The sequence below is a fragment of the Micromonospora sp. CP22 genome, assembly GCF_009712475.1.
Taxonomy (GTDB): Bacteria; Actinomycetota; Actinomycetes; order Mycobacteriales; family Micromonosporaceae; genus Micromonospora.
Window position 1 is genome coordinate 1 of the sequence record NZ_VCJO01000011.1, and the last position, 57,671, is coordinate 57,671.

46 protein-coding genes (1 of these 46 running past the window's edge) are annotated in these 57,671 nt (G+C 70.7%); 28 read left to right on the forward strand and 18 right to left on the reverse strand.

What is annotated here, in order from left to right:
* The first annotated feature begins 100 nt into the window (after positions 1–100).
* Positions 101–568, forward strand: a complete 468-nt coding sequence (locus tag FF096_RS18210; protein ID WP_155220088.1) for an NUDIX hydrolase — start codon at positions 101–103, stop codon at positions 566–568.
* Between the two features lie 18 nt (positions 569–586).
* On the opposite strand, the gene FF096_RS18215 is transcribed toward FF096_RS18210, so the two are convergent.
* From FF096_RS18215 to FF096_RS18225, 3 genes are all read right to left on the reverse strand, one after another.
* Positions 587–2,728, reverse strand: coding sequence for an SAM-dependent methyltransferase (locus tag FF096_RS18215; RefSeq protein ID WP_155220091.1), 2,142 nt, complete (start codon positions 2,726–2,728; stop codon positions 587–589).
* 47 nt (positions 2,729–2,775) lie between these two features.
* Positions 2,776–3,876, reverse strand: coding sequence for a monodechloroaminopyrrolnitrin synthase PrnB family protein (locus FF096_RS18220; RefSeq protein ID WP_155220094.1), 1,101 nt, complete (start codon positions 3,874–3,876; stop codon positions 2,776–2,778).
* Positions 3,877–3,974: 98 nt separating this feature from the next.
* Positions 3,975–4,580 carry a YdeI family protein gene (locus FF096_RS18225; protein ID WP_155220097.1) on the reverse strand — a complete coding sequence of 202 codons (606 nt, stop codon included), beginning with the start codon at positions 4,578–4,580 and terminating at the stop codon, positions 3,975–3,977.
* A 533-nt stretch (positions 4,581–5,113) separates the two neighbouring features.
* Between FF096_RS18225 and FF096_RS18230 the strand changes: the two genes are divergently transcribed.
* The 8 genes from FF096_RS18230 to hisC all read left to right on the forward strand — a co-directional run bounded on the left by FF096_RS18230 (position 5,114) and on the right by hisC (position 18,995).
* On the forward strand, positions 5,114–6,166 hold the full coding sequence (locus FF096_RS18230; RefSeq protein ID WP_155220100.1) for an FAD-binding oxidoreductase: 1,053 nt from the start codon (positions 5,114–5,116) through the stop codon (positions 6,164–6,166).
* Between the two features lie 47 nt (positions 6,167–6,213).
* A complete protein-coding gene (locus FF096_RS18235; protein WP_155220103.1) occupies positions 6,214–7,191 on the forward strand; it encodes a sulfotransferase family protein in 978 nt (325 codons plus the stop codon).
* A complete protein-coding gene (locus tag FF096_RS18240) occupies positions 7,188–8,852 on the forward strand; it encodes a class I tRNA ligase family protein (protein WP_196222574.1) in 1,665 nt (554 codons plus the stop codon). Before FF096_RS18235 ends, FF096_RS18240 begins: the two co-directional genes overlap by 4 nt.
* Complete coding sequence (locus tag FF096_RS27325; protein WP_155220109.1) at positions 8,836–10,542, forward strand: SidA/IucD/PvdA family monooxygenase; 1,707 nt, start codon at positions 8,836–8,838, stop codon at positions 10,540–10,542. Before FF096_RS18240 ends, FF096_RS27325 begins: the two co-directional genes overlap by 17 nt.
* Before the next feature lie 49 nt (positions 10,543–10,591).
* On the forward strand, positions 10,592–14,077 hold the full coding sequence (locus FF096_RS18250) for an AMP-binding protein (protein WP_155220112.1): 3,486 nt from the start codon (positions 10,592–10,594) through the stop codon (positions 14,075–14,077).
* Positions 14,077–15,981, forward strand: a complete 1,905-nt coding sequence (locus tag FF096_RS18255) for an ABC transporter ATP-binding protein (protein ID WP_196222575.1) — start codon at positions 14,077–14,079, stop codon at positions 15,979–15,981. Before FF096_RS18250 ends, FF096_RS18255 begins: the two co-directional genes overlap by 1 nt.
* Positions 15,978–17,786, forward strand: a complete 1,809-nt coding sequence (locus tag FF096_RS18260; RefSeq protein WP_155220118.1) for an ABC transporter ATP-binding protein — start codon at positions 15,978–15,980, stop codon at positions 17,784–17,786. The genes FF096_RS18255 and FF096_RS18260 overlap by 4 nt, the downstream gene beginning before the upstream one ends.
* Positions 17,787–17,921: 135 nt before the next feature.
* Positions 17,922–18,995 carry a histidinol-phosphate transaminase gene (hisC, locus tag FF096_RS18265; protein WP_309223539.1) on the forward strand — a complete coding sequence of 358 codons (1,074 nt, stop codon included), beginning with the start codon at positions 17,922–17,924 and terminating at the stop codon, positions 18,993–18,995.
* A 22-nt stretch (positions 18,996–19,017) separates the two neighbouring features.
* Here the strand turns inward: hisC and FF096_RS18270 are convergent, their stop codons facing one another.
* The gene (locus FF096_RS18270) at positions 19,018–19,641 is read right to left on the reverse strand and encodes a DUF6518 family protein (RefSeq protein WP_155220121.1); all 624 of its coding nucleotides are present in this window, start codon (positions 19,639–19,641) and stop codon (positions 19,018–19,020) included.
* A 191-nt stretch (positions 19,642–19,832) separates the two neighbouring features.
* Between FF096_RS18270 and FF096_RS18275 the strand changes: the two genes are divergently transcribed.
* Positions 19,833–20,486, forward strand: coding sequence for a hypothetical protein (locus FF096_RS18275; RefSeq protein ID WP_309223540.1), 654 nt, complete (start codon positions 19,833–19,835; stop codon positions 20,484–20,486).
* Positions 20,487–20,523: 37 nt separating this feature from the next.
* Here the strand turns inward: FF096_RS18275 and FF096_RS18280 are convergent, their stop codons facing one another.
* Positions 20,524–20,907 carry a helix-turn-helix transcriptional regulator gene (locus FF096_RS18280; RefSeq protein WP_155220125.1) on the reverse strand — a complete coding sequence of 128 codons (384 nt, stop codon included), beginning with the start codon at positions 20,905–20,907 and terminating at the stop codon, positions 20,524–20,526.
* A gap of 22 nt (positions 20,908–20,929) precedes the next feature.
* Between FF096_RS18280 and FF096_RS18285 the strand changes: the two genes are divergently transcribed.
* A complete protein-coding gene (locus FF096_RS18285) occupies positions 20,930–21,430 on the forward strand; it encodes an SRPBCC family protein (protein ID WP_230462737.1) in 501 nt (166 codons plus the stop codon).
* 119 nt (positions 21,431–21,549) lie between these two features.
* Here the strand turns inward: FF096_RS18285 and FF096_RS18290 are convergent, their stop codons facing one another.
* Positions 21,550–22,761, reverse strand: coding sequence for a MalY/PatB family protein (locus FF096_RS18290; protein WP_155220128.1), 1,212 nt, complete (start codon positions 22,759–22,761; stop codon positions 21,550–21,552).
* A gap of 159 nt (positions 22,762–22,920) precedes the next feature.
* On the opposite strand from FF096_RS18290, the gene FF096_RS18295 reads away from it, so the two are divergent.
* Positions 22,921–23,457 carry a hypothetical protein gene (locus tag FF096_RS18295; RefSeq protein ID WP_155220131.1) on the forward strand — a complete coding sequence of 179 codons (537 nt, stop codon included), beginning with the start codon at positions 22,921–22,923 and terminating at the stop codon, positions 23,455–23,457.
* Between the two features lie 47 nt (positions 23,458–23,504).
* On the opposite strand, the gene FF096_RS18300 is transcribed toward FF096_RS18295, so the two are convergent.
* A complete protein-coding gene (locus tag FF096_RS18300; protein WP_155220133.1) occupies positions 23,505–24,227 on the reverse strand; it encodes an HD domain-containing protein in 723 nt (240 codons plus the stop codon).
* 59 nt (positions 24,228–24,286) lie between these two features.
* Here FF096_RS18300 and FF096_RS18305 point away from each other — a divergent pair, with 59 nt between their 5' ends.
* On the forward strand, positions 24,287–24,619 hold the full coding sequence (locus tag FF096_RS18305) for a hypothetical protein (RefSeq protein WP_155220135.1): 333 nt from the start codon (positions 24,287–24,289) through the stop codon (positions 24,617–24,619).
* Between the two features lie 231 nt (positions 24,620–24,850).
* A complete protein-coding gene (locus tag FF096_RS18310; protein ID WP_309223541.1) occupies positions 24,851–25,783 on the forward strand; it encodes an HNH endonuclease in 933 nt (310 codons plus the stop codon).
* Between the two features lie 53 nt (positions 25,784–25,836).
* Here the strand turns inward: FF096_RS18310 and FF096_RS18315 are convergent, their stop codons facing one another.
* Positions 25,837–28,635, reverse strand: coding sequence for an AAA domain-containing protein (locus FF096_RS18315; RefSeq protein WP_155220137.1), 2,799 nt, complete (start codon positions 28,633–28,635; stop codon positions 25,837–25,839).
* A gap of 111 nt (positions 28,636–28,746) precedes the next feature.
* Between FF096_RS18315 and FF096_RS18320 the strand changes: the two genes are divergently transcribed.
* On the forward strand, positions 28,747–29,556 hold the full coding sequence (locus tag FF096_RS18320; RefSeq protein WP_155220139.1) for a hypothetical protein: 810 nt from the start codon (positions 28,747–28,749) through the stop codon (positions 29,554–29,556).
* A 78-nt stretch (positions 29,557–29,634) separates the two neighbouring features.
* Here FF096_RS18320 and FF096_RS18325 read toward each other — a convergent pair whose 3' ends face one another.
* The 7 genes from FF096_RS18325 to FF096_RS18355 all read right to left on the reverse strand — a co-directional run bounded on the left by FF096_RS18325 (position 29,635) and on the right by FF096_RS18355 (position 39,737).
* The gene (locus tag FF096_RS18325) at positions 29,635–31,203 is read right to left on the reverse strand and encodes a polysaccharide lyase family 1 protein (protein WP_155220141.1); all 1,569 of its coding nucleotides are present in this window, start codon (positions 31,201–31,203) and stop codon (positions 29,635–29,637) included.
* 90 nt (positions 31,204–31,293) lie between these two features.
* Positions 31,294–32,685 carry a polysaccharide lyase family 1 protein gene (locus FF096_RS18330; protein ID WP_155220143.1) on the reverse strand — a complete coding sequence of 464 codons (1,392 nt, stop codon included), beginning with the start codon at positions 32,683–32,685 and terminating at the stop codon, positions 31,294–31,296.
* A gap of 217 nt (positions 32,686–32,902) precedes the next feature.
* On the reverse strand, positions 32,903–34,057 hold the full coding sequence (locus FF096_RS18335) for a Gfo/Idh/MocA family oxidoreductase (RefSeq protein ID WP_309223542.1): 1,155 nt from the start codon (positions 34,055–34,057) through the stop codon (positions 32,903–32,905).
* 65 nt (positions 34,058–34,122) lie between these two features.
* Positions 34,123–35,613: a mannitol dehydrogenase family protein gene (locus FF096_RS18340; RefSeq protein WP_309223543.1), complete on the reverse strand. Its 1,491-nt coding sequence runs from the start codon at positions 35,611–35,613 to the stop codon at positions 34,123–34,125.
* A complete protein-coding gene (locus FF096_RS18345) occupies positions 35,604–36,905 on the reverse strand; it encodes an enolase C-terminal domain-like protein (protein WP_155220147.1) in 1,302 nt (433 codons plus the stop codon). Before FF096_RS18345 ends, FF096_RS18340 begins: the two co-directional genes overlap by 10 nt.
* Before the next feature lie 52 nt (positions 36,906–36,957).
* Positions 36,958–38,385 carry a glucuronate isomerase gene (uxaC, locus tag FF096_RS18350; protein WP_309223544.1) on the reverse strand — a complete coding sequence of 476 codons (1,428 nt, stop codon included), beginning with the start codon at positions 38,383–38,385 and terminating at the stop codon, positions 36,958–36,960.
* Between the two features lie 23 nt (positions 38,386–38,408).
* Positions 38,409–39,737: a Gfo/Idh/MocA family oxidoreductase gene (locus tag FF096_RS18355; protein ID WP_309223545.1), complete on the reverse strand. Its 1,329-nt coding sequence runs from the start codon at positions 39,735–39,737 to the stop codon at positions 38,409–38,411.
* A gap of 237 nt (positions 39,738–39,974) precedes the next feature.
* Here FF096_RS18355 and FF096_RS18360 point away from each other — a divergent pair, with 237 nt between their 5' ends.
* Genes FF096_RS18360 through FF096_RS18385 form a run of 6 tightly spaced genes read left to right on the forward strand, consistent with a single transcriptional unit; the run spans position 39,975 to position 45,855 of the window.
* Positions 39,975–41,105 (forward strand): LacI family DNA-binding transcriptional regulator, encoded by a 1,131-nt coding sequence (locus tag FF096_RS18360; protein ID WP_155220151.1) that lies wholly within the window; start codon positions 39,975–39,977, stop codon positions 41,103–41,105.
* Between the two features lie 19 nt (positions 41,106–41,124).
* Positions 41,125–42,465: an ABC transporter substrate-binding protein gene (locus FF096_RS18365; RefSeq protein WP_155220153.1), complete on the forward strand. Its 1,341-nt coding sequence runs from the start codon at positions 41,125–41,127 to the stop codon at positions 42,463–42,465.
* 31 nt (positions 42,466–42,496) lie between these two features.
* Complete coding sequence (locus FF096_RS18370; protein WP_309223546.1) at positions 42,497–43,480, forward strand: sugar ABC transporter permease; 984 nt, start codon at positions 42,497–42,499, stop codon at positions 43,478–43,480.
* Between the two features lie 14 nt (positions 43,481–43,494).
* On the forward strand, positions 43,495–44,364 hold the full coding sequence (locus tag FF096_RS18375) for a carbohydrate ABC transporter permease (RefSeq protein ID WP_375335358.1): 870 nt from the start codon (positions 43,495–43,497) through the stop codon (positions 44,362–44,364).
* Positions 44,348–44,959, forward strand: a complete 612-nt coding sequence (locus FF096_RS18380) for a hypothetical protein (protein WP_309223547.1) — start codon at positions 44,348–44,350, stop codon at positions 44,957–44,959. The genes FF096_RS18375 and FF096_RS18380 overlap by 17 nt, the downstream gene beginning before the upstream one ends.
* Complete coding sequence (locus tag FF096_RS18385) at positions 44,956–45,855, forward strand: PmoA family protein (RefSeq protein WP_155220157.1); 900 nt, start codon at positions 44,956–44,958, stop codon at positions 45,853–45,855. The genes FF096_RS18380 and FF096_RS18385 overlap by 4 nt, the downstream gene beginning before the upstream one ends.
* Before the next feature lie 44 nt (positions 45,856–45,899).
* Here the strand turns inward: FF096_RS18385 and FF096_RS18390 are convergent, their stop codons facing one another.
* Complete coding sequence (locus tag FF096_RS18390; RefSeq protein WP_155220159.1) at positions 45,900–48,512, reverse strand: CHAT domain-containing protein; 2,613 nt, start codon at positions 48,510–48,512, stop codon at positions 45,900–45,902.
* 187 nt (positions 48,513–48,699) lie between these two features.
* Between FF096_RS18390 and FF096_RS18395 the strand changes: the two genes are divergently transcribed.
* Genes FF096_RS18395 through FF096_RS18405 form a run of 3 tightly spaced genes read left to right on the forward strand, consistent with a single transcriptional unit; the run spans position 48,700 to position 51,090 of the window.
* A complete protein-coding gene (locus FF096_RS18395) occupies positions 48,700–50,010 on the forward strand; it encodes a S8/S53 family peptidase (protein WP_309223548.1) in 1,311 nt (436 codons plus the stop codon).
* A 17-nt stretch (positions 50,011–50,027) separates the two neighbouring features.
* Positions 50,028–50,651 (forward strand): sigma-70 family RNA polymerase sigma factor, encoded by a 624-nt coding sequence (locus tag FF096_RS18400; protein ID WP_309223549.1) that lies wholly within the window; start codon positions 50,028–50,030, stop codon positions 50,649–50,651.
* A complete protein-coding gene (locus FF096_RS18405; protein ID WP_155220163.1) occupies positions 50,626–51,090 on the forward strand; it encodes a hypothetical protein in 465 nt (154 codons plus the stop codon). Before FF096_RS18400 ends, FF096_RS18405 begins: the two co-directional genes overlap by 26 nt.
* Positions 51,091–51,252: 162 nt before the next feature.
* On the opposite strand, the gene FF096_RS18410 is transcribed toward FF096_RS18405, so the two are convergent.
* Both FF096_RS18410 and FF096_RS18415 read right to left on the reverse strand, forming a co-directional pair.
* The gene (locus FF096_RS18410; protein WP_155220165.1) at positions 51,253–51,897 is read right to left on the reverse strand and encodes a hypothetical protein; all 645 of its coding nucleotides are present in this window, start codon (positions 51,895–51,897) and stop codon (positions 51,253–51,255) included.
* Positions 51,898–52,099: 202 nt separating this feature from the next.
* A complete protein-coding gene (locus FF096_RS18415; RefSeq protein ID WP_155220167.1) occupies positions 52,100–53,083 on the reverse strand; it encodes a LacI family DNA-binding transcriptional regulator in 984 nt (327 codons plus the stop codon).
* A 204-nt stretch (positions 53,084–53,287) separates the two neighbouring features.
* On the opposite strand from FF096_RS18415, the gene FF096_RS18420 reads away from it, so the two are divergent.
* The 4 genes in view from FF096_RS18420 to FF096_RS18435 are tightly spaced (at most 36 nt apart) and all read left to right on the forward strand, a layout consistent with a single transcriptional unit that may run on beyond the window.
* Positions 53,288–54,556 (forward strand): ABC transporter substrate-binding protein, encoded by a 1,269-nt coding sequence (locus tag FF096_RS18420; RefSeq protein ID WP_230462738.1) that lies wholly within the window; start codon positions 53,288–53,290, stop codon positions 54,554–54,556.
* Positions 54,553–55,551 (forward strand): sugar ABC transporter permease, encoded by a 999-nt coding sequence (locus tag FF096_RS18425; protein ID WP_309223550.1) that lies wholly within the window; start codon positions 54,553–54,555, stop codon positions 55,549–55,551. The genes FF096_RS18420 and FF096_RS18425 overlap by 4 nt, the downstream gene beginning before the upstream one ends.
* Positions 55,548–56,414: a carbohydrate ABC transporter permease gene (locus FF096_RS18430; RefSeq protein WP_155220171.1), complete on the forward strand. Its 867-nt coding sequence runs from the start codon at positions 55,548–55,550 to the stop codon at positions 56,412–56,414. Before FF096_RS18425 ends, FF096_RS18430 begins: the two co-directional genes overlap by 4 nt.
* A gap of 36 nt (positions 56,415–56,450) precedes the next feature.
* Positions 56,451–57,671, forward strand: partial view of a glycoside hydrolase family 3 N-terminal domain-containing protein gene (locus FF096_RS18435; protein WP_155220173.1) — the 5' portion only. 1,116 nt of this gene lie beyond the right edge of the window; the window shows 1,221 of its 2,337 coding nt (coding positions 1–1,221); the start codon lies at positions 56,451–56,453; its stop codon lies off the right edge, out of view.

The window sequence follows — 57,671 nt, forward strand, 5'->3', positions numbered from 1 at the left end:
AAGAAGAATGATCAACCAAGGGCTGCGGCCATGATCAGCCAGGGTCGATACAAACCGACCACAGGTTAAAGATCAAGTTAGTGGTGGGGAGGTGCGGGGGATGAGTTTTCGGCTGGCGGCGTACGCCGTGTGCATCGAGCACGAGCGGATACTGCTCGCCCATCACGTGTCGCCGGACGGTGGGTCGAGCTGGACCCTTCCGGGCGGCGGGGTGGAACACGCGGAGGATCCGTTCGACACGGTGATCCGGGAGGTCGCCGAGGAGACCGGCTGCGACGCGGTGGTCGAGCGCCTGCTGGGCATCGACTCCCGGGTGATTCCCGCTGTGGAGGCGCGGTCAGGGCAGGTGCACCAGAACGTGGGTGTCTACTACCAGGTACGCATCACCTCGGGTGTGCCGCGCCCGGAGCCCGACGGGAACGTGGTCGAGTCGGTCTGGACCCCGATGCCGGACGTGGTGCGTCTGCGCCGATCCTCCCTCGTGGACATCGGTATCGCCCTGGCGGGTACGCGTCCGCCGACCGGCCACGTCCCTGCGGTGCCGGTCGGCGGGCTCGTGCAGCACTGAGGAGCGGCGCGTGGACGCTCAGCTCAGGTGCGCGCGGGCCACCCAGTGATGGTCGTGGGGCGGGCAGAGCCGTTCGGGCGGTGCGGGCAACCACGCGCACTCGCCCGCGTGCAACTGTCGCAGCGTGTACGCCTCCGCCGTCCAGCCCTGGTGGCGTAGGAAGTCGCCGAGGTCGTCGAGGCCCAGTTGGAACGCGGACCCGCGCGATCTCATGAACGTCAGGAACGTCTCGTTGGTCGGGTCCGTGAAGAAGTCGGCGTGCGGCGCGTCGACCAGCAGCACCGAGCCGAGGGCCGACATCTTCCTGACGGTCCCGATCAGACGGGTGAAGTCCTCGACCTGGAGGTACGGCAGCAGCCCTTCGATGATCCAGACGGTGGGTCGGTCCGGTTGGTAGCCGGCCGCCAGCAAACGTTGTGGCCAGGTTTCCCGGCGAAGGTCCTCGCCGAGACAGACGCGACGGCAGGTGAGGCGGTCCCGGACCGGTTCCAGCAGCCGATCCTTGGCCTCCAACTGCCCGGGCAGGTCGATCTCGAAGAATCGGGTACCGGCGGGAAGGCCGAGCCGCCAGGCCCGGGTGTCACTGCCCGCAGCCAGGCAGACCACCTGGGTGATCCCGTCGGAGATCGCCTCGCGTAGGGCGATGTCACCGAAGCGGGCTCGGACGATCACGGAGCCGATGGTGCCACCGGCGGCCAGCGCCGCGTCGGCCATCTTCCGGGACACCGGCGTGCTGAGCAGCTCCGCGTACGGGTCCGCCAAGTAGGCGTCGGCACGATCGTGTTCCATGGCTCGGATGACGGCGGTGATGAAACTGGTCTCCTTCACCGCCCGGGACTCGTCCTCGCGTACCGTCAGCTGGGTCGCGTCGTCCGTCGGAGCGGGAGTTCTTTCCGCCTCCCGATGCGGTTGGGTGACGGTGAGCGACGGTCGGGAGTTGACCCAGTCCTGGTCGAACTTGCCGGTCCGGGCGTAGTTGCGGGAGATCGCCGCGAGTTCCTCCTCGCTGAAGACCTCCCTGACGTCGCCGAATCCGTCGGGTGCGCGCAGGTGGGCCAGCGTGATCACCTTCTCGGGCCCCATCGAGCGGTTCGCCTGTTGCAGTTCGGTCATCTGCGGCCGGCGTTCCTCCTCGTACGCGCGCAGCCCGGCGGCCACGTCGGTGGCCGCGTGGGCGGCCAGGTGCCAGGCGAGTACGCGGGCGTCGACGATGGCCTGCGTGGCCCCGTTCGAGCCGGCCGGATACATCGCGTGGGCGGCGTCTCCCACGAGGGTCACATTGTTGAAACTCCACTGCGGGATGGGATCCCTGTCGATCATCGAGTACTGCTGCACGTCCGCCGTGTCTTCGAGCAGGCGCGGCAGGTCGACGCCGGGAGGTGCCCAGCTGCCGAACTGGAGGAGTACCGCCTCGCGCCGGTCGGCGACCTCCATCTGTTCGCGGTGCAGCGGGTTGGCTTCGTCCTCGGGCAGGGCGGCGACCCAGTTGACCAGGGATCTCCCCGGGGCGGTGTCTCGGGCGATCGGGTACAGCACGAGTCGCCGCCGGTCATCTCCGAGGACTGCCATGGTGCTTCCGGTCAGGAAGTCCGGTGCGTGGGCGGTCCCTCGGTACATCGTGATGCCATTGCTCGGCGGCGGCCCCTCGTTGGGGTAGAACGCTGCGCGGACGGCCGAGTGGATGCCGTCCGCGCCGACGATCAGGTCCGCCTCGACGACCCGGGTCGAGCCGTCCCGGCCCGTGACGGTCGCGTAGTTCCGGCCGGGTTCGCTGTGCAGCCCGACGAGTCGCGCGTCGGTGACGATGGCCTGGTCACCCAGGCGTCGCCGTACCTCGTCGGCCAGGACCGTCACGAGGTGGGCGCGGGAGATCGAGAGCTGCGGCCATCGGTACCCGGCCACCGTGCCGCGGTCCTCGCGCCAGATGAGGTCGCCGCGGGTGTTGTACAGCGCCAGTTCCTGGCTCCGGACAGCGCTCTGCTGCAACTGGTCCAGCAGTCCGAGTTCGGCGAGTTCCCGGACGGCGTTGGGCAGGATGTTCAGCCCGAGGCCGTGTGGACGCAGCTGCGGCTCGGACTCGTAGACCGTGACCTGGTCGAATCCCGCCTCGTGCAGACTGATCGCGGTGGCCAGTCCGGCGACCCCGGAACCAACAATCATGATTTCCACTGTCGACAACTCACCCTCGTACGTCGCGGCAACTGAACTCACTGCGCAGTGGTGGCGTTGAGCATGGCGCTGTTGTGCCTGGTGAGGGCGAGGATCTCCTCCAGGAGCCCCACGCTTCCCCCGCCACTGCCCAGTTCGTAGAGCCGCAGTTCCTCGTGGTAGGCACGTCGTGCCATCACCAGGTGTTTGCCGCGGAAGGACGTGAGCGTCTGGAGCGCCTGCCGCAGGCTCTTCGCACTGGACTCCACGTGCTTGTCCTCGGCAGGTGAGGCGGAACGTTCGAGGGCCGCCACCACCCGGGACGTGATGGACGGTGCGTTCGCCCACTCGGCGTACCGCTCCTGCCACTGCGGCAGGGTCTGCGACGACACCTCGGCGCAGAACTGGAGGTAGCCGGGGCTCGCCCGGTCGGATGCCCAGAGCAGCAGGTCGATGAGGAAGATCGGGATGTGGGCTGCGGCCGGACCCATGTACACCCGTCCCGCGACCCGGACGTCCTCGTAGAACGGCCTGAGCACCCGCGCGAAGAACTCGGGCGTGACCTTCACCCGGATGCCGCTCATGACCGTGTCGGCCACCGCGATGTGCGAGGCCAGCGACGCCAACCGGTCCGCGTGCGCGGGTGCGGCCGGATCCTCGTCGAGCAGCGATTTCCCGATGTCGACGGCACGGGCGAGGTTCGGCACGCAGGTGCGTACCGCGTCGATCAGGCTGCGCTCCATCGGGTGGCCGGTGTAGAGCCGTTCACGTTCACCGACCGGGTTCCAGGAGGTGTAGTGGTACACCGTGTCGCGCGGGATCATCCTCGTGCGTCCGCCCAGCAGTTGGAACGACCGGGTCGCTCCGTGGACAGCCTCGAAGGGGGACACTCCGTGCCGTTGCAGGCTGCCGAGATACATGCCCAGGTCCCGCATGGCGGCGAGGCACTCCGTGGTGGTGAAAGCCGCGATGCTTTCCTCGGAGGGCAGCGCGTCGCCCAGCACCCGCACCAACGCGGCCACGTCGGCGGCCATGTTCAGCTTCGGCAACACCCGAAGCTCGTCGTCCAGCCTCAACGGGTCGAGCTGCCTGACCTGCTCGTTCTTCTCCTCGGAGATCACATCCACATCTGCCCAGCGGTGCACGTGAACCCTTCCCACGGATCCAGTGGTGCCCCCGATTCGAGCAGGAAAGTCTCGCGTCGTGCGGAAACCGAACAGAGCTGTGACAGATTGCCGCGCCGATCCGGCGGCGTCGATTACGGCGAGGGCCGGGGCTTGGCCTTCTGCGGATAGATCGTCTCGTGACGGGCCAGCATGGCGACGAACTCGCCGATCTTCCGCTCGCGGGTCTGCGGCCGCTTGACCGCGTTGACGCGGTGGATGAGGGCGAACCGGTTGGTCTTGGTGAGCACGTCGAACATGGCTTGGGCGGCGGGGTCGGCGGCGATGGCGGCGAGGAGGTCGGCGGGCACCTCGGCCTCCGACGGCGGCGCGTACGCGGCCGCCCACCTGCCGTCCGCTTTGGCGGCTTCCACGGCGGCGCGGCCCGGGGGCAGCATCCGTCCCTGAGCCTCCAGCCGGGCGACATTGGCCACGTTCCGCTGCGACCACGAACTGCGCGGGCGCCGGGGGGTGTACCGGATCCAGGAGGTCTCGTGATCCCGCTTGCGGGCCTGCCCGTCGATCCACCCGAAACACAGCGCCTCGTCGACCGCCTGCTGCCAGGTCAGCGTGGTCACCGAGCCGCCCTTCTTGGTCAGGGCTAGCCAGACACCGGGCGACGTGGCGTGGAAGGTGGTCAACCAGGCGCGGAGCGCCTCGGCGTCCGCGACGATCAGCTCTTCCAGTTCAGCGCCCGCCATGACGGCAGACTAGCCGCAGCCGCAGCCGCAGCCGCAGCCGCAGCCGCAGCCGCAGCCGCAGCGGCTGGTGCGCCACGGCCGTCCCGCGTGCCGGAGCGTCGAAACCCGTGTCGAAACGAGAACCGCAGGCCGACGGTTCGGTGGTCCCAGCCGACCTGTGGAGAAAATTCACAGTTGTTAACGGCGGATGTCGCCGATGTGTCGTGCCGCTGGTCCGCGACCTCGGTCGACCATCAGCTGGGATGCTGCCGCCCGCTGACGCGGCCCTGACCAGGTTAATTGGACATTGTTGACCAGTTTGATTGACATCCGGATTGGCGCGTGTCAATCATGAGGCGTCTGCGGAGCAGTTGCCCGCATCGGCGCGGGGGCTCACACAAGGGACGGCGTTCCCTTTCCTGGCTCGTGCTACGCAGCAAACGGGGATCATCTTCGGCCCACTGGGCCCACGGGGGAAAAATCATGAACACATGCCTGGGTGCATCCTGCGCGATGCCGAGTAAAACGTTATCCACCGCACGTCGCCGCCAGCGATGATCGACTGCCTCGTGGTCGGTGGCGGCATCATCGGCGCGAGCGTGGCGCACCAGGCCGCGAGCCGACACCCCGGCTGGGCGGTCCACCTGCTGGATCCGCGCGGGATCGGGTGTGGCACGACAGCCGCGTCGGCCGGGCTCTACGTACCGTTCGGCGCCACCACCGGCATCCGGTCACTCGTCCGCGACGGCGAGCCGGTCTTCTCCGCGTACCGTTCGTTCGTCGCCGAGGACACCATCCGTGAGCTGCGGTTCCTGGTCGTTCTGCGGACCACCGCGCGCAGCGCCTTCCTCGCCACGATGGCCGGCGGGGCGGCACACGAGCCGACCTCCGACGACCTCGCCTGGCTCGCGGACCGATATCCCGAGTGCGACCTCGCCGGGCACGAGATCGTTCGGCTCGACGGCGCGTACCGGGTGCGGGCCGGCGAACTCGCCGGTCAGCTCGTCGCGGCGTCGCCGAACGTACGCGTCGTCGCCGCGTCCGTGAACGCCGTCCGCCGCCACGAGCGGCGATGGCTCGTGGAGCACGACCATGGGACGACGACGGCCGCCCGGGTGGTGCTCGCCGTCGGGCCGTGGGACCTGCCGGCACTGGACGCCCCGGCGCCACCCGTGGCCCACCCGCCGGAGGACCGCAAACGGGTGGTGGCCCTGCACGCCTACAACGCCCCGACGGCGACCGACCGGGCGGTCTACTTCCTCGACGACGACGTCTTCCTGCTGCCCGAACCGCGCCTGGGGTACACCGTCACGAGCTTCTACCTGGACCGGTGGGACCAGCCGCCGGGCATCGGCGAGCCTGTTCCCACGCCGTCGGACCAGGCGGCCGGGCGGGCAGTGGTCGCCCGTCGGGTCGGCCCGTCGTTCGCCGCCACCTGTGCCGGGGGGCGCGCGGGCACCGACGTCTACCAGGCCCAACGCCTTCCGGCCGTGCTCTGGCTCGACGCGGACGGCAGCCTGCTGTTCGCCGGTGCCGGGTCCGGCTCAGGTGTGCGGCTCGCCCCCGGCATGGCCGCGCGAGCGGTCGACCGGCTCACCGCCGTATGACATCCGCCGGCTCGCCCGGCCGCCAGCTTCAGTTCGGAAGGACAGTCATGACCACGAACTTCACCTCGCTTCGTGCTGCCGCCGTCACGGACGACCCGGGTCTCGTCGACGTCCCGCTGCCGCCCGACGGCCGGTATCAGCATCAGGAGGTCACCATCCGGGGCCTGTCCGACGAGGTGTCCGGCGTCCTGCGCGCCGGCTTCGAGGACGTCCTGGACTTCCCGCTCCTGGTCGTCGGCTGGGGGCGCTGCCGCGTCGGGTCGACCGCGATGACCAACCTGTTCGGCATCGCCGGTGCCGCCGCCTACTACCAACCGGTCAAGACCGTCGCGCGGTTCCGGCTGGTCGGTGGCGCCGGGGCGCCGTGGCGGTTCGGGCCGGGCGAACGCGTCCTCTTCGCCAAGGAGATGGCCGGGCCCTATCTGCCGTACGAGGCACTGTTCAACCCGATCGAGTGCCTGATGGCCGCCGGATGGCCGGCAGACCGACTCCACCTGCTGGTGCTCGATCGCGAACCCCGGGACTCGCTCGACTCCTGGATGGGCAAGTGGCACGAGAAGATCGGCCGCACCCGGGTGATCGAGAACTTCCTGCTCAGCACCGCCAACTACGACCGGATGCGCGCCTTCGCGCAGCGGGAGGGGGTGACCACCACCCACTTCCCGTACGAGGCGAGCCGCGCACCGGCCGAGACCGTCCGCTGGCTGTTCGACCGGATCGGCATCGGCGACCTCTTCGACGAGCGCCTGCTCAGCGGCTGGGGCGCCGCAGGTGACCTCAACTCCGCGGACGCCAGGATCCACTACCCCGACGAGCCGCAGGAGTACGTGGTGCCCGGCATCCACGGGCAGGGCGACGCCTACAGCTACCAGCCCCGCCGGATCAGCCAGCTCCGCGACGACGAGCTGTGCCACGCCGAGGACGACATGGTCGTGGCGAGCTACCGCACGTCGGTCGACCGGTTCTGCCGGGAACTCCAGGTGAGCCCGCAGTGGCGGCAGAAGATCTTCCCGGAGGCGCTGTGAACACCCCGACAGAGCAGGCCCAGCAGCAGCCGTGGCTGGTCATCGCGCCGCCGCCGACGCCCAACGGTGACCTGCACCTGGGGCACCTGTCCGGGCCCTACCTGGCGGCGGACATCTTCGCCCGTCACCAGCGACGCAAGGACACCTCGGCCGTCTACCTGTGCGGACTGGACGACCACCAGACCTACACCGCGCTCCAGGGCATCCGCGACGGGCGGACACCGGAACAGGTCGCCGACGACTTCGGGGCTCGCATCGAGGCCGCGCTGGACCGCTCCGGCATGTCGATCGACGTGATGGTGCGGCCACGCGGGTCGGCCCGGTACACCGCCTTCGTGCAGGACTTCATCCGGCTGCTGCACGAACGCGGCCAGGTGGTGGCCCGCGAGCGGCCACTGCCGTACTGCGCCGGCTGCGCGCGCTGGTGCTATGAGGCGTACGTCTCGGGGGGGTGCCCACACTGCGGCGCCGGTACCGGAGGCAACGCCTGCGAGAGCTGCGGCTGGACCAACCAGTGCGCCGACCTCAGCGACCCGACCTGCACCGTCTGCGGCCTGCGGTGCGAACTCCGCCAGGTGCGTCAACTCGTCTTCCCGCTCGAACCGCACCGTGACCGGCTCGCCGCGTACTGGGCCGACACCGTGATGAGCCCCCACGTCGCCCGACTCTGCCGGGAGACGGCCGCCGCCGGACTGCCGGAACTCGCGGTCACCTACCCGGGCGACTGGGGCATCCCCGCCACCGTCGAGGGGTTCACCGACCAGCGGATCTACGTGTGGGCCGAGATGGCCGCCGGATATCTCGGCACGTACCCGGGGCATCCGGACCTGTGGCGTCGATCCGGCCGGGTCGTCCAGTTCTCCGGGTACGACAACGCCTTCTTCTACGCGGCCTTCTTCCCGGCGTTGATGACCGCCTTCGACTCGGACGTCCGGCCGCCGACGGCGTTCGTCACCAACGAGTTCTACCAACTCGACGGGCTGAAGTTCTCCACCAGCAGGCGGCACGCGATCTGGCTGCGGGAGGTGCTCGACGAGGTACCCGCGGACCTGCTGCGGCTCTACCTGGCCGCCGAGGGGCCCGCGGTGGCCGAGACCAACTTCACCTGGCCGCAGTTCGAGCTCCACCTGCGCGGGGTGCTGCTGCCCCGCTGGGCGCGGTGGTGGGAGGAGCTGAGCCGTCGCGCCGCGACGAGCACGGGCGCTGCGCGACCGCTCGCCGACCGTACCGTCGAGCAGCGTCGGTTCCGCTCGCGCGTCCAGCAGCTCGCCGACCAGATAGACCAGGCACTCGACGCCGGGGAGTTCTCCACCCGGCGGGCCGTCGCCCTGCTCGACCTGCTGGTGCGGGAGGCGGCGGACTTCGGCGCCGCACACGACGTGGCGCGTGCCGGCATCGACGGCCTCGCCGGGGCCGTCGACCTGGAACTGGAGGCCGCCGCGGTGTTCGCACTGTGCCTCAGCCCGATCGCGCCGACCACGGCCCAGCAGGTCTGGGCGGCGCTGGGGCTGGCGGGACAGGTGCACGAGGTGCCGTGGGCCGACCGCGACGCGCTACCGGTGGACCGGTCGACCGTCGTCGGGCTGGACCAGGTGGGCAAGGCGTTGCAGGCCGGTGACATCCAGATGAGCGAGGTGGTGACCCGTGAATCGATCGACTGACGACACAATCGAGACCGACATCCTCGGGATCGGCCTGGGGCCGGCGAACCTGAGCTTCGGTGCGCTGCACGAGCCGGTGGACGGCAGGCAGGCATGCTTCCTGGAGGCTGCGCCGTTCTTCCAGTGGCATGCCGGCATGATGGTGCCGGAAGGCCAGCTCCAGGTGTCCTTCCTGAAGGATCTGGTGACCACCGTCGACCCGACGAGCAAGTTCACCTTCCTCAACTACCTGGCCGAGCAGGGCACCCTGCACCGCTTTCTGATCGCCTGCGCCACCAGCGGCACCTACCGCGAGGAGTTCGAGAAGTACTACCGGTGGTCCGCGGAACGACTGTCGGGTGTGCGGTGGGGCCACGTCGTCGAGCGCGTCGAGGCGGACGGTGACCGCTTCGAGGTCACCGTCCGCACCACTTCCGGCGAGGTTCGGGCGTACGCGTCCACTCTGGTGCTCGGCACCGGCAAGCAGCCTTACCTGCCGCCGTTCGCCGCCGCGCTACGCGGCCGACGGGTGATGCACAGCAGCGACCTCATGGTCGGCGCGCTGGACGTCGCGGGCAAGGACGTCCTGGTCGTCGGCGGCGGGCAGAGCGGCGGCGAGGTGGTCGACTACCTCCTCTCCGACACCGGCGCGCTGCCGGCGTCACTGACCTGGCTGTCCAAGCGCAGCGGCTTTCAACCGCTCGACGACTCGCCGTTCACCAACGAATGGTTCTTCCCCGACTACGTCGACCACTTCTACGCGCTGCCCCGGGAGCGGCGGGAGTCGTTGCTCAAGACACACCGGTTGGCCAGCGACGGCATCTCCGAGTCGACGCTGCGGGACATCTACCGTCGGCTGTACTACCTGGACATGGCACACGCCGGTCAGGTGCGGCACCATCTCCGCCCGGCCTGCCACGTCGAGGCCCTGCGCCCGGACGGTGACCGCCACGTGGCGCTGGTCAGGGAACTGGACGGCACCGGGCGGTTCGAGGTGCCCGCCGACGTGATCGTCTTCTGCACCGGGTACCGCGGCGGCCTGCCCGCCTACCTGGCCGGTTTGGACCCGCAGCCGCGCCGCGACGACGGCCAGCTACGCATCAGTCGGGACTACCGGCTGGACTGGGGCGGCCCCGAGTCGCTGTCGATCTATGTGCAGAACGCGGCCGAGCACACCCACGGCATCGCCGATCCGAACCTCAGCCTGGCCGCCTGGCGCAGCGCCCGCATCATCAACGCCATCTACGGGCGGCAGGTCTACGACACCGAGCGGGAGCAGTCCACCTCCCGGTTCGGTCCGGTGCCGACCACGGTGACGGCGCCGACCACGGTGACGGTGCCGCCGGACACCGCGCCAGCCGAGACCGAGGCCGCGCCGATCGGCGGGGGTCCGCTGACCGTCGGCTTCCGCTGCCCCGAGCGGTCTCCCGGTGGCATGTCCGTGGAGATGGCGGTGCTGCCCGGCAGCGACATCCGTCCGGTGCCGTTCCACTCGTCGCGGTGGGAGGTGCCGCCGGGGGCGGTGAGCGACCTCGACGTCCACGAGGTGGAGGAGATCTGGATGGTCGGCTCCGGCCGTGGCCGACTCGTCTCCGACGACGACGCGATCGACGTGGCCCCGGGCGACATGGTGTTCATGCCGAGCAAGGTGCCGCACCAGGTGGTCAACACCGGCACCGAGCCGCTGCGGATCTTCTCGGTCTGGTGGTGACGTGACGGAACCGGCGCGGCAGGACGACCCGACGACGCAAGGAGCCGTGATGCAGGACGACAACAGGCCGACGACGAGTGGTTTCGTCGTGGTGCGCAACGACGAGTCGGAGTTCTCCACCTGGCCGGCGGGGACCGCGCCGCCGGCCGGGTGGACCACCACCGACGTCGCCGGCAGCGAGGACGAGTGCCTCGACCACATCGGCCGTACCTGGACGGACATGCGTCCCCGGTCGGTACGGACGCCGGGCCCACGGCCGTGGCATCTGGACGCGCACCGCCCCAGCGAGGTGGTGGCGGACAGTTCCGGCGCGCGGGGTCCCGCCGTGCCGGTCCCGGACATCGGCATCGCCGATTTGATCGACCGTCGTAACGACGGCTTCCCGGACGAGATCGCCATCCGGTTCGCCGGGACGACCGTGACCCGCGCCGACCTGGCCCGGCGGACCCGACGGCTGGCCACCCGGCTGGCTGCCCTCGGCGCCGGTCCGGAGAAGCCCGTCGCGGTGCTGCTGCCCCGATCCGCCGACGCCGTGGTGGCGATCGTCGGCATCCTGCGGTCCGGCTCGCCGTACCTGCCGATGTCCACCGCCGACCCGGTCGCCCGGCTGCGCATGGTGCTGCGCGACGCGGGCAACCCGCCGGTGCTCACCGACGTCGCCGGTCGGGCGGCACTGGCCGACTACGACGGCGTCGTCACGCTGACCGATGACGACGGGGAGGACGACACCACGATCGAGTTCCCGCCGGTCGCGGGGGAGAACCTCGCCTACGTGGCGTACACCTCGGGGACCAGTGGGCCGCCGAAGGGGGTCCTCGGCACCCACCGCCAACTGGTCAACTACGTCCAGTGGTGCGCCGAGGAGTTCGCCCTCGAACCCGGCGAACGGGCGTTGCTGCACGCGCCGCTGTACTTCGTCGGTTCGGTCATGACGCTGTTCACCGCACTGGTCGCCGGCTGGGAACTGGATGTGGCACCGGAGCCGGTGGCCTTCGATGAACTGCGCGACCAGGCACGCCAGGGCAGGTGCGGCTTCCTCAAGCTCACCCCCTCGCACGTTCGCGCGCTGACCTCGATCGGCGACGTGGCGAAGCTGGCCCGGCTCTACATGATCGGCAGTGAGCCGTTGGTGCGTACGCCCGCACTGGCCGGGTGGATGGCCGAGAGCCCGGGATCGCGCTACGCCAACCACTACGGCATGAGCGAGACCTGCGGGGCCACCTGGTATTGGATCCGCGGTGACGAGCCGATCGGCGACCGGCTCCCGGTGGGCGCGCCCATCCTCAACGCGGAGGTGCACGTCCTCGGTCCGGACGGCCGGCGACTGCCGTACGGCGAGGTCGGCGAGCTGTGCCTGGCGGGCGCGGTGATCGGGCGCGGGTACCACGGCGATCCGGCCCTCACCGCCCGACGCTGGCGGCCACATCCGTGGGGGCGGCCCGGCGAACGGTTGCTGCACACCGGCGACCTGGCCCGGATGCGGCCGGACGGCACCGTCGAGGTGCTCGGCCGCTCCGACCGGCAGGTGAAGATCCGTGGACACCGCATCACACTGCCCACCGTGGAGGAGGCGGTGCTGCGCTGCCCGGGGGTGGCCGAGGCCGTCGTGTCGGTCATCCCCGACAGCCAGGAGGTGCCCCGGCTGACCGCGCTGCTGCGGCCCGCGCCGGACGAGCAGCCCTCGGTGGGGGAGATCCGGGAGCGCCTGCTGGCCGAACTGCCCGAGCCCTGGGTGCCCTCGCACTACGTGGTGACCCGGGAGTTCCCGCTGACCCCGAACGGCAAGATCGACTATGCCCGGCTGGCCGGTATCCGGGGCATCCGACCCGAGACGGCGGGCGCGTTCCGCGAGCCCGCCACGCCCGAGGAGAAAGCGCTCTGCGGCATCTTCGCCGACGTGCTGCACCTGGAGCGGGTCGGCGCGGACGACAACTTCCGCGACCTCGGCGGCGACTCGGTCAACGTGGTGCAGGCGATCTCACTGGCGCAGGAGGCGGGCGTCGAGGTCTCCATCAACGAGTTCTTCGAACACGGCAGCCCGCGCGCGCTGGCCGCGCTCGCCCGCCGTCCCGCCTCGGGGGCCGAGCCGCCGGTCGTCACCCCACCGACCGTCACCGTGGACGTCCACGGTGACGTGCCGGTGGTGCAGGACGAGCCGGTCGTGGCCGACCCGACCGGTCGGATCCAGCGGGTGGCCGTGCCGTTCGCCGCATCCGGCCGCTCCGCCCCGCTGACCTGGGGGCAGCTGCACATGTGGCGGCCCCTCCAGTGGTACGGGCCGGCGTTCGCCGCCCTGAACATCACCCGGTTCGTCGACCTCGGCGACCCGGGTGCCGACATCGACGCCTGCCTGGCCGCCGTCGGTCGCCTCGTCGAGACCTACGAGCCGGTACGCACCCGGTTCGTCCTGGCCGGTGACGAACCGGTCCAGCAGGTGGCGGCGAACGGCAACCTTCGGGTCGAGGTCGTCGACACCGAACCCGACGGGGTCGACGAGGCCGGGCGTGCCCGCGCGGCACAACTCGCGGCCGAACCGTTCGACCACGCCCGGCAGTGGCCGGTACGCCTGTGCCTGGTCCGCGCCGAGGGCCGGGTGCGTTCCATCGCGGTCGTCGCCTCACACCTCGCCTTCGACGGATGGAGCATCGAGCGGGTGACCGAGAGCCTCGCCGGATGGATCCGGGGTGACTCGGTCGTACTGCCCGACCCGGTGCAGCCCGCCGACGAGGTCGTCGAGGAACGGTCGCCCCGAGGGCGGCGACGCAGCGAGCAGGCGCTGGCGTACTGGCGGGAACGGCTGACCGAACTGCCGTCGGTGGGCCAGCGGCCGGAGGCGACCAGGGTCGATCCGCGGTGGCAGCGTTGGGCACTGTGGTCGGCGGAGGTCCCGGCGTACGCGGCCGAACTCGCCGCGCGTACCCGCACCTCAACGTCCACCGTGATGCTGACCCTCGCGGCCGTCGCGACCGCCGCGCTGCAACAGCGGGACACCGTCGGGCTGTTGCTCATCTCGGGCAACCGGTTCACGCCCCGCGAGCGCCGCAACGCCGGACCCACCGTGCAGGACGCGCTCGTGGTCCACCACGGCAGCCAGGACCGCACCCTGGCGGAGGCGATCAAGGAGACGTACCGGACGGCGACGGAGGCGTACTTCAACGCCCGCTGTGACCCGATGGCGCTGGCGGCGTTGCGCGACGAGATCGGTGCCACCGGCCGACCGGACCTGTCCTGGTACTTCAACGACGCCCGGCTCGGCCGCGAATGGCAGCCGGGACCGGACGCCGAGCCGGTCGGGGAGCCGTTCCTGGTACGCGGCGACCCCTACAGCGACATGACCTTCTGCCTCGGTCTGGCGCAACGGGGACCGCACTGCGAGGTGTTCCTGCTCGCCGACACCGCCGTCCTGCCGCCGGAGCGGATCCGCCACTTCCTGCGCGCCCTGGGCCCGCTGCTGTCGCGGGCCCGGCACGAGGACCTGCTGGTCGGCGAGGTGGCCACGGCGTTGCTGGGCGAGCCGACGCGGGAGGGCAGCTGATGGGGGCCCGCGCACGACGGTACTGGGCGGAGGCCGTGGAGCCACGGCTGTTCCTCTTCGCCCAGCTCAAAGAGGTCCCCCGAGGGCTGACCACGATGATCGCGGTGCTCAACGTCGTGGTCGGACTGCTGCCGGTCGGGTTCGTGGTGGCCACCAGCACGGTCATCAGCCGGGCTCCGGCAGCGGTCTCCGGCGGGCTCGGCTCGCCGGCCTGGCGCGAGCTGACGTACGCGTTCGTGGTGGCGAGCGCGCTGTTCCTGCTGCAACAGCAGCTGACCCCGCTGTCCGTGTCGTTCGGTCAGCGGCTCAAGCACCAGGTCGACGGGCGCTTCCAGGATCGCCTGATGGCGACGTCGTTGCGTACCGCCGGGATCACGCCCCTGGAGGACCAGGCGTCACTGGCCAACCTCGAACAGGCGGCCGAGGGCTTGGAGAAGGGCAACCGCACACCGGGCGACGCCGCCGCCGGCACGCTCGCGCTGGTGCTGCGATACGCACGGCTGCTCGGATTCCTCGGCGTCATCGGCGTCGCGTACGCCTGGTGGGCCGCCGCCGCCATCGGCGTCGTCACGATGATGTTCCGGTACGGCCAACGCGGCGGAGTCAGGATGTACACCCGACTGTGGCCGCACCGCACGCGCTACCGGCGCGAGGCCGAATACTTCCGGGTGCTCGGCATGGGCGCGGAGAACGCCAAGGAGATGCGGGTCTTCGGCCTGGCCGACTGGGTCGGTGAACGTTACCGGTCGGCCGCGCTGGAGGCCCTGCGGCCGGTCTGGCGGGAACGCCGCCGGGTCAGCGTGGTCAACTTCGTCTGGTTCACCGCCGCCAGCCTGGTGATCACCTTCGTGGTGCTGGCGTCCGTGCTGCGCGCCGCCGCGGCGGGCGAACTGACACTGTTCGCGCTCACCCTGACCTTGCAGGCGCTGGTGGCGGCGGTGCTGCTCGGCGAGTTCTACCACGAGGCGGACACGGCGACCCAGTTCGGCATGCTCGCGGCGCGGGCCATGGACACCTTCCAGCGGCAGGTGTCCGACCTGGAGGACACCGAGCGTCCCGCGCCCCGCGTCGGGGCGCGGACACCCGCCGACGCGGCCGGCCTACCGGCGCGCGAGATCCGGTTCGCCGGGGTGTCGTTCCACTACCCCGGGTCGTCGGTACCGGTCCTCGACGGACTCGACCTGACGCTGCGGGCGGGGGAGTGCACCGCCATCGTCGGGCTGAACGGTGCCGGCAAGACGACCCTGGTCAAGCTCCTGTCCCGGCTCTACGACCCGGCCGCCGGAGCGGTGCTGGTGGACGGCCGCGATCTGCGTGACCTGCCGATCGACAGCTGGCGGCGGCAACTCGCGGTGATCTTCCAGGATTTCAACCGCTACGAGCTGACGGCCGCCGAGAACATCGCCTTCGGCGCCGTCGAGGCACCGGCCGCCCCGGACGCGGTGCGTCGGGCCGCGAAGGAGGCCGGCGTACTCGAGGTGCTCGACGGGCTGCCCGACGGCCTGGACACGCTGCTGACCCGCCGGCACGCCGACGGCGAGCAGCTCTCCGGCGGCCAGTGGCAGCGGCTGGCCATCGCCAGGTCGCTGTACGCGGTCGCGGCCGGTGCCCGGGTGCTCGTCCTGGACGAACCGACGGCCGCGCTGGACGTCCGCGCCGAGGCCGCCTTCTTCGACGAGTTCGCCGCGCTGACCAGGGGCATCACCACACTGCTCATCTCGCACCGGTTCGCGACGGTGCGGCACGCCGACCGCATCATCGTGCTGTCGGGCGGGCGGATCATCGAGGACGGCTCGCACGCCGAGCTGATGGCCGCCGGTGGCACCTACGCGCACCTGTTCGACCTCCAGGCGCGACGGTTCGCCGAGGACGACGCCGACACCACCGTGGAGGTGCCGTCATGACGGCGTTGACCAGCATGCGCGGCATGTTGCGGATCGCCTGGCGTACCAGTCCGCGCAAGATGGCCGTGTCGATCGTGCTGATGGCACTCGGCGGCGCGTCCTGGCCGATGCTGGCGCTCGCCCTCAAGCTCGGGGTGAACGCCGCCCTCTCCGGCGACACCTCCGGCAGCACCGTCGCGGCGGCCTTCGTCGTGTCCGGTCTGATCGGCGCTCTCATCCTCCAGCACTTCGCGTACGTGCCGTACGCGGAGGCGACCGAGATGGCGACGATCGCCCTGGAGGCGGAACTGGTCGAACTGGCCAACACCGCGCCCGGCATCGAGCAGTACGAGAGCGCCGAGTACGCCGACAAGATCGAGCTGCTGAAGAAGGGCATGGCCGAGTTCCACGACGGCATGCTGGGGCTGATGTCGATGGTGTCGCTGGTGACCTCGGTCGCCCTCACCGGGCTGTTGTTGGTCTTCGTCAACCCGTGGCTGCTCCTGCTGCCGTTGGCCGCGATCCCACCGGTGCTGGCGAGCCAGCGGGCGCAGCGGATCGTCAACCGGGCCAAGGAGGAGTCGGCGGGCGCCACCCGCCAGGCGAGTCACCTCTTCGGCATGGCCACCAGCGCCCGGCCCGCCAAGGAGGTGCGCCTGTTCCGGTTGCAGGCCGAGTTGCGCCGCCGGCACGCGAGTCTGTGGCACGCGGTCGGGGCGGTGCTGTGGCGCGCCGAACGGCGGGCCGCCCTGGTCGAGGCGGCCGGTCAGCTGGTCTTCGGCGTCGCGTACGTCGGTGCGGTCCTGCTGGTCCTGCGGGACGCGGTCAGCGGGCACGCCGGGGTCGGTGACGTGGTGCTGGTCATCGTCCTGGCGGTGCAGGTGAACCAGCAGGTGACCGCCGCCCTGGACCTGTTCCGCAAGCTCCAGCGGATGGCCCAGGGCATGACCCGCCTGCACTGGCTGCGGCAGACCGTCTCGGCGGGAACCGGCCGGGCCGCCACGGCGACGGCACCGGACCGGATCCGGTCCGGCATCAGGCTGGCGGGGGTCTCGTTCACCTACCCGGGCACCGTGAAGCCGGTGCTCCACGGTGTCGACCTGCACCTGCCCGCCGGTTCGACGGTGGCGATCGTCGGCGAGAACGGCGCGGGCAAGAGCACCCTCATCAACCTGCTCTGCGGCTTCTACCGGCCCACGGCCGGGCGCATCCTGGTCGACGACGTCGACCTGGCCACGATGTCACCGGCGCGCTGGCGGGCCCGGTTGGCCACGGCGTTCCAGGACTTCGTCCGGTTCGAGCTGCCCGCCGGGCAGGTGGTCGGCGTCGGTGACCTGCCGCGTCGCGACGACGTCGACGCCGTGCACGCCGCTCTGGGCCGCGCCCGCGCCGAGGATGTCGTGGACCGACTGCCCGACGGCCTCGCCACCCAGGTGGGCAAGTCCTGGATCGAGGGGGTGGAGCTGTCCGGCGGCCAGTGGCAGAAACTGGCGGTGGGCCGGGCGATGATGCGTACCGCTCCGCTGCTGCTCATCCTCGACGAGCCGGCCTCGGCGCTCGACCCGCAGGCCGAGCACGTGCTCTTCGAGCGGTACGCGGAGAATGCCCGCCGGGTCGGCGAGGAGTCCGGGGCGGTCACCGTCTTCGTCTCGCACCGCTTCTCGACGGTCCGGATGGCCGACCTCATCGTGGTGCTGTCGCAGGGCCGGGTGACCGAGGTCGGCGGCCACTCCGACCTGATGGCCCGCGACGGCCTGTACGCCGAGCTGTTCGGCATCCAGGCGAGGGCGTACGCCGGGGAGGCGACCGGTGGTGCGGACAGCTGACCGGGCCGGTGCCCGCTAGCCCCGACGAGAGCGGCCCCGGTGGGCGGTACCCTGCGCCTACCGGGGCGTGGCCGACGCGGCGATCGAGGTGGCGGCGGCCGACACCCGGACCGGCAGGAGAGGAACGCGAAGTTCGTGGACGACATCGTTTCGCTGGTCAGGCCCGAGATCTACGCGATGCGGCCGTACAGTTCGGCGCGCGTCGAGGCCGATCAGGCCGTGCGGATCCACCTCGACGCGAACGAGAACCCCTATCCGCCGTACCCGGGCGGCAGCGAACAGGAGGGGCTCAACCGGTATCCGGAGCCGCAACCACCGTCGCTGCTGCGCCGATTCTCCGAGATCTACGGACTGCCGGTCGAGCAGCTCTTCCTGTCCCGCGGCGCGGACGAGGCCATCGACCTGCTGGTCCGCGCGTTCTGCGCGGCCGGTCGGGACGCCATCCTGATCACACCGCCGACCTTCGTCATGTACGAGACGGCCGCGCACATCCAGGGCGCCTCGGTGCGGCAGGTGCCCCTGCTGGCCGGGTCGTACCAGCTCGACACGGACGCGATGCTGGCCGCCTGTGACGCCGACCCGGGGATCAAGATCGTCTTCGTCTGCTCACCGAACAACCCGACCGCCAACCTGATGGAACACGCGTCCGTGCTGCGGCTCGCCGAGCGGCTGCGCGGCCGGGCGATGGTGGTGGTGGACGAGCTGTACCTGGACTACTCGGGTCGACCGTCCCTCGCCGGTGCGATCGCCGAGCAGCCCAACCTCGTGGTCGTACGGTCCTTGTCCAAGGAGTACAGCCTCGCCGGTGAACGCTGCGGCATCACCCTCGCGCACCCGGAGGTCGTCGGGGTGCTGCGCCGCATCATGCCGCCGTACCCCCTCACCGTCACGGCGATCCGGGCGATCGGCGCGGCGATCTCGCCCGACGGCATCGCCTACGGGCGGCGCAACATCGACCGCATCGTCGCCGAGCGGGACCGCGTGCGCGAGGCCCTGGCGCAGCTGCCCACCATCGTCGAGGTGCTTCCCTCGGACGCCAACTTCCTGCTGGTACGCACCGAGGATCCACGGCGACTCTGCGCCGCGCTGGCCGCGCAGGGCATCAGGCTGCGGGACCGCAGCGGCGTGATCGACGGCGCGGTGCGGCTGTCGATCGGCACGCCCGAGGAGAACGACGAACTGCTCCGGGCGCTCAAGCTCCACGGCTGAGCCGACGTACTCGCTCGTCCGCTCAGCCGAAGTTGGCCAGCAGGAAGGCACCCAGGCCCGCCAGCGCCAGCGGCAGCGCCGTGGCCAGGGCCAGCGCGCGTTGCCGGTTCGTGCGCCCCGCCACGACGAGGACCAGCAGACCGAGCGCGATCTTGATCAGCGCGTCCCAGATCGGGTCGTCGCCGTAGTCGGGGTTGCCGATCCGGCGGATCTCCAGCCCCGCCTCGGCGAACAGCACCGCGGCCGGTAGCGCGGGCCCGACCACCCGTCGCCAGTCCGCCGCGCGCGCCCACACCCCGGCGATACCGAAGAGCACTCCGGCGAGGACGCCGAAGCACATCCAGAGCAGTGACGACGGCGCCCACAGGACAGACCAGTCGTCGCCCTGCACGAGCGCCGCCGTGACGTAGTAGCTGGGCACCGCGACCACGAGCCCGACGGCGGCGCCGACCGCCGCGCGCAGCGCACCCGTACGGACCCAGCGGCCGAAGAAGAACGCGGCGACCGCCCAGACCGCGCTGGAGTTGCCCAGGTTGCCGGCAGGATAGGGGACGTACTTGATCCAGATGAAGTCGATCGAGCCAAGCAGCAGACCGCCCAGTAATGCGGCGAGCGCGACGTGTCGATGACCGGGTTCAGGTCGCATCGCAGCAGATAATACCGGGTATGCATCAGGGTTCTGTGCTGCGGGTCAGGCGATTCCATGGGGCCGCTACCGCCGGGTGCGGCGCTGACGTCGGCACCTGGCGGGTGGCCGGATCGCGATCCGGCGAGCAGTCTGGAGTGCTGTCGCATACCCGTGCCTCGGCCCGGGTACGTCGATCGAGGAGAGGTGCCGTGGGGCGTGGCGTGCGACGGGAGAGCCCACCCGGCCGGGATGAGGAGTGGGAGATGTCGATGCGCAGCTGGCTCGCCGGAGCGGGGCTGGTGGCGCTGGCCCTCGGGGCCGGAGCCTGCGGTGGGGCGGACGGCACCGACGAGGGCTCCGCGTCGCCGACGACCACCCCGGTCGCCACCGCCACGCCGACCCCGGCCGCCACTCCCGACGTGTTGTCCGGCACCCGCCAGGTCACCATCAGCCGGATCGACGCCTTCGAAGCGCGGTTGTCGCTGACCGACGACGGTCGCCTCGCCGAGGTGGACGACGACAGTGGTCGGCAGCTGTTCGTGCCGACTCCGCTGACCGGGCAGAAGTACCTGATCAGGGCGTACCGTGGCGCCGGCGGTGGTAAGCCGATCTGCTGGCAGTCGGTCAACCCGGGCGGCGGTCGGCCGCTGACGGTGGAGGGCGTCGCCTGCCGGGAGGGCGAGCCGCGACAGCAGTTCACCATCTCCGCCGCCGACGCGGACGAGGGATTCCTGATCAGCTTCGACTCGGCGTACCTGCGGAACTCGCCGGACTCCGGGCTGATCCTGGAGAAGCTGGGCGACCGGCCGCCGATGAGCAGCTTCCGGTTCAACGACAACGGGCCGGCGCCCGCCTGGAAGTAACGACCGCGCCGGTCACCCCGCGTCGTGGCTGGGCCGGTCACCCGGCGTGGTGGCGGGGCCGCTGGCCGGGCGTACGGCCTTCGAGGTCGCTCTTGAGCGTGGCCAGCATCCCCACCGCCGCGCTGGCGTAGTCGCCGATCCACCGGTCGTGGATGTGCTTGATCGGTAGCGGGTCGAGGTGATTCCACCGCTCGCGGCCCTTGCGCTGGGCGATGACCAGCCCGGCCGCCTCCAACACCCGCAGGTGTTGCATCACCGTGCAGCGATCCAGGTGCGGGAACCGCTCGCAGAGATCGCCGGTGGTCCGTGGCTGGTCCTTGAGCGCATCGAGGATCCGTCGCCGGGTCGACGAGGCCAGCGCCTTGAAGACGCGGTCCTCGTCGACCGGATCCGGTTCGGCGCGTACGCCGTGACTCGACATGTTATAAAGCTATAACATGTCGATGTCGGGTGAGAGGACCACCATGGACCTGCGATTCAAGGTCGCTGGACGGATCAGTCGGGGCGTACACGAGGTGTTCGAGGCGGTGGTCGACCCCGACCAGCTCTCCCAGTACTTCACCACCGGCGGCGCGAAGGGCCGACTGGTCACCGGAGCCACCGTCACCTGGGACTTCGCCGAACTCCCCGGCGCCTTCCCGGTCGAGGTGGTCGAGGTGGAGCAGGACCGGCGGATCGTGCTGCGCTGGGAGGCGGCCGACGACGCCCAGTCCACCTCCGACGAGCCGGTCACCGGCGCGTCCTACTTCACCACCGTCACCATCGAGTTCGAGGCACTCGGTGACGACCGGACGCTGGTCACCATCGCCGAGGAGGGATGGCGGCCCACCCCCGGGGGCCAGCGGGCCTCGTACGGCAACTGCGAGGGGTGGACCAACATGCTCTGCTGCCTCAAGGCGTGGCTGGAGCACGGCATCAACCTGCGCGCCGGATTCTTCGCCTGACCCGTCAACCTCCTGGTCATGGCCTGGGACGTCCCGGTCGGTGCAGCCAGGGTGCGATCCTGGGCGCCGCAGCGACCGCCAAAGACCCCCCTCGCTCCGACCCGTCGATGCTGACGCCGCTAGCCGGTCGCCGCCTGGTGTTCGGCGACGGCGCGGCCCATCCGGGTCACCGCCTCGGTCAGGATCTCCGGGGAGGTGGCGAAGTTGAGCCGGACGAAGCCGGTGCCGCCGGTGCCGAAGACGTGCCCGGAGCTGAGCGCCACCCGTGCCCGGTCGAGGAACAACCCCGCCGGCCCGGCGATGTCGGTCACCACGCCGGGCTCGTCGCCGACCGGCCCGCTGTCGATGCCCAGGTCGGTGCAGTCCAACCAGGCCAGATAGGTGCCCTCGGGCGGGTCGTAGCCGATGGTCGGGGCATGCCGGGCCAGCAGCGTCCCGAGCAGCTTGCGGTTGCCGTCGAGACCCGCCAGGAGACGGTCCAGCCAGTCGCCGCCGTCGCGGAAGGCGGCGGTGTGCGCGATGACGCCCAGGTGGCTCGGCCCGTGGCCGACCTCCTCCGGCATCCGCCGCAGGTCCGCCACCGCGCGTCGGCCCGCCACCACCAGCGCCGACTTCAGCCCGGCCAGGTTCCACGCCTTCGAGGCGGACAGCACCGCGAACGCGTCCTCGGCCCCGGCCACCGTGAGGTACGGCGTGAACCGTGCCCCGGGCAGCGCCAGCGGCGCGTGGATCTCGTCGGCCACCACCCGTACCCCGTGCCGACCGGCCAGCTCGGCCACCGCTTCGAGTTCGTCGCGACGGTGGACGACACCTGTCGGGTTGTGGGGGTTGCACAGCAGGAACACCGCGCGGCGACCGCCCGCGCGTGCCCGGCGGAACGCCTCGTCCAACACCGACAGGTCCATCCGCCGGTCCGCACCGAGCGGTGCCTCGATCACCTGCCGATCGGCGTGGCTGACGAAAGCGTAGAACGGTGGGTAGACCGGGGAGCAGAACACCACCGCGTCGCCGGGGTCGGTCAGCAGCCGCAGCACCTCGACGATGCCGAGCATCACGTCCGGCACCACGGTGACGTGGCCGACCGGCAGGTCGGACCAACCCCACCGTCGGGCCGCGAAGTCGCCGAGCGCCTCCGCGTACGCCGTCCCATAGGCGTATCCGGTGTCGCCGCGTCGGACCGCGTCGTGCAGTGCCTCCGCGACGGGCGCGGCCAACGGCACGTCCATCTCGGCCACCCACAGGGGCAGCACGTCCTCGGCGTACAGCCGCCACTTGACGCTCGTGCGTCGGCGCAACTCGGCCAGGGACAACTGGGTCAGCGGATTCACCATCGACAGCTCCACCTCACCCGGCGGTCCTCACCTACGTCGAGATCCCAGCCTGCCACCGAGGCCCAGGAATCATCGCATCGTACGCAACTGCTCGACCCCCGGGCGTCCCGCCGCCGGTGGTTGGACACCGCCTGCCGGAGGCTGCCAGGCTGTCCGGCCATGGAGGGCATCACGGCACAGCTACCGGCACTCCTCGGCGTGCTGGTCGGCACCATCGGCACGATCGTCGCCACCTCGCTGGCCGACCGTTCACGGTGGCGACGGAACCAGACCGTGCGATGGGACGAGCGGCGACTCGACGCGTACGTCGAGTTCGCGCGGGCGCTCAAGGAGGCGCACACCATCGCCAGCCGAGCGACCGGCGGCTACCTCGATCGCGACGTCGCCCTCGCCGAGCTGGCGGAGGCCGACTTCCGGCACACGCTCGCCTGGGAGAACGTGCTGCTGCTCGGCGACGCGCCGACGGTGACCGCGGCGCGGGCCTGGCGGGACAGTGTCTGGGCGGTCGAACGACTGGCCCGGGAGGAGCACACCGACGTCGACCGGGCCGCCCTGCTGCACCAGGCCAACAAGGCACGCGACGACTTCTACCGCGCCGCCCGTGGTGGACTCGGCGTCGGCGGCGGCTCGGTGGCCCAGGCCGACCTCCTGGTGAGCAGACTCAACCTCACACCCGCTCCGCGCGCCGACCGCTGACCACCCCGGGTTTGCCCGGCCCGATCCCAACAGGTCCGGCGCGTGTCTCAGACCGGCTGGTCGAGGATGGCGCTGAACCGCTGCTCGGCCAGGTCGAGCTGGTCCAGGATGTGCTGCTTGACCGCCTCGGACAGCGGAGTGTCGGCCCGGGTGACGAGGTCGCGGTACACCGGCAGCAACGGGCGGTACTTCCGGGCCGACGATTCGACCTTCGGGCCGACGGAATGGATCACCCCGACGCCGTTGTCCGTGAAGTCGGAGATCTTGATGACCCGTGCCCAGGGTTCCCGTTCGAGACTGGCGGCGACATGCTCGCGGTACTGCTCGTACCGGTCACGCCCGGGATCCCACGGCGGGTTGGTGACCGCGCCCACCAGACGCGCCACCCGTGGCCCGAACCGCTCCGCGAGCACCGCCAACGCCCCAATCGCCAGATCCCCAGCCGCTCCCTCGCCCCCCACCAACTCGCCCGGGTGGTCCTCGACGGCGTCGTGCAGCAGCCCGGCGACGATCACGTCGACGTCGCGCACCTGGTAGTGGTGCAGCATCCGGATCGACACCCGGAGCAGATGATTGACGTACGGCTCCCGGGACCGGCGATCGTCGCGATGCAGCCGCGTGACCAGCTCCAACGCCTCGTCGAGCCGCTGCCGCTCGGCGCTGTCGAAGCGCTGGATCTCCAGCCGGAACCGCTCCCGCAACCCGACCTCGCCGTGCATCTCGGTGATCGCGTGCATCGGCATACTGGCCAGATAAGGCGGCAATTCCATCCGTCCCTTATACCCAATCCCCCCACCCCCCGCAGTTGCAGCTCCTTGAGCGTGGCGGTGTGGCTGTCCGCCACGCCGCCCCTGAGGTGTTCGCCGCAGCGCCCCCGCTCAAGGACCAGCGCCTCCCACCCAAGCCCCAGAGCGTCCCGCCACTCAGCCGGATCGGCCCGCCACTCGGTCGCCGTGCGGTCGCGGCCTGGCTTCGCGGGCGCGGCGCACTCAGCCACCTCACGGCCCTCGACGTGTGGGGGCTGCACCGACAACAAGCCGGGGACCTGCTGCACGTGAGCACGCCAGCGGCCTGCGAAGCTGGCCCGGAGTCCGACTCCACCGACGCCGCCACCTCACCCTCGCCCCGCCGTCGGTGCTGGTACGACAAGGGCTGCCCGTGACCACCATCGAGCGATCCCTCATCGACACGTGGCCGATGCTTCCCGTGGCCGAGCAATGGACGCCCACAATCAGGGCGGTCGACAACCGGCGGACCACCCCCGGTCGGCTGCAAACTGCGCTCGACACCACGGCGCGGGTCGCTGGCTGCGGGAGCCCAGACGTCGGCGTCCGTCGAGAACCGACCGTTGGGAGGGTAGCGGGGAGATCAGAGCCGGTGCAGTCTGACCGATGTGAAGGCTTTTGTCGGCGTGACGGACGAAAAGTGGTACCGGTTCCTGGCGGCACGTCCCACCCTGAACGAGGTCAACTTCTGGCGGCCCTCCGGCGGCGGCTTTCGTGCCCTGACGCCCGGCGAGCCCTTCTTCTTCAAGGCGCACTACCCGCTCAATCAGGTGGTTGGCGGAGGCTTCTTCAGCGGTTTCGCTCGGCTGAGGATCTCCGAGGCGTGGGAGCTGTTCGGCGAGGCCAACGGCGTCGCCAGCTTGGACGAAATGCGTCGTAGCGTCGGTCGGTACCGCAAGCAGCCGATCGGGCTCGATGAGGATCCGGTCATCGGCTGCATCTTCGTCCGCGACAGTGTCTTCTTCCCCGATGGCTCGGCGGCTGGCCCACCACCTGGCTTCGCGTCCAACGTGGTGCAGGGCAAGACGTACGACCTCGCTGACCCGTCCGCGGCCGAGTACTTCGACGTCCTGTTGCACCGCGTGCTGGGGGCGGCTATCGAAGTGGACTTCAGTAAGCCCTGGCATCGTCCTGGGCCGGTGTACGGTGATCCGCGCCTGGTGCCGCAGCGCCTTGGTCAGCAGTCGTTCAAAGCCGTGGTGCTGGGTGCCTATGGGCGGCGTTGCGCCATCACCGGCAACAAGGTCCAGCCGGTGTTGCAGGCGGCTCACATCCGGCCGTTGCCGCAGGGCGGGGAGCACCGGATCGACAACGGCCTGCTGCTTAAGTCGGACGTGCATATCCTCTTCGATCGGGGATATCTTGGCGTGGACCCCAAGTTCCGATTGATGGTCAGCCCTCGATTGCGCAGTGAATTCGGTAATGGCGACCAGTTCTACGCCAGGGCAGGTACGTCCATCGCCCTCCCGGAGCGGCGGAGCGACCGACCCAACGCCGAATACCTTGAGTGGCACCTCGACACAGTCTTCAAAGCCGTCTGATCGCGGTTGCTGACCTGCCACGCCGGCCGCCTGGTTGGCCACCTGGCAGTACGTCAAGAACCGGTCGGATCCGGCTGTCGGCGAGCGTCGTCGCGGATGCGGGTGGCTAGGTCGAGGGCGGCGCGGATCGGGTCGTGGGCCCAGGTGCTGGCGAACGCGTCGTACAGCCGCCAACCGGCCCGGATGAGCGTGCGCTGCCGCTCCACGTGCGCGGTCACGCCGTCCGGATGCACTCCGCACATCAGACCGACCGGGCCGTCGTCGCCGACGCAGAGGTCGACCCGCCAGCGGCCCACGGGGTAGCCGGGTCGTACGTCCAGCCCGATCCGGGTCAGCTCGACCGCGAGAGCGTTCGCCCATGGGGCGGGCGGCGTGGGTTCCGGCTCGGTGGCGTTCAGCGGTTGTTCGGCGTACCGGAGATAGTCGCCGATGATGCCCTCCGGGGCCTGGAGCGACGTGACCACGGTGAGCCGCTTCCGGGCCCGGGTGACCATGACGTTGAACAGGTTCGGCTCGGCGACGAACCGGTGGCGTGCGGGTGGGTCGGCGTCGACCAGCCCGAGCGTGGCGATCACCACGTCGGCCTCGCTGCCCTGGAACGCGTGCACCGTTCCGGTACGCAGGCCCAACCGTTCGATCGCGTCGACGTCGTACGCCGACAGCAGTGCCGCCTCCACCGCGTCGGCCTGGGCGCGGAACGGGCTGATCACTGCGACGCCGCCCGGTGGGGGTCGGTCGGCGAGGGCGTCAACCAGGCCGAGTACGGTCGCCACCTCGGCCTGGTTGACGCCGTCGACCACCGTGGCGTCGGCGACGGTCACCACGTCGATGGCGTCGGCCCGTTCGTTGCCCGGGTGCCGGGTGACCAGTTCCAGCCGGTCGTCGTAGAACCGGCGGGCGGAGAATCCGATCAGGTGCGGCGCGCAGCGGTGATGTTCACCGAGCCAGGTGACGGGTGCGGCACCGGCCGCCACGTCGAAGGCGCTCGCCCGGCGCACGTCGAGTCGGTCGGTGAAGCCGGCCAGACCGTGCCGGTGCAGCGTGGCGGTCACGTCCGCGTCGGACACGAACGACACGAACCGCAACTGCCGGGGATCACCGGCGACCAGAGCCCGGCGGGCGCGGGCCAGCACCGGGGCGGCCCGCAGTTGGTCGATGTGCGCCGCCTCGTCGAGCACCACCAGGTCGAACATGCCGGCCGCCGGTGGCAGCAGGTCCTCGACGTCGGCGACCGTGCCCACCCACAGCGGCAACGCCCGGACCAGGGCGTCGGCGTCCAGCGCGGCGAGCAGTTCCCGGCGGCGGTTGCGTCCGGCCCGCAGTGCGGTGCCCAGGCCGCTGGCGGCGCGCCGGGCATCCCCGGTCCACCGTCGTGCGCTGGCGGTCTGGTTCCGCAACGCCGTGCCGACCGCCTCGGCGAGCGCGACGTCCGCTTCGGCCAGCGCCCGCCAGGCGGCGGCCAGGTCGGTGCCGCCGTGCGAGGACAACCGGGCGGCGGCCCGTACGGCGTGTGCCGCGTCCACCGCCGCCCGTAGCTGGGGTAACGGTACGTCGGTGCGGGCGCCGGTGAGCCGGTGGAGTCGGCGGGTGGCGTGCGACCGACGCCACCGGGACCACCAGCCGTCGCCGTCGCGGCTGGCGTCGTGCAGGGCGGCGCGGATCGCGGCGAGGTCGGTGTCCGGCTCGAACACCGCCGGAGCGTCGTGGCTCAGCGCGGGCAGCAGCGGCTGCCAGTCGGAGAGCGTGGCGGCGAGCCGTTCCTGCTCGAGCGCGGCGACGATGCCCGCTCGGGTTCCGGTGACCCGGTCCAGGGCGGTCGACACGGCGGTGCTGTCCCGGCGCAGCTGGGCGTCGTCCACGCCGACTGCGACGCCACCGGCAAGCTCGGTGGCGATGGCCCCGCGCCGCTCGGCATCGCCGAAGAGCACAGGTGGTGGGCCCGGATGTCGGCGCAGCAGTTCCCCCAGCACCTCGGCGGCGTGAGTCGACTGGGTGGCCACCAGCACCGATCCGCCGCGCGCCACGGTGTCCAGCGCGGCGGCGACCAGGGCGTGACTCTTGCCGTTGCCCGGGGCACCCGAGACCACCACCACGGGTGCCGTCCTGGTCCGGCGGATCACGTCCTGCTGGGCGGCGTTCAGCGGCAGGGGCGACAGCACGTCGTCCGCGTCGGTGAGATCGGCTGTGCTCGGGGCCTGCGCGGTGCCGTCGGTGCCGAGGTAGAGCCGGTTCAGGGCGGTGTCCGCCAGCCCGGGTCGGCCCGCCCAGCTCAACAGGGTGTCGCGGAGACGACCGGCGAACACGTCGCGGGTCACGAAGATCGCTGCCGCGGCCACCCCGGTGACATCGTCGTCGACGCCGCGCGGCGGGCGCGTCTGGACCGTGGCCACCTTCACGCCGGCGGCCTCGGCCGCCGAGGCGATCCAGGCGGTGGTGCCGGGGGCGGTCAACCAGCCGGGTCCGGCGAGCCCCGGTGCGGCCTCCAGCCGGGCGGCGAGTTCCCGATCCTCGATCAGCGAGGTCAGTTCGAGGTCACCGGCCGGCACGACCCGGTACCCGCGTCGGCTGCGTTGCAGGCGTACCGGCTGGGCCAGCAGCGGCAGCCGGATCCGTCGCCGGGTGCCGTCCAGGTCGGCGGTGCCGACGAGGAAGGCCAGTCCGAGGCGGAGGATCCGTTCGTCGCGGTGCAGGGCGTCGAGCGCGGCGAGCCGGTCCAGTCGTGCGCTACGTGGACCCCGGTGCGGTTCCGGCAGCCAGACCAGCGGCCGACCGGGCCCGGAGACGTCGAGGACCCGCTCGGCACCGGCCGGGGCCAGGTCGGCGAGCGCGGTGAGGATGGCCGCCGCGTGCATCGCCCGCAGATTCTGCCCTACCTGGTCCCGCCCGGGACCCCCGTCCACCTCGCCGCTGTCCACGACCGGCGGTGACCGAATTTGACACAGGCCCTGGCTAGCCTGACGGCCATGACTCTTGATCTCCTCCTGCTACCCGATCCCGTTGGAGAGTCCTCGCTGAAGGCGTCGGACGGCGAACGGAAGGACACGGGTGATTCGTCCGACTCTCAGGCGTGGGATGCCATCGTCTCCGGCGTACGGGACGTCGTCGGCGAGGTGGTGCTGGGCGAGGACGGCCCGAACCGCACGCTGACGCACCAGGCCAGCGGCATCACGGTGCGCTACCGGTCTGGTGAGGCGGCCGTCAACCTGCCGTTCTGGCACAGTGGCGCGGATGCTGAGTGGTTCGTCCGGACCACCTACCGGATCGGGCACGTGGTGGCGGACGCGACGGGCCTCGTCGCCCACGTCTCGCAACTGGGTGTGCCGCTGACCGAAGCTGAGTCCAGCATCGGCGCCGCGGTCGACGTGCTGTTCGAGGAGGGGCCCGTCTCGTCGCACCTCTGGCCGCGCGATGGCATCCGGGTCTACTTCACCGGCCCCGCCACCCTCGCCGACGCCGCGCAGCGCCTGAGGTCGATGGTGGTGGCCGAGGAGAACGACCGACTCACCGTGCAATGGGATGACGGTCCCCAACTGGAGGTGACCTTCGAGGCGGGGCCACGGATCGCCATCGAGGCCGCCGAGGTCGCCGAGGACTATGGCATTCCGGAGATGGCCGCCTACGACCGCCGGTTCCAGGTCACCTTCGACGATCTCGACGAGGTGCTCCAGGAGACCAACACCCTGATCGACGTCACTCTGCACCTCCAGGATCTCACCGGGGGTTACGTGAGGCGTTCCTGGAACGACGAGGTGTCGCCGCCGTACGACAGCTAGTGCGGTGGTGGGGCCGTCGGGTGTCGACGGCCCCACCAGGTCGGGCGTGCTGTCCCGGGGGACGGCCGGGTTGGTGCGCTAGTTGGCGTACGTCTCGAACTCGGCGACCCTCGGGGTGCCGGTCGAGCTGGTGATGTCGAAGGTCACCTTGCGCATCGACGTCGGGGCGAAGCTGATGACGCCCGCGCCGGTGCCGGAGGCCAGCACCGCGCCGGTGTCGTGGTTGAGGACCCGCCAGTTGCGGATGGTGCCGTCGGAGCCGGACGCCTCACGGATGTTGATCCGGGAGACCGTGGTGGCGGAGCCCCACTTGATCGAGATCTGTCCGGTGGTGCCGTTCGGCGACCAGGCGGTGTTCATGTTGCCGTCGCGCACGTCGCCGTAGCTGGTGCCGCTGGCCTTGCTGGAGCCGTCGGAGCCGGCGCCGATGCTGAGGTTGGGGCCGCTGGGCTGGCTCGGCGTCGGGCTGCTGCTCGGGGGTGGGGTGGTGTTGGTCGGCCCCGGCGTCGGGCTGGTCGGCCCGGCGGTCGGGCTCTGCGGCGTGCAGTTGCCGTTCGAGGTGCGGATGCCCTTGTTCGCTCCGGCGGTCTGGCTGACGATGCTCGGCACGCAGCTGGCCGAGTCGAGGTGGTACGAGTACGGGACGCTGACGCTGGTGTTGGAGGTCGGGTTGGGCCCGGCCGGGTTGGTGTCGCCGCTGCGGCTCGACCAGGTCACGTTGTCGAAGATGTTGCCGCTGACCTGCCAGTAGCCGGCCGCGCTGGTGTAGAAGGTGCCCAGCACGTTCTTGGCGTCCTGGAAGTAGTTGTTGTCCACCTTGGCGCGCGCACCGGCCCGGGAGTTGATGCCGGACTCGTTGAGGCGTACGTAGTGGTTGTTGAAGATGTGGGCGATGCCGCCACGCAGCAGCGGCGTACGGGAGTCGATGTTCTCGTACCGGTTGTGGTGGAACGTGACGTACCCGTTGGACAGGTCGCTCTCGCTGGACCCGATCAGCCCACCCCGGCCGGAGTTGCGCAGGATGCTGTAGGACAGCGTCACGTACTGGGTGTTGTTCTTCATGTCGAACAGCCCGTCGTAGCCCTCCGACTCGCCGCCGGACGCCTCCAGCGTGACGTGGTCGACCCAGACGTTGCGGACGTTGGCCTCCATGCCGATGGCGTCGCCACCGTTGGACGTGGGCGAGCCCGACTTCTTGACGTTCCGGACCGTCACGTTCTGGATGATGATGTTCCGGGCCTCGCGGATGTGGATGCCGATCTGGTCGAAGAGGGCTCCGTTGCCGACGCCGAGGATGGTGACGTTGCTGATCTGCTTGAGTTCGATCACGTCGGCGGCGGTGTTGCAGCTCGAACCGGACACCTTGCTGGTGTTGCCGTGGTTGATGGTTCCCTCGACCTGAATGATGATCGGGGTGCTGCTGCTGGCCCGGTTGCACAGGGCCGCGTGGATCTGGGTTCCGGTGGTGGCGCGTACGGTCTGCCCGCCGGAGCCGCCGGTGGTGCCACCGTTGCTGCTCGCGAAACCGGTGGCGCTGCCGACTGCGGCGGACGCCTGCGGCATCGTCGTCAGGGTCACGCAGAGCGCGGCTGTCGTGGCGGTGGCGGCCATCCCAGCGAGGAGTCGGAGTGTGACCGTTCGTCTCATCCTGATCTCACTTCCTTGTCGGTGGTGGCGTAAGGAAGGGCCCCCTTCTAACGCCTGAGGTAGAGCAGGGGTCCCCTGTTAACACCTGGGTTACTGCGGGAGGCGGTCGGCGCCGGCGAGGGAACCGACCGCCAGCGGCACCAGCGGAGCCGGCAGCACCGGTCCGTGCCGCAACGAGGGCGTCCAACCGGCGTCGGGGCTCAGGTCGGGGTCGTGTGCGGCGTTGTACGCGGCCACCAGGTCCACCGGGCGGGGCAGCCCGCCCGCCGGATCGACCCAGTTGCCCCGGGTGGTGATCGCGGTGCCACCCCAGTCGTAGAGCAGGTCGGCGGCGTCGACGCCGGTGCCGAGGGTGAAGTGGTTGTTCTCGACGTGCACCGCGGACTGGACGCCGACGCCGATGGCGTACTCGAAGCCGTCACCGCCGAGTCGATAGGCGTTGTTGTAGACGTCGACCTGACCGAAGCGGACTCGAGGCAGCCGTTGGAGCCCGCCGTCGAAGAGGTTGTGGTGCAGGGTGACGTTCAGCCGGCCGACGTCTGGTCCGACGGTGTTGGACGAACCGATCAGCATCAGCTTGTCCCGCCCCACGAAGCGGTTCCACGAGGCGGTGACCAGGCTGGCGGTGTGGGTGATATCCAACGCGCCGTCGTGCACCTGGTAGGGCCGTCCGAAGTACAGCGGCTGGGCGCTGTCCGGGTTGTCCCCGTCGGTGAAGGTGTTGTGGTCGATCCAGACGTTCTCGCTGCGGCGTACCGACAGCAGGTCGAACTGCGAGTTCCAGTTGCCGGCCTCGCCGTCGGTGGGGGACCAGGCGGGGAAGCAGTCCCGGGCATCGTCGAAGGTGAGGTTGCGGACGATGACGTTCGGTGCCCGGTCGATCATCAGGGTGAGCCCGGTCAGCCGCGCCCCCCGCAGCCCGACGATGGTGGTGTTCGGGCCGACGTTGATCTGCGTCTGCCGGGTCTGGTTGGTCACCGACCGGACCCGCGCCTCCTCCAGCGGCCCGCTCGGCGTCACCCGACCCCAGACCGCCGGGTCGTACGCGGCCAGGTACGCCTCCAGCGAGTACCCGGGGTCGGCCAGGTCGGTACAGGACAGCAGTCGGCCGTCGGCAGTCTCGAAGCCGTCGATGCGGCCCTTGACGTACACGATCTTGGGGGTGTCGTTCGTCGCGTTGGTGGCGTTGTCCCCGCCGAGCGCGTCGACCAGTTCCGCGCGGCTGCTCACCACGTGGATCTGGTCGGCCGAGGCGGCGGAACCTCCGGTGGTGCCCGGCCCGGCGGCTGCCCAGCCGTCGCCGGTTGGCAGGGTCTGTCGGCCCAGCTGGCGGGCCAACGGTGACAGGGGTGCCGAGGCACCCCGCTGGAGCTGGCTGCCGTCGGTGGCGTCCGGATGGCTGGCCGGTCGGGCCAGGGCAGCGGCGGGCGCGGCGCTCAAGGCGATAGTGATCGATGTCGCGATGGCGGCAAGTCTGCGCATCGGTTCGTTCCGTTTCCTTCGTCGCTGTTTCCTATTAGCCTCGAAGGTTACGGTCGTGCTTTTATTGTGGTCAATATTATGGATGTGCAGATTTGTTGCAGTAAATGCTGTCGGGTGGCATCGTCCCGACGGGCTGTGGTCGGGAAACCGCTGTTCATCGCATTGTCTCTGGTCCTGTGTGGATCGGAGAGTTTGCAGTTTGTTGCGGCGACGCCTCCTATTCTTGCCCGGTCAGGTCGGTGTGCCAAGGGGTAATCGCCCAGGGCACGCCGAGTTCCGACGGCAACCGACCCTGATCGGCCACCTGACGTAGCACCTCGTTCACGCCACGCACCCGAAGGACCCGTTGTGGACCGACACCGACGCTCTCCACCAGATCACCGTCGAGCAGCGTCGGCTCGGGCGACGCCTGCAACGCGGTCAGCACGGCGGTGAACGGCGCGGTCCGGGCCAGCGGCGCGATCAGCGGCACCTGCGGATCGGCCCGATGAGCCAGCAGGTTCTCCAGCAGCCCACGGCGGCCGGGCACCTCACCGGCGGTGGTCTCACCGGGCAGCCGCAACCGGTCGGTCGGGTACTCCAGCACCGCCCGACCGGCATCCCCGGTGACGATCACCTCACCGGCGATGAAGTCCTCGCCGGCGAGGGTCACGGCGGCCACGATCGGCGGTCCGAGACGCGGCCGTACCCGCAGCACAGCAGTGTCGTCCACCTCGATCGGCCGGACCCGGTACCGCTCCACCTCGATGCTGACCGGCTCCACTGGGCCACCACCGACCGCCTCGGCGACCGCCAGGCACTGCATCACCGCGTGGGCGAGGGGGTTGGCCAAGGCTCCGTCGAGCACCGGACGCCCGTCGAGCAGGCGACGCCCGGCCCAGGGCGCGCGGGCGTAGTAGGCGTCCGGGCGTTGCCAGGCGGCCACCGTGGCGATGCCGGTGACCGCACCCAGCCGTCCCGCCGACACCGCGTCGGTCAACATGGTCAGCGCCGCCGAACCGAGTGCCTGGAAACCGACCTGCACGACCCGCCCGGTGCTGCCCAGTGCGGCGGTCAGTGCCTCGTGCTCGGCGGTGCACAGCACCGGTGGCTTCTCCAGCAGCACGTCCGCTCCGGCGGCCACCGCCTCCCGGGCGATCGGCAGGTGGGTGTGCGGTGGAGTGCAGATGACCACCACGTCCGGCGAGACGTCGGCGAGCATCGCGCGGTGGTCGGTGAACACCGGGACGTCGGCCGGGACCGGAGCCGTCGGTTCCGGCTCGATCGGATTGGTGTCGACCAGCGCGGCCAGCCGTACCCGACCCTCGTCGTGCAACCGACCGATCACCCGACGGTGCCAGCGACCGTGCCCGTTCGCCCCGACCAGCGCCACGCGCGGAACGTTAATAGGGGCCCCTTCCTCTACCGCAGGCGTTAACAAGGTGCCCTTCCTTACCGTCATACCGCATTGGACAGGGTGGGGAGTACGCCGTGGCGGTGCAGGTCGGTGAGCCACGCCACCAGGTCGGCCCGGACCTGCTCGTCGGCGGCGACCTCGGGTGGGACGACCTCGTCGAGGCCGAGGATCGCGTCCACCGCCCCGGCCGGGGTCTGCGGCGCGGCGGCCAGGGCCGCGCGGATCACCTCCGCCAGCGGGTCGTCCAGCGGCAGGGCGCTGCCGTCGTCGGCGCTGCCCTGGCTGAACCGGATCCAGGCGGCCACGACGAGCGCCGCCCAGCGCGCCGACCGTCCGGCCGCGCGCAGGTCGGCGATCGTGTGCAGGACACGCTGCGGCAGCTTCTGCGAACCGTCCATCGCCACCTGGAGGGTGCGGTGCCGGATCGCCGGGTTGCCGAAGCGTTCCAGCACCTGCTCGCCGTAGGCGACCACGTCCACCCCGTCGGGCGGGGCGAAGCTGGCGGCCACGTCCTCGGCGATCATCCGGCGCAGCACGTCGCCCAGATGCGGCATCGCGAGGGCGTCCGCGATCGTCTCGCGGCCGGCCAACGCACCGAGGTAGGCGGTCGCCGAGTGCACGCCGTTGAGGGCGCGCAGCTTCAACCGCTCCCACGGGCCCGCGTCCGCGCAGAGCACCGCCCCGGCACGGTCCCAGGCGGGACGACCGCCGGGGAAGTCGTCCTCGATGACCCACTGGGTGTACGGCTCGGCCGCCACCGCCGCGAGGTCCTCCACGCCGAGCGCGTGTCGGGCCGCCGCGAGGGTCTCCGGGGTGCTGGCCGGGACGATCCGGTCCACCATGGTGCCCGGGAAACCGACCTGTGTCCCGACCCAGTCGACCACCTGTCCCGGGGTGTCCGCGTACGCCATGCACTGGGTGACCAGGCCGCGTAGCCGGCGGCCGTTGGCGGGCAGGTTGTCGCAGCTGACCAGGGCGATCGGCCCGGCGTCGGCGGCCGCACGGGCCAGCAGCCCACGGACCAGCAGCCCCGGCACGGTGACCGGCGGCCGGTCGGTGGTCAGGTCGGCGACCAGGTCGGCGTCGGGACGTAGCGTGCCCGCGGCCGGGTCGAGCTGGTACGCCTTCTCGGTCACGGTCAGGGTGACCACCCGGATCGCCGGGTCGGCCAGCAGCGCCACCACCGCCTGCGGGTCGGCGGCGGCCAGTCGCACCCCGGCCAGCGACCCGACCACCCGGGTACGCCGGTCGTCAGCGGAGAGCGTGCTGACGCTGAACAGATTGTCCTGGGCGGCCAGCGTCTCCACGAGCGTCGCGTTGCGGGGCGCCACGCCGACGATGCCCCAGTCGCCACCGGCCAGCCCGATCGCCTGTTCGGTGTAGACGGCCTGGTGGGCGCGGTGGAACGCGCCCAGCCCGAGGTGCACGACTCCGGCGCGTACCGTGCCTGGACGGATCAGTGGGCGGGCCTCGGCGGGTAACCGGCGTACCACGTCCAACCCGAGCCGGGACGCGCCCACGGTCACCGCCACGCCGGGCCGTCCGGGAAGCGGAAGGTGGTGATCGACTCGGGACGCATGGTGGCGCTGTAGCCCGGCGCGGTGGGCAGCAGGTAGCGCCCGTCGCGGGTGCGTACCGGGTCGACGAAGTGCTCGTGCAGGTGGTCGACGTACTCGATCATCCGTCCCTCCAGACTGGTGCCCACCCGTAGGTAGTCGAAGATGGCCAGGTGCTGCACGTACTCGCAGAGGCCGACACCACCGGCGTGCGGGCAGACCGGCACCCCGAACTTCGCCGCCATCAGGATCTCGGCGAGCACCTCGTTGACCCCGCCCACCCGGCAGGCGTCGATCTGCATCACGCCGATCGCCTCGGCCTGGAGCAGCTGTTTGAAGATGACCCGGTTCGCGGCCACCTCCCCGGTGGCGACCCGGCACCGCCCGCCGGTCAGCTCCTCCATCGCGCGGGCGATGCGGGCGTGGCCGAGGATGTCGTCGGCGTGGGTCGGCTCCTCGATCCAGTACGGGTCCACCTCGACGAGGGCCGTCATGTTGGTGATCGCCTCGTCGACGTCCCACACCTGGTTGGCGTCCATCATCAGCAGCGCGTCGGGGCCGATCTCCGCCCGGATGATCCGGGCCCGCCGCAGGTCGTCGGCGGGCGGCCCACCGACCTTCATCTTCATCGCCCGCCACCCCTGGGCGTACGCGTCCCGGGTGAGCGCCCGGACCTTGTCGTCGGGGTAGCCGAGCCAACCCACCGAGGTGGTGTACGACGGGAAGCCGTCGCGGTCCAGCAGGCCGAGGCGGTCGGCGAGCCCGTCGCGCCCCTTGTCCAGGATCGCGGCGGCCTCGTCGGGGGTGAGCGCGTCGGTGATGTGGGTGAAGTCGACGTTGGCCACCAACTCGTCGGTGGGCAGTTCGGCCAGGTAACGCCACATGGGTTTGCCGGCCAGCTTGGCCCGCAGATCCCACACCGCGTTGACCAGGGCACCGGTGGCCATGTGGATGACCCCCTTCTCCGGCCCCAGCCAGCGCAACTGCACGTCGGCCGCGAGCGAGCGCCAGAACGCCACCGGCGCGGCGGCGATCTCCGCCACGTCGCGTCCCCGTACGTGGTGGGCCAGGGCGTCGACCGCCGCGCAGGTGATCTCGTTGCCCCGGCCGTTGGTGAAGGTGAAGCCGGCGCCGGTCGGTTCGCCGTCGGTGCTCAGCTCGACGTACGTCGCCGAGTAGTCGCCCCGGTTGATCGCGTCGGAGCCGTCACCACTGGCGGCGGTGGGGAACCGTACATCGTGCACGGTGACGTCGGTGATGATGGTCATTGTTGCCTTCCGTTCGCGACTGCGGGGCCTCGCCGCACTGCGCTCCTGGCGCTCACCACGTCTCCCCGAACTTGAAGACCCGCTTCGGCAGTCGGTACGCGAGGTCGACCATGGTCTCGGCGGCCTCGTCCATGGGCAGCCGGTGCTCGGCGACCAGCCGGGCCAGGAAACCGGCGTCGATGCGGCGTGCCACGTCGTGGCGGACCGGGATGGAACAGAACGCGCGGGTGTCGTCGACGAACCCGGCGGTGTTGTAGAAACCGGCGGTCTCGGTCACCGCCTCGCGGAAGCGGCGCAGCACCTCGGGGGAGTCCAGGAACCACCAGGGGGCACCGAGCAGCAGGGCGGCGTACCCACCGGCCAGCGGTGCCAGCTCCCGGGTGAAGGTGTCCTCGTCGAGGGTGTACAGCACCACCCGCAGCCGAGGGTCGTTGCCGTGGGCGTCCAGCAGCGGGGCGAGGGCGTGCACGTACTCGGTGACCTGCGGGATGTCGCCGCCCACGTCGCGGCCGTGCCGGGCGTACAACCACCGGTTGTGGTTGCGCACCGCCCCCGGATGCAGCTGCATGACCAGGCCGTCGTCGAGCGACATCCGGGCGAACTCCAGCAGCATGTGCGCGCGGAACGCCTCCGGGTCACCCGGCTCGGCCACGCCCCGCCGCGCCCGGTCGAACAGCGTCGCCGCGTCGGCACCGAGGTCGAGGGTCCGGGCGGTCGGGTGGCCGTGGTCGGAGGAGGTGGCACCGGCGGCGATGAAGGCGGCCCGGCGGGCGCGCAGGGCGGCCAGATAGCCGGCGTACGTCCCGGTGTCCTCTCCGGTGATCTCGCCGAGCTGGTCGACGTTCGCCGACCAGCCCTCGAAGTCCAGGTCGACCACGTTGTCGGGGCGGAAGGTGGTGACCACCCGTCCGCCCGGCCCGCCCCAGCCGTCGGCGGCCAGCTTGGCGTGCCGACCCAGGTCGTCCAGGGGTGACTCGGTGGTGGCGAGCACCTCGATGTTGAACCGCTCGAACAGCGCCCGGGGGCGGAAGCCGGGCTCGGCGAGCCGGGCGGCCAGGGCGTCGTAGACCTCGTCCGCGGTGCTCGGCGTGAGCCGCGTGTCGACGCCGAACACCTCGGTGAAGGTCTGCTCCAGCCACAGCCGTGACGGGGTGCCGCGGAACAGGTGCCAGTGGTCGGCGAAACGACGCCAGATCCGTCGCCCGTCGGTCTCCACCGGGCTGCCGTCGCGGCTGGGTACGCCCAGCTCGCCGGGCGGGACGCCCTGGCTGAGCAGCATCCGGGTCAGGTAGTGGTCGGGCACGATGAGCAACTGGGACGGGTCGGGGAAGGGCTGGTCCTCGGCCAGCAGTGTCGGGTCCACGTGCCCGTGCGGGGAGATGATGGGCAACTGCGCCACCAGCGCGTACAGCTCCCGGGCCAGCGCGCGTTGGCCCGGCTCGGCGGGGAGGAGCAGGTCGGGTCTGGTCGAGGTGGGCACGGAAAGCGGCTCCTGTGGTCGAGTCAGTCGAGGGTGAGCAGGTCGGCGACCCGTACCGGGGCGCCGGTGTCGAAGGACCGGTTGGCGGCCAGGCCGGTGAGCAGGGCCAGGGCGCCGTCGCGGGCGCTGGCGGCGCGGTGCAGCGGATCGGGTACGCCGCCGAACAGCACCTGGGTCATCCGGGCGTCGGCCCCGCCGTGCCCGTGGCGGGTGTACCCGTCGACCTCGATGCGTCGTGGCGGTGACCAGAAGGGACGCAGGGTCAGCGTGGCGGCGCCGCCCTCCTCGGCGGCCTGGTCACCGTGCAGCGCGGCGCCCTTGAGCGCGCCCGCCGCGGCCGGGCTGACGAACTCGCTCTCGGTGACCTCCAGTTCGAGGCGGCCACGGCTGCCGTTGACCATCACCCGGTAGCCCTCCCAGGGCGCGTACGCGGTGAGGTGGTAGGTCATCGTGGCCCCGCTGGAGTAGGTGACCAGCACCGCCATGTCGTCCTCGATGCTGACCCCCGGGGCGAAGACGTTGCGGTCCCGGTGGTAGCCGTCCTCGGCCTCGGCGTCGAGGTACAGCTCGCGCAGCCGGGGATGCTCGGCCAGCCGCAATGCGAACGGGTCGTCGTCGGCGGCCGGGCAGCCGTGCGCCCGGTCGTAGTCGCGGGCGTAGCCGTGCCGCCGACCGGTGTCGCCGTAGAAGAACAGTCTGCCGGCGGCGTACACCTGCACGGGTGTGGCGTCCAACCACCAGTTGACCAGGTCGAAGTGGTGGCTGGCCTTGTGCACCATGAGACCGCCGGAGTTGGCCTTGTCGCGGTGCCAGCGGCGGAAGTAGTCGGCGCCGTGGCGTACGTCGAGCAGCCACTCGAAGTGCACCGACCCGATCTCGCCGACCGCGCCCTCGGCCAGCAGCCGGCGCAGTTGCTCGTGCAGCGGGTTGTAGCGGTAGTTGAAGGCCACCGTCACCCGCCGCCCGGTACGCCGGGTCGCGTCGAGGATGCGCTGGCAGCGCGGTGCGTCGGTGGTCATCGGTTTCTCGGTGACCACGTCGCAGCCGGCCTCCAGGGCGGCCACCACGTACGCGTCGTGGGTGACGTCCACCGAGGTCACCAGCACCACGTCGACGTGCTCCTTGACCAGCATCGCGGCGAAGTCGTCCGCGTGGTACGTCGGCACCGGCCGGTGGCCCAGCTCGCCGAGCCACCGGTTGTGGGCGTCCATCCGCGCCTGGTTGACGTCGGCGAAGGCGACCAGTTCGGCGGTGTCGGCGTGGTCGCGCACCAGCGCCCGGACGAACATCTCGGCGCGGGCGCCGGTGCCGACCACGGCGTGCCGTGCCCGTCTGCCAGGTTGCGGTGACACCTAGCGATCCTCCTCGATCTCTCTGCAAACCTTTGCACCGAAGTAACCACGGTCGATTGGCTCGCGTCAACGACGGTTCAAAAATCGGCGGCTTTTGCCCCATTTGGAGGGCATACCTGTGCATGGTGAGCGGCCCGCCGAAACACAGCTGTAATCATCCACCGTTGACACTGGAGCAACCGTTTGCATTAATTGGCGGCACCCGTGACCGCCGACACATCGACGAAGGGGGCCTGGATGCCAGTCACCATCAGGGACGTCGCTCGGGCCTCCGGCGTGCACATCTCCACCGTCTCCCGCACCTTCTCGGCACCCCACCTGGTGAATCCGGAGACCAGGGTGCGCGTGCTCGCGTGCGCCGAGGACCTGGGCTACCGGCCCAACCGCGCCGCTCGCGCGCTGATCACCGGCCGTACCCACAACATCGGGCTGATCATCGCCGACATCGCCAACCCCTTCTTCCCGCCACTGATCAAGGCGGCGGAGAGCCAGGCCCGCCACCGCGACTACCACGTTTTCGTGGCCGACACCAACGAGGACGCCGCGGCCGAGGAGGAGCTGGTCCACGCGTTGGCCAAGCAGGTCGACGGTGTGCTGCTGTGCAGCCCACGGATGAGCAACAGCTTGATCGAGCAGCTCAGCCGGGAGGTGCCACTGGTGGTGGTGAACCGGCAGTTGGCCGGGCTGCCGTGCGTGCTGATGGACGTCGGGCAGGGTGCCCGCACGGCCATCGAGCACCTCGTCGGGCTGGGCCACCGGGAGATCGCGCTGCTCGGCGGCCCACGTGGCTCATGGACCAGCCGGGAGATCCGGCGAGCGGCCAACGCCGCCGCCCGGACCGTCGGCGCGGACCTGACGGTCATCGGCCCCAACCCACCCACCGAGACCGGCGGTCTCGCCCAGGCGGAGCAGGTCCGCCGGGCCGGTGTCACCGCCGTGCTCGCCTACAACGACCTGATGGCGATCGGCCTCCTGGAGGGGCTCGACGCGATCGGGGTCCGGGTGCCGCAGGAGGTCAGCGTCGTCGGCGTCGACGACATCTCGCTGAGCCGACTCACCCGCCCCAAATTGACGACGGTGGCCACACCTACCGCGGCCGCCGGCCGGACGGCCGTCGACATGCTGCTGCAACAGGACACCGACGCGCCGCGCACCGCGCGGGGCGGCGGTGCCGGCGTTGCCGTCGGCGTCCGTCGCACCACCGCACAGGTAATGCTCCAGACCGAGCTGGTCATCCGCGACTCCACCGGGCCGGGCCCCTACGCCGACCCGGAACGTCCCGAAGCCGCTGCCGCTGGCCCGGGCCCGCATCGCCGTGCGGACCCGGGCAACCCGATCGTGGCCGCCGGTGACGTCGTCGCCTCCTAACGCCAAGGAGTGAGCGCACATGCACCCCGCAACACACCCCACCGACAGTGCGCCCGACGGGCGCATCTACCGTACCGCCCTGCTCCGCCGCCGGTTGGTGCGCGGCCTGCTCGCCGCGGTCGTCGCCCTGCCGCTGGTCGGCGCCGCGGCGGCCTGCGGAGACGACGCCGCGTCCGACGGGAAGACCAAGATCTCGATCTTCTGGTGGGGCGGCGAGGCCCGGGCCGGGCTCACCGAGCAGGCGTTGGAGCTGTACACCAAGAAGAACCCGGACGTCACCTTCGAGAAGACCTGGCAGGCCAACCAGGGCTACTTCGACAAGCTGGCCACCCTCACCGCCGGTGGCAACCCGCCGGACATCTTCCAGATCGACGACAACTTCCTCGCCGAGTACGCGGCCCGCAACACCACGCTGGACCTGAAGTCGTACCAGGACTCCGGCAAGCTCGACACCAGCAAGTTCCCGCCCAGCCTGCTCCAGTACGGCGTGGTCGACGGCAAACTCGCCGGCCTGGCCGCCGGGGAGAACACCCAGGGCCTGGTCTACAACAAGACCCTGCTGGAGAAGAACGGGCTGCCGGAGCCGACCACCGGGATGAGCTGGGAGGAGCACATCGCCTGGGCCGAGCAGGTCAGCAAGAAGACCGGTGTGCCCGGCACCCAGGACCCGAGCGCCGACTACAAGGCGTTCTGGGTCTGGCTGCGTCAGCAGGGCAAGGACCTCTACTCCGGCAATGACCTCGGCTTCACCGCCGAGGACGTGACCGCCTGGTTCGAGCTGTGGAAGGGGGCCCGCGACCGGGGCGCCACCCCGCCCCCCGACGTCATCCACGAGGGCAACGCCACCGACATCACCAAGCAGCTCGTGGTCACCGGCAAGTCGGCGACCTCCTGGGTGTGGGTCAACCAGATGCCGGAGCTGAAGAAGAACACCGCCGACGAGCTGGGCGTCATCGCCTACCCGGGCGACCCCAGCGGGCAGTGGGCCCGCGCCTCGATGTACTGGTCGGTCTTCCGGGGCAGCAAGAACGCCGACGTCGCGGTCGACGTGATCAACTTCCTGGCGAACGACCCGGAGGCGGTCGAGCTGCTCGGCACCGACCGTGGCCTGCCGTCCAACCTGGACCTTCGCAAGGTGATCAGCGATGGCACCACCGACGAGGCGATGCAGCAGTCCATCGAGGTGGAGAACAAGCTGGCCGAGACCTTCGGCGAGTCGCCCCAGGTGCCGATCAAGGGCCACAGCAAGGTCCGCGCCGAGCTGACCAAGGCCGCCGAGAACGCGCAGTTCGGCCGGGCGACGCCCGCCGAGGCCGCTGCCCAGTTCGTCGAGGCATGCAAGGCGGCAATCGCCTCCTGACCCGCCGCACCACCTCGGAGAGGAGCAGTTCGTGGCCCTGACCACGGCGCCCGACCCGACCCGACGCGGCACCGGATCCGTCCGGCCCGACGCCACCCGGCGTGGGACCGGACGGATCCGGCACGGGGAAGGTCTGGCCGGATACGTCTTCCTGTCGCCCTGGCTCATCGGCCTGATGGGCATCACGGCGATACCCATGCTGTTGTCGCTCTACCTCAGCTTCACCAACTACGACATCCTGACCCCCTGGTCGGAGGTGGAGTGGGTCGGGCTGGCCAACTACGAACGGATGTTCACCAACGATCCGTCGTGGTGGCACTCGGTAGGGGTGACACTCCGCTTCGCGCTGATCGCCGTACCGCTGAAACTGGCTGCGGCGCTCGGGGTGGCTCTCCTGCTCAACCGGGCCTGGCGTGGCGTGGGGCTGTTCCGTGGTCTGTTCTACCTGCCGTCGCTGCTGGGCGGCAGCGTGGCGCTGGCCATCGTCTGGGTCAACATGTTCAACCGGGAGGGCGCGTTCAACTCCTTCCTCAGCCTGGTCGGCATCCAGGGCAAGCCCTGGGTCAACGACCCGGACTGGGCCCTGGAGACGCTGATGGTGCTGGCCATCTGGCAGTTCGGCGCACCGATGGTGATCTTCCTGGCCGGGCTCAAGCAGGTGCCGACCGAGTTGTACGAGGCCGCCGCCGTCGACGGGGCCGGCAGGTTCCGGCAGTTCGTCAACGTGACCCTGCCGATGCTCTCGCCGGTGATCTTCTTCAACCTGGTGCTGGAGACCATCAACGGCTTCCAGGGTTTCACCGCCGCGTTCGTGCTCAGCAACGGCACCGGTGGCCCGGTCGACTCGACGCTGATGTACACGCTCAACCTCTACATCACCGGCTTCACCGACCTGGAGATGGGCTACGCCTCCGCGATGGCCTGGGTGTTCCTGATCGCCATCGCACTCATCACGGTGGTCTTCTTCAGCACCGGCCGGTTCTGGGTGCACTACTCCGACGGGGAGGAGCACTGATGGCGACGAGCACCATGCCCCCGCCCGTGGCGGCCGGTCGGCGACGGGCGCACAGCCGTTCCTGGCCGCGCCTGATCGTGCTGCTGGCGATCGTCGCGGTCGTGCTGTACCCGTTGATCTGGATGATCGGCACCTCCTTCAAGTCGCCGCAGGAGATCGTCAACAACATCGGCCTGCTGCCGCGCACCTTCACCCCCGGCAACTACACCGACGGGTGGGGCAACTTCGACGTCAGCTTCGCCCGTTTCTTCGCCAACAGCGCGATGGTCAGCCTGCTCACCGTGGTCGGCAACGGGGTGAGCTGCCTGCTGGCCGCGTACGCCTTCGCACGGCTGAGGTTCCGGCTGCGGGGGCTGTGGTTCGCCGTCATGATCGGAACCCTGCTGTTGCCGGGCCACGTGCTGATCGTGCCGCAGTACATCCTCTTCCGCACCCTCGGCCTGGTCGGCGGGGAGTGGCCGTACCTGCCACTGCTGATCCCGCAGTTCCTGGCCACGGAGGCGTTCTTCGTCTTCCTGATGGTCCAGTTCATGCGCGGCATCCCGCGCGAGTTGGACGAGGCGGCCCGGATCGACGGCGCGAACGCGTTCGGCATCTTCCGGCACGTGATCCTGCCGCTGAGCCGTCCCGCCCTGGTCACCACCGCGATCTTCTCGTTCATCTGGACCTGGAACGACTTCTTCCGGCAGCTGGTCTTCCTGTCCAACCTGAGCGACTACACGGTTCCGGTGGCGCTGACCCTGTTCATCGACTCGACCAGCCAGAGTGCGGTCGGGCCGATGTTCGCCATGGCGGTGCTGTCCCTGCTGCCGGTGTTCGTGTTCTTCGTGGCCTTCCAACGGATGCTCGTCGAGGGGATCAACACCAGTGGACTCAAGGGCTGACCGGAGCCGTGACTGGCGGGACACCGTCAGCGACGCCGCCGACCTGGCGTTGCTGGGCATCCTGACCGTGCTCGCCTCGGCACCGGTGCTCACCTCGGCCGCCGCCGTGGGCACCGCCAGCGCGGCCGTGCACGACTGGCTCAGCACCGGCAGTTGGCCGCCGGCCCGGCGTACGCTGTCGCGCTTCGGCCGGGCGCTGCTGCCCGGCGTACCGGTGGTCCTGATCGGGGTGGCCGCCGTCGCGCTGCTCGCCGCCGACCTGGCCGCGCTGGTCAGCGGCCGGGTCCCGGGCGGCCCGGTGGCGCTGGTGCTCACCGTCGTCGTCGCCGCGGCGCTGCTCGGCTACGCCGCCGCGATCGTGGTCGAGGTGGGGCGTACCGGCGGTGTCGCGTGGCGGTCGGCGACCGTCCGGGCCGCCCGTGCCTGCCTCGACCACCCCGCCACCTGCGCCGCGTTGGCCGGCACCAGCCTGGTCGCGCTGCTGGTGGGGGTGCTGGTCACCCCGGTCGCGGTGCCGATCCTCGCCGGGTACGCGCTGGCCGCCGTGCACGCCGTCGCCCGCCGCCGACCGCTCGCCGGGGTGGAGCTGTCATGACCGAGCCGAACCTGACGACCCCCGGCCCCAACGACGACGCCTCCGGCAGCGGTTCGGCGGCGCACCTGCTGGTCGGCGACACGCCGGTGGCCCGTTACGTGCTCGCCCCCGACCTGGGTGTCGAACACGGGCTGCGGCCCTACCTGCACCCGGTCCGTACGCTGGCCGGCACGGTGGTCACCGACGCCCTGCCCGCCGACCACGTCTGGCACCTCGGTGCCTCGTTGGCGGTGCAGGACGTCAACGGCACCAACCTCTGGGGTGGCCGGACCTACGTCCGGGACATCGGATACGTGTGGCGTGGCGACCACGGAAGGATCGACCACCTCGGGTGGGAGGAGCGTAGACCCGACCGGCTCGACCAGCGGCTGCGCTGGTGCGATCCGACCGGCGCGGTGCTGCTGACCGAACGCCGCACCCTCACCGCCTCGGCCGTGCCGGACCACCCGGCCGCCTGGCGACTCGACCTCGCGAGCACCCTCACCGCACCCACCGGGCAGGACATCGTGCTGGGCAGCCCGGCCACCAACGGCCGATTGGGCGGCGCCGGCTACGGGGGGTTCTTCTGGCGGGCGACGGCCGCCGAGCCACCGGAGGTGTTCGCCGGTGAGCTGGTCGGCGAGGAGGCGGTCAACGGCTGTGACCGACCGTGGGTGGCGCTGCGCGGGCGGGCCCCGACCGGTGCGGCGTACACCCTGGTCTTCAGCGGTCTGTCGCCCGGAGACCGGTGGTTCGTCCGCACCACCATGTACCCGGGGGTGTGCGTCGCCTACGCCTTCGAGCAGACCGTGACCATCCCGGCCGGCACCAGCCGACACGGGCACCACCGGGTGGTCGTGGTCGACGGTCGCCTCGACCCGGACGCCGCCGCCGGGCTGGTTGCCCGGGACGGCTGAGAGCGCGGCGGCGGCTTGCCGGCCGGTGGCCGCACGGGCGAGGGTCAACCGGCGCCGAGGCAGACGAACGCCGCCGCGGTCGCCCGTGCGATGTCGTCGCCGACCGCGACGAACGCCTGCTGGGCGTCGGCGAGCGCCTGCGCCGGCCGGACCCCGGCCCGCATCCGTCGGTGCAGGTCCACCATGAGGGCGGTGGTGGGTTCGGCCGGCACCGGTAGCACGGTGGCGATCAGGCACCGGGTGCCCAGCCCCAGCAGCACCGCGGCGAAACCCATGATCTCGTCACCCGGGCGGACTCCGTGCAGCCCGGACTCGCACGCGGAGAGCACCACGCAGGCGGGCGGATGGGTGAGCCGTTCCCACTCGTACGCGAACAGCGGCCCGTCCGCGAGGTCCAGGGTGGAGAACTGGGGGTTGTCCGCGCGGAACGCGCCGTGCGCCGCGATGTGCACCATCGCGGACCGGTTCATCGCCGAGGTCAGCGCGGCGACGGTGGCATCCGCCCCGGTCAGCGTGCGGGCCTCCGGCACCACCTGGCCGAGTCGCTCGACCTCGGCCTGACCGGCCGGTAGCCGTGGGCCGCTGGCCAGCACCGGCGTACCGGCGGCGCACGACTCGCGCTGGTCGGCGTCGAGCCAGACGGTGGCCGACGGAGCGACGGTGACGGACCGGCCGGCGCAGGTGGCCAACCCGGCCCAGGCGACCGAGTGCAGCGGGCCGACCGGCACGATCACCAACGACCGGTCGGCCAGCAGCCGCCGGATCGGGTCGAAGAGCTGGCTGTCGAGCGCCGCGGCGGCGTGGTCGGCGCCCGCCCGTGCGGCGGTCGAGTCCCCGCTGACGATCAGACGGCGCAGCCCGAACCGGTGCCAGCGCGCCAGCTGGGTCGCCCGGCCGAGCGGACCCAGGTCGTGCAGGCTGGCGCGGCCGTCGCGCAGCAGCACCGCCCGCAACCGGTCGCCGTGGGCCACCAACTCGACCAGGACGCGGGAGCCGAGCCGTTCGGCCAGGCGTCGGACGCTCGGCGGTGTCACCACCTGCGCGTCGCCGGGCACCCGCCGGGCCAGGTCCCGGATGCGTTGTTCGAGCCGGGTCTGCCGCTCGCGCAGACTGCGTACCGTCCGCCCGGTCAGCACCGCCTCCTCCAGCAGGCCGCTGACCAGTCGGAGTTCGGCGAGGGCAGCGACCAGGTCGGGATCACTGGGGGGAAGCGCCGGGCGCATTCGTAGCCCGTTGGCACGCCACCGTTCCGCCCAGGCCAGCACCCGGGCCGGCGCGCCGGCCCGGATCGCGATGTCCAGTCCCTCGGCGGCCAGTTCCTGTCCGTACATGCCGCTGTGGGCGCGTAGCTCGGTGGCGCCCAGCGAGGTGCGGTGTCGGTCGAGCACGGCCAGCCCGCGCGCCAGTGCGCGGGCCGCGCCGGCCTCGTCACCGGCGAGCCGACGAGACAACGCCAGGGCGTACCACCCTCGGGCGCGGCGCGGGGCGGTGCCGCGACCACGACTGCGGGCGGCCTGGTCGAACAGCGCCATCGCGGGTCCGCTCCGGCCCAGTTCCGTCGCCAGCTGGCCGGCCTCGACGCGGGTGGTGAGGGCGGGATCCGGCCAGCCGGTGGCGTCGAGCTGATCGGCGGTACGCACCATCGCCCGCAGCAGCGCGGCCGACCGGGTGCCCCGGCGGAACTCGGCGCGCAGCTCGACGTGTCGGGCGAAGGCCGCCCAGGTGTGTCGGCCCTGGCGACGGAACCGGGTGCGGGCCGCCGCCGCGGAGTCGGTGGCGGTCTCCAGGTCACCGGCGAGCAGCGCGGCCCGAGCCTGGGCCAGCAGCGCCTCGGCGAGGTCGGAGGCCATGCCCCGACTGCGCAACTCGTGGATCGCGGCGGCGGCGACCTGCACCGCCTCGTCGACCAGCGGCACCGACAGCAGCAGCTCGAAACGGTCGAGCAGCAGCGCCGGCCGGGGCACGGCCAGTCGCTGGTACTCCTCGCCGACGGCGGCGAAACAGCGCAGCGCGCCCGCGATGTCACCGCGCAGCCCGGCGGCGATCCCGCCGTTCCACCGCGCGTCGGCCGCCGCCAGGTCGAGGCCGAGACCGTAGAACATCGTCGCGGCCCGGGACAGGTCGTCGGTGTCGGCGGCGGTGCCCCGGTGGGCGTTGAGCAGTCCACGGTTGTTGCGGGCCCGTGCCTCCAGCAGCCGGTCCCCCTCACGTTGGGCGATGTCGATGGCGTGGCCGTACTCGCGGACCGCGTCGTCGTACAGCCCTCGGTAGTGCAGCACCACTCCGCGCTGCATCCGGGCGCGGCCGGCGTCCGCGCCGCTCAGCTCGGGTAGCGCGGCGGTCACCTCACGCAGCGCGGCAGCGGTGCGCCCGGCGTTGGCCAGCACGTAGCCGAGGCTCATCCGGGCCAGCGCCTCGGTGCGGGCGGAGCCGGCGCTGCGGACCGCCCGACGCAGGTGACGTAGCGCACCGGGCAGGTCGTTGAGTTCCCGCAGGGCCAGGCCGATGGCCCGCTCGGCGGTGGCGCGCTCGTCGCGATCGGCGTCAGTCGTGGCGAGTACCCGGGTGGCGATCGTGATCGCCTCGGAGGGACAGCGTTGGACGAGGTCGAGCGCCGCCTGGGCGGCTCCGGCACCGCCACCGGCGCGGTCAGGCATAGCTGAGAGAATTCAGCATCCACATTCGAGCGTCAAATGTCGGGTGACGGCGCGCGGCGGAGCGGAACAGGACGCCCTCTCCATTGACTTATGACTATCGATTGGAAGAATCGGTGAGAAGGTTCGCGAGACATCCGCCGCGCCGGTCACCGGTGAGCGTGCCCCCTTCCGCGCAGTTGGAGGATCCGTGCGTCCTGACCAGGCCATCCCGACCGGTCGACCGTCCCGTCGGCAACTGCTCGCGGCGTCCGCCCTGGCCGCGGCGGCGTTGCCGTTCGGCGCGGGACTGCGTCCGACACCCGCCCGCGCCAAGGACAACGACGCTGACGACGCCGCCTATCAGCGTGCCTTCGAGGAGACGCTGAAGGCCGACTGTGATGTGCGGCAGTACCTCGCCGACGGCCGGAACATCCTCTACCGGCCGCGTCAACTGCTCACCGCCACCGACGACGTCCAGCGGGTCGTGGCCTGGCTTAAGGCCGGTGGTCACCCGGTGGCGATCGAGGACCGCTTCGCGGGCGTCACCCGGTTGCGTTTCCCCGCCGAGGTCGACGTGCCCTCGATCGTGACGAGGCTCCGCGACCCACGACAGTGGCCCGGGCAACCGGTGCCTCGGGTCCAACCCCACCACGTGCTGCTCGGCCTGGGCAACATCATGGGCAACCCGGGGTCGCCGCCCCGGGTCGCCCCCGCGCTCGCGCCGCCCGACCCCAAACGGCTCGACGAGGGAGCGGGGGTGACCGTCGGCATCTGCGACACCGGCATCTGGCGTGACGCCGGTGTCTGCCATCCGTCCTGGCTCGGCGGTTCGTACCTGCCCGAGCCGGACGACGAGGATCCGCTCTACCTGCACGCCGACGTGCTCGCGCTACAGGGTGGCCACGGCACGTTCGTCGCCGGGGTGGTGCGGCAGGCGGCACCGGGCGTACGCGTCGACCCGGAAGCGGCGCTGGCACCGACCGGCATCGGTGACGAGGCCATGCTGGTGGCCGCCCTCGAGCGGCTGGTGCCCGAGGTGTCGGTGGTGAACCTCTCGCTGGGCGGCTTCACCCTCGACGACCAGCCCCCGTTGCCGTTGGCCAACGCCGTGGCCGCGCTGCCGAAGGGCACCGTGGTGGTGGCGGCGGCGGGTAACGCCGGCATCGACCGACCACTCTGGCCGGCCGCGCTGGACCAGGTCGTCGCGGTGGCTGCGGCCGTGTCGGGCCCGACCGGCCCGGCACCGGCGGACTACAGCGGATTCGGTCCGTGGGTGAACGCCTGTGCCTTCGGTCTACGGGACAGCACCTACGTCACGGGCCAGCTGCCGCTGCCCGGTCGACCGACCCAGGTGTTCCAGGGCTTCGCCAGGTGGGCCGGGACCTCGTTCGCGACGGCCCACGTCTCCGGTCGACTCGCCGCCCTGATGACCGCCGGTGGTCTCAGCGCCGACGAGGCCCGCTCGGCGTTGCTGGCGGCACCATCCTGGCATCCCGGATACGGTGTGTTCGTCGAATGATCTCTCCGGGGAGCGTCGTGGGGGCGGAGCAGAGTGCCGCGGCTCTGGTGGCCGCCGCAGCCGACGGTGACGAGTCGGCCTGGAACGAGCTGGTACGCCGGTACACCCCACTGGTCTACGCGGTGATCCGTGGGCATGACCTCGGCGGGGTCGACGCGGCGGACGTCAACCAGACGGTCTGGCTGCGCCTGGTGGAGCATCTCGACCGGGTACGCGAACCGGCCGCGTTGGCCGGCTGGCTGACCGTCACCACCCGACGCGAGTGCTACCGGATGTCCCGCCTCGGACGACGGACCCAACCCGTCGACCCGGCCGGCGGCACCTTCGAGGCGTACCACGGCAGTTCACCGTCGGCGGAGGAGGACCTGCTGCTCGCCGAGCGGCGGCAGGCCCTGCGCGAGGGCTTCGCCCAGCTTCCACCGCACTGCCAACAGGTGCTCTCGATGCTGACGGGCGATCCGCCGCTGAGCTACCGGGAGGCCGCCGAACGGTTGGGCGTACCGGTCGGCAGCATCGGTCCGACCCAGGCACGTTGCCTGCGTCGGCTGCGCGCCTGTGCGGCGCTCGCCCCGTTCCTCGACCGGCAACCCGGCGCGACGAAGGGAGGTGACCGCGATGGAGCAGTGGCCGCCGGTCGATGACGTCGCGTTCGCCGCGGAACTGCGCGCGGCCCTCGCGGTCGTCGGCGAGGTGCCCGAGGAACACGTCCGGGCCGCTCAGGCGGCCTTCGCCTGGCGTACGGTGGACGCCGAGCTGACCCTCGCCGAGCTGGTCTTCGACTCCGCCGGTGAGCTGGGCGCGGCCCTGCCCACCCGATCGGCCGGTTCGGCGCGGAACCTGTCCTTCCGTGGCGGTCCGATCGTCATGGAGATCGAGGTCGGTGGCACGGGAATCGTCGGCCAGCTCTGCCCGGCCGACGGTGGCCGAGTCAGTGCCCGGACCGCGACCGGCACCTACGAGGAGACCTCGATCGACGAGGTGGGTCTCTTCTCGCTCGGCCCGCCGCCACCCGGTCCGGTCCGACTGCACGCCTGCTCGGGCGGGTTCACCGTGGTGACCGACTGGATCTGCCTGCGCTGATGCGGCAGGACATCCGTCCGGCAGCTGCGACGGGACTCCGTCCGCAGTTGTGGCCGGGGTCCGCCCGGCAGTTTCGACGGGGGTCCGTCCGACAGCCCCGCCGCTGCCGGACGAACCCCCGTCCCTCCAGAGCACCGGCTCGCCACGCGAGCCGGTGCGGGTCTAGTGATCCGTCGACGTGATCAGGTATTGCACACCGCCCAGATAGGCCCGCTCGGCGCTGCTGCTGTTGTTCGGGCCCAACTGGACCACGGCGAGGCACAACTCCCCGTCGCTGGCCGCTTCGGCGGAGAACCGCAGCGAGAACTGCGTCCGCTCGCCGGGCTTCAGCATGATCTCGCCCAGGCTGGCCCAGGTCGTCTCGACGATCTCCACCCGGGTACGGCCGACCAGCCGGACCCCGGTGCCGACCGCACCGCCGGCACGCCAGCGCTCGAGCAACTCCGGACCGAGGTCGACGAGCACCCGGCCACCGATGGCTCGCAGCGACTCGTTCGCCACGAAGATCACCTCGTGGCGCGACGGCACGGTGAGGGAGTTGCCGATGGCGAAGGGTCGTACGACCGGACGGGCACCCGCGGTGAGGCGTACCGAGTCGACGGTGCGCCACGCGATGTTGGTGTTCCGGGTGCTGGTGCTGATCTCCGGATCTACGGCGGTCATCGGGTCGACGCTCGACACCCCGGGGGCGAGCAGCCGGAGGTGACCCGGCCGAGGGGACACCGGGATGGTGCGGTCGCCGCCGTGCCCGACCGGCACGGCGGCGACCGCGCTACCCGTCAACAGACCGGTCAACGCCGCCCCCATGCACCCGACCACACCGCGCGGCGGAGTCGTGTGGCTGCGGTGCTCATGACAGGTCTCTCCCCTCGACGGAACCTCGGTCGACCCGCCCCTCACGAGGCGGTGCCGACCCGGTCACGCCTACAGAGCGGGGTAGGCGCCAGAAAATACCGTCGGCGGGGGAGTGCGCTTTCAGATGGCGCGAGAATCGGCAAATGGTGACCGATCAACCGCGCGGTGCGCAGCAGGACGAGCGGATCACCAGCTCGGTGGGCAGCCGGATGTGGGTGTCCCGCTCGACGCCGGCGATCAGGTCGACGAGCAGGCGCAACGCCTCCGCACCCATCCGTTGCAGCGGCTGCATTATCGTCGTCAGCGGTGGGTTGACCAGAGCCGACTCCGGGATGTTGTCGAAGCCGATCACGGACAGGTCGTCGGGGACCGACAGACCCATGCTCCGGGCGACATCGATCGTGGAGGCGGCCGACAGGTCGTTTCCGGCGAAGACCGCGGTCGGGCGGTCGGGCAGCGACAGTAGTTCGGCGGCGGTGCCGGCGGCGCTCTCCATCCGGAACCCACCGACCCGGACCAGGCTCTCGTCCACCGCCACCCCCGCGTCGGCCATGGCCTGCCGGAAGCCGGCCTCGCGCAGCCGGGACGATTCGAGGTCGGCGCGTCCACTGATGTGCCCGATGCGTCGGTGGCCGAGCGACAACAGATAGTTGGTCGCCATCACGGCGCCGGCGAAGTTGTCGGAGTCGACCGTCGGCAGCCCGGACGGGCCGGTGTGCGGGTCGACGGCCACCACATGGAAACCCTGCTTGGTCTCCACCACCGTCGGCGTGACGATCACAGCGCCGTCGATGAGCGTGCCCGACAGCCGGGCCAGCGATCGGCGTTCCCAACCGACGGAGGTGCCGGCGCCGTCGCCGCCGGAGTACGCCAACAGTTGGTAGCCGGTGCCGGCGACCTCCACCGAGGCGCCCTTGAGCAACTCGGTGGAGAAGGGCTCGAACTCGGCGACCAGGATGCCCAACACGTTGGTGCGATGGCTGCGCAGGCTCTGCGCTCCCAGACTGGCTTCGTAGCCGAGTTGCCGGATGACCTGCTGGACCCGTTCCACGGTCGCCTGTGCCACTCCGTAACGGCCATTTACAACCTTGGACACGGTCGCCACGGAGACGCCGGCCGTGCGGGCTACGTCCGACATCTTGACACGCTGGGGAAACGCCACGTCGATGATGATAGAGGGCCGTCGGGTCAGGATCCCAGGCGAGTCGAAAACGTTATCGACACCGATTGACACAGGGTTACCTGACTGTAAAACTCGCCGTCAGGCCGAGCACCCGACTGATTGGTCGAGGAGACATCGATGGCTATAAAGCGCCGTGCGACCACCTTTCTAGCACTGTCCATGACAACCGCACTACTCGTCGCCGGCTGTGGCGGCGGCGGTGACAGCGAGGAACCCGCCGAGAGCGAGCTTTTCAAGAACCCGGTGACCCTGACCTGGTGGCACAACGCCTCCCAGGACGGTCCGGGTAAGACCTACTGGGAGAAGGTCGCCAAGGACTTCTCCGCCAAGCACCCGACGGTCACGATCGAGATCGAGGGCATCGAGACCAACCAGCTCCAGCGCACCCGGCTCCCTGCCGCGCTGCTGAGCAACGACCCGCCGGACATCTTCCAGGCCTGGGGCGGCGGCGAGATCCGCGAGCAGGTCGAGGCCGACTACCTCAAGGACATCACCGATCAGGTCAAGGACGAGGTTGCCAACATCGGCAGCGCGGCCGAGATCTGGGCGGTCAACGGCAAGCAGTACGGTCTGCCGTACCGGATGGGTATCGAAGGCATCTGGTACAACAAGGAGCTCTTCGAGAAGGCCGGCATCGCCTCGCCGCCGACCACCTTCGAGGAGCTGAACGACGCGGTCACCAAGCTCAAGGCGATCAACGTCATCCCGATCGCCGTCGGTGCCGGTGACAAGTGGCCCGCCGCGCACTGGTGGTACAACTTCGCGCTGCGCGCCTGCTCGGTCGACACGCTGCGGAAGGCGTCGCTGGAGAACGTCTTCGACGACCAGTGCTTCGTCAAGGCCGGTCAGGACCTGAAGGCGTTCATCGACACCGAGCCGTTCCAGCCGAACTTCATCGCCACCCCGGGTCAGAACGACCCGACCAGCGCCAACGGTCTGCTGGCCAACGGCAAGGCCGCCATGGAGCTGATGGGTGACTGGAACAAGGGCACCCTGGACACCGTGACCGAGGACCAGGAGGCGCTGAACAAGTTCATCGGCTGGTTCCCGGTTCCGGCGATCTCCGGTTCCGCCGGTGACCCGAAGGCGGCCCTCGGCGGTGGCGACGGGTTCGCCTGCGCCAAGAACGCTCCGGCCGAGTGCGTCGAGTTCCTCAAGTACATCGTGAGCCCCGAGGTGCAGAAGGGCTACGCCGAGACCGGCACCGGCCTGCCGGTCGCCAAGGGCGCCGAGGACGGTGTCAAGGACCCCGCCCTCAAGTCCATCCTGGAGGCCACCACCAGCGCCACGTACGTGCAGCTCTGGCTGGACACCGCCTTCGGTAGCACCGTCGGTAACGCGATGAACGACGCGATCGTCGCCATCTTCGCGGGCAACGGCACCCCTGAGCAGGTTGTCGAGGCCATGAAGGCGGCCGCGCGCAAGTGACGTCGACCAACCCGACCCTGGACCTCGCCGGCGGCGCTTCCGCGCCGCCGGCGGGCCCTCGGCCTGCCCGGCGCTCGTCGGCTCGGGCCGCCGAGACCCGACGCAAGTGGTACGAGATCATCGGACTCACGACACCGGCCGTGATCGTCTACGTGATGTTCGTGCTGGTCCCGATGGGCTTCGCCTTCTACTACAGCCTGTTCCGGTGGCGCGGCGTCGGACCGCCCACCGACTTCGTGGGCTTCGACAACTACGTCCTGGCGTTCCAGGATCCGATCTTCCTCGACGCGCTACGCAACAACGCGATCATCGTCTTCGGGTCACTGCTGATCCAGGGGCCGATCGCCTTGGGCGTGGCCCTGCTGCTCAACCGCAACTTCCGCGGCCGGACGGTGTTCCGCCTGCTGGCGTTCGTGCCGTACGTGCTCGCCGAGGTCACCGTCGGCATCATGTGGAAGCTGCTGCTGTCCGACGCCGGCACGGTCAACGCCATGCTGGAGTCGCTCGGGCTCGGCAGCCTGGTGCAGGCGTGGCTCGCCGACCTCGACCTCGTCATCTGGACGCTGTTGGCCGTCCTGACCTGGAAGTATGTCGGTTTCGCCATCATCCTCCTGCTCGCCGGCCTGTCGAACGTGCCGCAGGAGCTGAACGAGGCCGCCGCCATCGACGGCGCGAGCTGGTGGCAGACCCAGCGTCACGTGACGCTGCCGCTGCTGGGACCCACCATCCGGATCTGGATGTTCCTGTCCATGATCGGCTCATTGCAGGTCTTCGACGTCATCTGGGTGACCTCCGTACCTGCGGTGCGGTCGCTGGGTGCGTCGGCCACCATGGCGACGTACATGGTGGACAACGGGTTCTTCGCTCGCCTGTGGGGCTACGGCAACGCGGTGGCGGTCATCCTGTTCGCCATCTCGTTCGTCGCGGCGGTGCTGTTCCAGCGCTTCCTCCTGCGTCGTGACATCGAGGGCGCCATTACCAGAAGGGCAAACTGATCGTGGCCGCGAACGCCGTCCTGCCTCGAACCACCAAGCGCCGCCCGGTGTCGTGGGGAAACCCGCTCACCTACGCGCTGGCGCTCGCGGTCGCAGCCGTGTCGATCACTCCGGTGATCTACGTGATCATCGGCGGTTTCCGCACCACGCCGCAGATCGTCGCGAACCCGGCCGGGCTGCCCGACCCGTGGGTCTGGGACAACTACGCCCGGGTGCTGAGCCAGAGCAACTTCTGGCGGCAGGTGTTCAACAGCGCCGTGGTGTCGCTGGGCACCACGATCGGCGTCGTGGTGCTGGGCGTCTGCGCCGCGTTCGTGCTGGCCCGTTACACCTTCCGGGGTCGAGAGGTGCTCTACACCTTCTTCACCCTCGGTCTGCTGTTCCCGGCCGGCGCGGCGATCCTGCCGCTCTACCTGATGCTGCGCGACCTGAACCTGATCAACTCCTACTACGCGGTGATCCTGCCGCAGGTCGCCTTCGCACTGCCGTTGACGATCGTGATCCTGCGGCCGTTCCTCACCGCCATTCCCCGCGAGTTGGAGGACGCGGCCGCCATCGACGGCACCGGCCGGCTCGGCTTCCTCTGGCGCATCATGCTGCCCTTGTCGCGGCCGGCGCTGGTCACCGTCGGTATTCTCGCCTTCGTCACGAGCTGGAACGCGTTCCTGCTGCCCCTGCTGGTGCTCGGTGACGCGAGCCTGCACACCCTGCCGCTGGGCGTGCAGAACTTCTCCAGCCAGTACACCTCCGACACGGCGGGAATCCTCGCCTTCACCTCGCTGGCGATGTTGCCGGCACTCATTTTCTTCACGTTCGCCGAGAAGCAGATCGTCGGCGGCCTCCAAGGCGCGGTCAAGGGCTGAGCGGCAGCGGCACGAACACAAGAGGGGTAACACAGCATGACTGAGGTCCGCGAGGTCGTGGGCGGGCCGGCACCGGTGCCGGCCCAGACAGGATCGGGCCCTGGCCGGCCCGACCGGTACGGGTCCGATGGCGAGGCGCGCGTACGTGAACTGCTCGGTCGGATGACGATCGAGGAGAAGGTCGCGCAACTCGTCGGCTTCTGGGAGAAGGCGGAAGGCGAGGCCGTCGCACCGCTGCAGGGCGAGTTCGGCGACATCGGCAGGCTCGAGGACTTCTCCCGACACGGGCTCGGTCACCTCACCCGCGCCTACGGCACCCGTCCCGTCGAGGCCGTATCGCGGGCGTCATGGCTGTGGAAGTTCCAGTCTGACCTGGTGACCGGGACCAGGCTCGGCATCCCGGCGATCGTGCACGAGGAGTGCCTGACCGGGCTCTCGGCGTGGAAGGCGGCGACCTTCCCCACCCCGCTGGCGTGGGGAGCCGCCTTCGACCCGGACCTGGTCACCGAGATGGCCGCGGCGATCGGGGCGTCCATGCGGGCGCTCGGCGTCCACCAGGGACTGTCCCCGGTGCTGGACGTGATCCGTGACCCCCGGTGGGGGCGGGTCGACGAGTGCATCGCCGAGGACCCCTATCTGGTCGGCACCCTCGGCACGTCGTACGTGCGCGGCCTCCAGTCACAGGGCGTGCACGCCACGCTCAAGCACTTCGTCGGATACTCCGCCTCACGCGCCGGACGCAACTTCGCCCCGGTGCACGCCGGCCCGCGCGAGCTGGCCGACGTGCTGCTCGTGCCGTTCGAGATGGCGATCCTCGACGGCGACGCGCGTTCCGTGATGCACTCCTACGCCGAGATCGACGGCGTGCCCGTGGCCGCCGATCCGACGATGCTGACCGGCCTGCTGCGGGACAAGTGGGGCTTCGACGGCACGGTGGTGGCGGACTACTACGGGGTGGCGTTCCTCAACCTGCTGCACCAGGTCGCCGGTGACCACGCGGACGCGGCCGTGCAGGCGCTCACCGCCGGTGTCGACATCGAGCTGCCGACCGGTGACGCGTACCTGACCCTGGCCGAATCGGTGCGCGCCGGTCGGATCGACGAGTCGGTGATCGACCAGGCGGTGCTGCGGGTGCTGCGGCAGAAGCTGGAACTCGGGCTGCTGGACGCCACCTTCACCGACGAGCCGGTCCAGTCGGTCGACCTCGACTCGCCCGAGCACCGGGCGATCGCCCGCCGACTCGCGGAGAAGTCGATA

What these genes read in the sequence shown, in the direction of transcription:
- FF096_RS18330 (WP_155220143.1), bottom strand. Translation starts at nt 32,685, where the DNA reads ATGCGCAGACTTGCCGCCATCGCGACATCGATCACTATCGCCTTGAGC.
- FF096_RS18230 (WP_155220100.1), top strand. Translation starts at nt 5,114, where the DNA reads ATGATCGACTGCCTCGTGGTCGGTGGCGGCATCATCGGCGCGAGCGTG.
- FF096_RS18225 (WP_155220097.1), bottom strand. Translation starts at nt 4,580, where the DNA reads ATGGCGGGCGCTGAACTGGAAGAGCTGATCGTCGCGGACGCCGAGGCG.
- FF096_RS18405 (WP_155220163.1), top strand. Translation starts at nt 50,626, where the DNA reads ATGGAGCAGTGGCCGCCGGTCGATGACGTCGCGTTCGCCGCGGAACTG.
- FF096_RS18280 (WP_155220125.1), bottom strand. Translation starts at nt 20,907, where the DNA reads ATGTCGAGTCACGGCGTACGCGCCGAACCGGATCCGGTCGACGAGGAC.
- FF096_RS18410 (WP_155220165.1), bottom strand. Translation starts at nt 51,897, where the DNA reads ATGGGGGCGGCGTTGACCGGTCTGTTGACGGGTAGCGCGGTCGCCGCC.
- FF096_RS18420 (WP_230462738.1), top strand. Translation starts at nt 53,288, where the DNA reads ATGACAACCGCACTACTCGTCGCCGGCTGTGGCGGCGGCGGTGACAGC.
- FF096_RS18325 (WP_155220141.1), bottom strand. Translation starts at nt 31,203, where the DNA reads ATGAGACGAACGGTCACACTCCGACTCCTCGCTGGGATGGCCGCCACC.
- FF096_RS18250 (WP_155220112.1), top strand. Translation starts at nt 10,592, where the DNA reads ATGCAGGACGACAACAGGCCGACGACGAGTGGTTTCGTCGTGGTGCGC.
- FF096_RS18210 (WP_155220088.1), top strand. Translation starts at nt 101, where the DNA reads ATGAGTTTTCGGCTGGCGGCGTACGCCGTGTGCATCGAGCACGAGCGG.
- FF096_RS18295 (WP_155220131.1), top strand. Translation starts at nt 22,921, where the DNA reads ATGGAGGGCATCACGGCACAGCTACCGGCACTCCTCGGCGTGCTGGTC.
- FF096_RS18415 (WP_155220167.1), bottom strand. Translation starts at nt 53,083, where the DNA reads ATGTCGGACGTAGCCCGCACGGCCGGCGTCTCCGTGGCGACCGTGTCC.
- FF096_RS18215 (WP_155220091.1), bottom strand. Translation starts at nt 2,728, where the DNA reads ATGATTGTTGGTTCCGGGGTCGCCGGACTGGCCACCGCGATCAGTCTG.
- FF096_RS18235 (WP_155220103.1), top strand. Translation starts at nt 6,214, where the DNA reads ATGACCACGAACTTCACCTCGCTTCGTGCTGCCGCCGTCACGGACGAC.
- FF096_RS18315 (WP_155220137.1), bottom strand. Translation starts at nt 28,635, where the DNA reads ATGCACGCGGCGGCCATCCTCACCGCGCTCGCCGACCTGGCCCCGGCC.
- FF096_RS18375 (WP_375335358.1), top strand. Translation starts at nt 43,495, where the DNA reads ATGCCCCCGCCCGTGGCGGCCGGTCGGCGACGGGCGCACAGCCGTTCC.
- FF096_RS18290 (WP_155220128.1), bottom strand. Translation starts at nt 22,761, where the DNA reads ATGGTGAATCCGCTGACCCAGTTGTCCCTGGCCGAGTTGCGCCGACGC.
- FF096_RS18385 (WP_155220157.1), top strand. Translation starts at nt 44,956, where the DNA reads ATGACCGAGCCGAACCTGACGACCCCCGGCCCCAACGACGACGCCTCC.
- FF096_RS18300 (WP_155220133.1), bottom strand. Translation starts at nt 24,227, where the DNA reads ATGGAATTGCCGCCTTATCTGGCCAGTATGCCGATGCACGCGATCACC.
- FF096_RS18270 (WP_155220121.1), bottom strand. Translation starts at nt 19,641, where the DNA reads ATGCGACCTGAACCCGGTCATCGACACGTCGCGCTCGCCGCATTACTG.
- FF096_RS18255 (WP_196222575.1), top strand. Translation starts at nt 14,077, where the DNA reads ATGGGGGCCCGCGCACGACGGTACTGGGCGGAGGCCGTGGAGCCACGG.
- FF096_RS18365 (WP_155220153.1), top strand. Translation starts at nt 41,125, where the DNA reads ATGCACCCCGCAACACACCCCACCGACAGTGCGCCCGACGGGCGCATC.
- FF096_RS18345 (WP_155220147.1), bottom strand. Translation starts at nt 36,905, where the DNA reads ATGACCATCATCACCGACGTCACCGTGCACGATGTACGGTTCCCCACC.
- FF096_RS18320 (WP_155220139.1), top strand. Translation starts at nt 28,747, where the DNA reads ATGACTCTTGATCTCCTCCTGCTACCCGATCCCGTTGGAGAGTCCTCG.
- FF096_RS18390 (WP_155220159.1), bottom strand. Translation starts at nt 48,512, where the DNA reads ATGCCTGACCGCGCCGGTGGCGGTGCCGGAGCCGCCCAGGCGGCGCTC.
- FF096_RS18260 (WP_155220118.1), top strand. Translation starts at nt 15,978, where the DNA reads ATGACGGCGTTGACCAGCATGCGCGGCATGTTGCGGATCGCCTGGCGT.
- FF096_RS18360 (WP_155220151.1), top strand. Translation starts at nt 39,975, where the DNA reads ATGCCAGTCACCATCAGGGACGTCGCTCGGGCCTCCGGCGTGCACATC.
- FF096_RS18285 (WP_230462737.1), top strand. Translation starts at nt 20,930, where the DNA reads ATGTCGGGTGAGAGGACCACCATGGACCTGCGATTCAAGGTCGCTGGA.